This window comes from Snodgrassella gandavensis (assembly GCF_914768025.1).
In the GTDB taxonomy this organism is placed as follows: domain Bacteria; phylum Pseudomonadota; class Gammaproteobacteria; order Burkholderiales; family Neisseriaceae; genus Snodgrassella; species Snodgrassella gandavensis.
Genome location: NZ_CAJZCE010000013.1, coordinates 1 through 57,671, shown reverse-complemented (window position 1 = coordinate 57,671; position 57,671 = coordinate 1). Strand labels below are relative to the sequence as shown.

Here is a 57,671-nt window from a genome sequence, read left to right as displayed (position 1 = left end):
GAATAATGCAATAATCGTCTTCAACGGTGACAAAATTGCGTGTATCAAAATTTTTTGGGTCAACAATGGTGCTGTTGATGTTGGTAAAAATTTTAAATTCGCGTGCGCAGCGGATATCATAGCCGTAGCTGGAAGTGCCATAGGAAATGATTTTTTCACCGTTTACCTGTTTAATCTGATTCGGCTCAAACGGTTCAATCATGCCGTGCTCTTCGCTCATGCGGCGTATCCATTTGTCTGATTTAATACTCATGACAATACCCTTGATAAATTTAGCGCATTATACCGAAGCCTATGTCGCCGTTGCAGGCAAATTGCGGCAATTTACGCCAGCTTCTGCCATTATTCGGGTAACCAGCCACCCAGATGATGAACTAGCTCAGCCAGCAGATCACCTAATGCTTCAGCCATCAGAATCTGCGAGGCAAAGGTGATGCTTTGCATATCATCGCCCTGTCCGGCTGCTTCTTCCTGAATTACATCCAGAAACTGAATACGCTTCAGGGTAAAATCCTGCGTCAGCACGAAGCGCACTCTATCCTGCCAGCACAGTCCCAACTGGGTCACAACTTTGCCGTTTTTGACTAGATTTACTACTTCCTCAGCAGTTAAATCCTGATGGCTAATACGCACTACTGGTGCTGCATCGCCAAGGCCTTTGAGTTCACAATCACTATCCAGCTCAAAATGGCCGGCAGCCGCACCATTTAACAGCCATTCGGTCATCATGCTTCCCGGCGACTGCTGGGTGCGCGGTAATTTTGCTTCCAGCCCGCCAAGTGCATCACGCAATTTGGTAAGCAGCATTTCTGCCCGATTGGCATTGGCCTGATTAATCAATAATAATCCACGCTGGGTATCAATGATTGCTTCTGTTTTGCCGCTTTTGGTAAATGCACGTGGCAGCAAGTCATCGGTGATGGTTTCTTTCAGCTCCATCTTTTCTTTGCGACCAACATTGCGGCCTTCGGCTTCACGGATTTCATTGATTTTTTCTTCCAGAATATCGCGCACTACCGCTGCCGGTAATACTTTTTCTTCTTTTTTCAGCGCAATGCGCCAGGTATTTTGCGCCGGAAATACCATTTCCGGACTAAACGATACCGGGCTGGCAAAGCCAATACTGTCCCAGTCCAATCCCATACAGGGTTTGAATTCAGCTTCGGCCAGCTTGTCTACCAGTGTTTCCAGCTCTGGCAAATTTTCTTTATTTAGCGGATAAATACTTAATTGCTTAAACCACATGCGTTTATTCTTTCACATCCAACAGGGAAAGAAGAGATTATACGGCAGCCTGAGGATAAGTGTACTACCTATGCAGTTTGCAAAATCAATAATCATTCATCGGTATGATTTGATCACCGGTATTAAGTGTATTTGATACTTTTCAATGGTTATTGCTGTTAATACTATTTATTAGTTAATGCTTCTGGTCATGTAAATGGTTTGTACAGAAAACAACACCAGTTTTGCAAATATCCGGTTTTCAGCTTTGAAATCGACAATATATTTGGCTTAGGCATAAATACTGTCGTACTATTTGAGAATATGTTTGCAATCATTTTGTATTTTTTGGTTAATTTTTTTACTAAGCTGTTATGTTCAATTGAGATAGTTTTTTAACTTTTGGATTAAAGTGAAATGGCGTTTTTTACTTGTATTGTGATTGTTATTATTTTAATGGTGATATTCTCCAGTAAAAAAAATCATACGCAGCCAGCACCAAAATCTCGCAATCGTACGAGTAAAAACAAAGCGACAGCCACACTCCACAACGCTGGCAATAAACCAGAAAATCCAGCAAATAATATTCTGCCGCAACAATCTTCTGCCCAAGCTAATGTTAGTACGGTCATTGCTGAATTAATGGCACAGGATAATGAAAATAAACAGTCTGCTGACACAACAGTAGATGATGAACTGGCAACTTTTACGATTACCTCTGGCAGCCGCACCAAAATTTCTGGTTCTGAGAATACTGAGGAAGGCCGATGGCTGGCACCAGATACGTCAATTACTATCCACAACCGAAATTTAACCAGAGGATTTATTTTCTATGGTAACAGGCTGAAAGGATTAAATGGTTACAGTTTAGAAGATTGCCTGATTGCCCCTGATCTGCCTGCATTCAGGCCAATGGGTATTGAAAACTATACTGAATTTTATACCGATGCCTCATTGTGCTACTGGCCAAGTTATACTGGACTGTCACAACAATGTCGTGGGGTATACCTTGACTGGCTGGCATCTGACCGCTCTCACCCTAACATGCCAATAGGCTATGTATTCCTGTATTTTTATGGGCTGGAGCGGCGCATTATTGCCAATAAAGATGCCATTCATTTGATAGATGTAAGGGAATATCTTGAAATTTTTCATGAAATAGTACGTTTGCGGCAGATTTATGGCAGTAATAATTCTTTCAATAATTATTCAGGTAATTTACTGGCCTTGATGATTTATTTACGCCCAAGTGTCACTAAACATCTGAAAAATGAATTGTTTCAATTTTCCAATGAATTGTTTTTTAAATTGATACTGGCGGTAACGGTAAAAAATGAAAAGCCGATAAAGGCGAGTCTGGCACTGGACTGGTTGCGCTACTCACCTGAATATTATTTCAGATCAGCCGCGCGGCGCTGTAAAGAGGAATTTCAACAGCTTTTCTTTCTTAAGTTTAAAGAATATTTTGCTGACGGAATGTTGATTAAGCCGAATAAAACCAGATTAAAAATAGATTATCAGGCTGCCAATCGTTCCGCTGGCCGTTATCAATGGGATAATACCAATTTACCAGACCCAAGCATATTAAAAACACCCTTAAAAAATTTAATTGCTATTGCTGAACAATGCACGGATCAACTGGGCGACTATAGTCGATATTTAGCCAGAGAAGATTCTTCCCGCGACGATTTTGACGCTTTGATGCTGTTACCGGTTGAGTTGCTCAATGTAAACAATTCACCTGTTATTAGCCAGTTCAGGCAATGGGTTAACCATGTTTTGCTGGAGCAGAATGGATTGGCTTCGGTACGAGATTTCTGGAAAAATATCCGCACTGATTTACCCAAAGCAATCAATAAAAAAGAAAATGCGCTGATGCAGCGGGTAGTAAGCAGATTCGGACTGGTTATGGTTCCTGATAGTCGCATTCAGCAGATTAAAATCAATCCCGATGGTTTTGTTGTATTGTATCAGTCGCAGAATATAGCAAATTTTCTGCCGGATCAGGAGTTTCGCTCTATCGAGTTGTTGTTAAGACTGGGCGTACTTGTAGCCAATATTGATGGCTTTATTCATGATAAAGAAAAAGAGCTGCTAAGATATTTTATTGATTCTAATAAATACTTGCAGGACGCAGAAAAACAGTACTTGCATGCTTTCCTTATCTGGTGCCTTAATAACGCTTATGGCATGCAAGGTATGAAAGACAAAATAGAAAAACTGGATTCCGGCCAGAAAAAAATCATCAGTAATCTGCTTATTTATATTGCGCTGGCAGATGGTGTTGTTGAAACCAGAGAAATCAAACAGATTGAGAAATTATATACAGCTTTAGGATTGGATAAATCCACAGTTGCCAGTGATATTCATGCATTGTCTGTTTCTACTGCCGAATCTGTGCAAACGCAGCCGGTAACAATATCTGAACATACCCAAACGGCCGCAAACAAACCAGAAAACTCTATTCTTGATGCGGCTGTTCTCAAATTACATGAAAGTCAAACCAGTGATGTGCAGTCGCTATTAAGTACAATTTTTGCTGATAATGAAGAAGAGGAACAGCAACCGCCACAGCCCGAAGTACACGACAGCCAAAAGCTCGACAACACGCATCAACAGCTCTTTGATATTTTAATTACTCAGGAGCACTGGACGCGCAACGAATATCTAGAGCAATGCAAACAGCTTAATTTATTGCCAGACGGTGCCATTGAAACCATCAATGAATGGGCTTATGCATGCGTAGATGCACCACTGATAGAAGAAGATGATGATATTTATATAGATTTTGAAATACTGGCTGAGCTGCAAGGATAAGATGATGACAGAAAAAAGAATCAGAGCAAAAGAAAGAGACGCGATTATTCAATCCCTGAAATCAGGCGTTACCCCGAAAATTGGTATACAGCATATTCAGGTAGGCCGCGTTAATGAACTGAAAGCCATGATACAGGATATCAAACGCATTGAAGACGGTGGCGCCGCTTTCAGGCTGATTATTGGAGATTATGGTTCTGGTAAAACGTTTTTTATGAGCGTGGTACGGGCAATTGCTCTGGAACACAAATTTGTAACTCTGCATGCAGATTTATCCCCAGACAGGCGTGTGCATGCTACCAGTGGACAAGCTAAAAATCTCTATTCTGAATTAATGAAAAACATGTCTACGCGCAACAAACCGGATGGTAATGCTCTGACCAGCGTTGTAGAAAAATTCGTTACTCAGGTTCAAAAAGAAGCTGATAGCAGCGGCAGCAGTGTGGAGCGAATCATTCATCAGAGACTTGCCGCTATTTCGGAAATGGTTGGCGGTTATGATTTTGCCAAAGTCATTGAAGCCTACTGGCAAGCCAGTGAACAGGATGATGAGCAACTAAAAGCCTGTGCGATTAAATGGCTGAGAGCTGAATACAGTACCAAAACCGAGGCACGTAATGACTTGGGTGTCAGAACCATTATTGCTGATGCTTCTTTTTATGATGCTTTAAAAATCATGAGCCTGTTTGTGCGGCAGGCTGGTTATAGCGGATTATTGGTTAATCTGGACGAAATGGTCAACTTGTATAAACTTACCAATACACAGGCCAGAAAATCCAACTATGAGCAAATACTGCGCATATTAAATGACTGCTTGCAGGGAAATGCTGAATACATTGGCTTTTTATTGGGCGGAACGCCAGAATTTCTGCTTGATCCCCGCAAGGGTTTGTACAGTTATGAAGCGTTGCAAACACGGCTGGCAGATAATAATTTTGCTAAACAGGCCGGGGTAATCGACTACTCATCCCCTGCCTTGCATCTGGCTAATCTGACACCAGAAGAATTGTATATTTTACTCAAGAATCTGCGCCATGTTTATGCTTCCGGAGACAGCAGTAAGTATCTTGTACCGGATGATTCTTTAACTGCATTTCTGGTTCATTGCAGCCAGACAATCGGCGATGCCTATTTCAGAACCCCACGCAATACTATCAAGGCTTTTCTGGATATGCTTGCTGTGATTGAACAGAATCCGGAGATTTCATGGCAGCAACTGCTTGAATCTGTGGAGGTGGAAGAAGAAAAAGCTTCTGATATTGAAATTGAATGCGAAGATGATGATGACCTGACAGGTTTCAGACTGTAATGGAAGGCTATCATTTACTTAACCAGCAGGTAAAAAAATGGATTTACCAGCAAGGCTGGAGCAGCCTGCGCGAAATTCAGCAACTAGCCATTGCCCCCATACTGGCAGGAAAAACCGATGTTTTAATCAGCGCTTCAACAGCAGCAGGTAAAACAGAAGCGGCGTTTTTGCCTGCCTGTAGCCGGTGCATGGATATTCAGGATGGTGTAAGTATTTTATGCATCAGCCCTTTAAAAGCATTGATTAATGACCAGTACCGCCGTCTGCACAGTTTAGCAGAAATCGTATCCATGCAGCTTACCCCATGGCATGGTGATATTGCTGCAAGTCAGAAAAACACACTGAAAAAATCCCCTGCGGGCATTATCCTGATTACGCCAGAATCGCTAGAGGCGATGCTTATTAATGATGCAGGCTGGTTTCGAACTGCTTTTCAGTCATTACAATATATCATCATTGATGAATTTCATGCTTTTGTTGGCCGGGAAAGAGGCCAGCAATTATTATCACTGTTAACCCGTGTTGAACATCTTCTGGGGAGACTAAAAGACCCCATTCCCCGTATTGCTTTAAGTGCCACGCTAGGCAATTTAAACAGTGTTCCATTATCGCTACGCCCAAACCAGCGACTCAAATGCCAGATTATCCGCGAAACACATGCCCGTTCGCAAATCAATTTGCAGGTACGCGGCTATTTGGAACCCAAACGGCAGGTTCGGGCAAAGGATGATCTGGCCAAAATCATCAAAACCGCCGCCTTTAACCAGATTTGTCTGGATATATTTCGTTTTTGCCGTGGCAGTAATCATCTTGTATTTGCCAATAGCCGCGCAAAAAGCGAAGCAATCTCGGTATGTCTGAGTGATATGTGTGAACAGAAAAATCTGCCTAATGAATTTTTTCCACATCACGGCTCTCTAGACAAATCACTGCGGGAATCATTAGAAAAACGCTTACAGAAAGACACGCTCCCTACTACAGCAGTCTGTACCATGACACTGGAGCTGGGTATTGATATCGGTAAAGTTAATTCAATTTTACAGGTAGGTTGTCCACATTCGGTATCCAGCTTACGACAGCGGGTTGGGCGCAGCGGCCGGCGTGGTAATGCCGCTGTTTTACGCATGTTGATAGCCGAACGGGAAATAACAGAAAAATCCGATTTAATTGATTTGTTACATCTGGAGCTGATTCAGTCTCTGGCTATGGTGCGCCTGTTAATCGGCAGTAAATGGTTTGAGCCAGCCGATCCCGGTTTGCTGCATTTCTCTACCCTCTTGCATCAGATTCTGGCCATACTTGCCCAATGGGGCGGCATCAGAATAGAACAACTTTATCAATTGTTATGCAAAGAAGGCCCTTTCCAGAACATCACTACCAACCAGTTTAAAGCTCTGCTCAGCCATATGGGTTTACAACAATTAATTACCCAAACACACAATAATATTCTGGTTTTAGGTGAACATGGCGAAGCACTCGTTAATCATTATACTTTTTATAGTGTTTTTTATACGCCAGAAGAATACCGGGTAATATCAGAAAATAAAACACTGGGATCAATACCGATAACGGGATTGCTTACCATCGGGCAAAATATTATTTTGGCCGGACAACGCTGGCAAATAATTGATATCAATACCGAAGAGAAAATCATTCTGGTTCGGCATGCCAGAGGCGGAACACCACCTATATTTGAAAGTAATAGTCTAAATATTCATGATGTTATTCGTGAAGAAATGTATCGAATATTATGTGATGAAGATTTCAGAATACCAGTTGCCCATGAAAAAGCAGACTTTACTAATAACAACGCTAAAAAGCTGTTTAAAGAAAGCTGCCATGTGTTCAAGGCTCTTAAACTGGCAACAGAGAGATTAATCCAGTTTGGTAATACAGTTTATTTATTGCCATGGAAAGGCGATAAAATTGTTAATACCCTTTCTGTCTTGCTGTTACGGGAAAAATTATTGGTAAATGTCAATGCGGGAATTATTACCATAGCTGATACTTCCATTGAACAGGTGAAAGCAATATTGCAGCAACTGGCTCAAGCCCAATTGGCTGAAGCATGGATACTTGCCGAAATTGTGCCAGAAAGAAAACTGGAAAAATATGATTCTTATCTGCCTGAAAATCTGCAATTGATGAGTTATGCAAGTCAGGCTTTTGATATACCGGCAACCCAAGAATGGTTACAGCAATTTGCAGACACTAAGCCTGAACTCAGCCAAACATGAATATTAACAATCAAAATCACAGCTAAAATGGCCATCTAGCAGCTTATATTACAATCAAATCCTGAAATTATTTCTGCCGGCACGGTGCAAACAAATCCAGTTGTGTCTGATATTCACTGGTTTTCACATCCATTAATCCCAATACTGAATGAAAAATATTATCGTGTGAAAACGCCTGCTGCCGCGCATACTGGCGCAGACAATTCATATCCAGATTGCTTGTACGGGCAAAATCATGATTGACCCATAACAGCATAGGTATATGGGTTTGTTCCGCTGGCGCAATAGCATAGGGTGTAGCGTGCAGATACATACCATTTTCTCCCAGTGATTCACCGTGGTCAGAAAAATACCACATCGCACTGGCCAAACCAGTTTGGCTTTGCAATAGTCTAATAATTTCTGCCAGTATATGGTCAGTGTACAGCACTGTATTATCGTAGGTATTGCGTAACTGTTCAGTCGTACACTGCTGAATCTGGTTGGTATCACAGGTAGGCATAAAATGCCGGAATGCATCTGGATAACGCTGATAATAAGCCGGACCATGGCTGCCCATCGTATGCAACACCAGCACTGCATCATCAGGTAATCTGGCCATTACGGTACGCAAATTAATCAATAGGCTTTCATCCAGACAGCCATCGCCAGTGCATTTTAAATCAGGTGCCCAATCCCCTACATCCACATGACGGATACGCTCGCATACTCCCTTACAGCCACCATCATTATCACGCCAGAGCACACCTACACCTGCGCGTTGCAAAATATCCAGTAAACCTTCCTGATGTTTGGCCAGATTGGCTTTATAGTGCTGGCGTGGCATATTGGAAAACAGACACGGTAAAGAAACTGCTGTGGCAGTACCGCAGGAAGTTACCTGCGGGAAATTAATTATATTTTCTCCCATTGCCGCCAGTTCTGGCGTGGTCTGACGCTGATAGCCATTCAGCCCCCAGCTCTGCGCCCGCGTGGTTTCACCCACCACCAGCACCAGCAAACGCTTTTGCCCACGGCGCTGATGGCTGGCATCCAGCCCTATACGCTGTAAAGGCCGATGCGCATCATATGCGTTATAAGCAGTTTTCAGTGCAGCACCAATTATATTTGTTGGCACAATTAAATGATTAACAGCTTTATTATTACGGAAAAAAGAAATATAGCTGCCATAGGCCAGCAGAATAATAGTAACCACTATAGCCAGAGAAGCAGCTATAGCAACCACCCGACAGCCCAGCTCACGGTACCATGGGCGTGCATAGCAGATGCTCGCTCCCCAGCAATACCACTGTGCCGGTAACAACCCTGTTATGCCCAACCACATCCAGAATTGCGGTGTTAACCAAGCACCCGCCTCACCAAGATTAGTCTGAAGAATATTTTGCAGCATATTGGCATCAAAATAAACATTTTGCATCATCACTGCATAGCTCACCGCGGAACTCAGTAATAGCAGCAGTGGCACCATCAGCCGATGCAGATATGGCCAGAACAGCAGTTGCATACAGAAATTCATTGCTGCCAACATCAATATGGGCACAGTTAACCAAAAAATGACATTATTATTATTTAAACTCACATGCTGGAACAGATAATGCCAGAAACCCATATTCAGTATCACTAAAATATAAGCGCTCAGCAATAACACTACCCGATTACTGCTTATTACCCACTTAGACTGCATCACCAGCCCCTGTTAACTAAACAGAAACAAGTGTAAAAAAACAGCCTTAAGTGAAGCTTAAGGTAAAACGCGCCAACAGCCAGTGACGTTGTGATACGGTAGCATTATATTTCTGCAAAGTACCATTTTGTACTTATCAGGAGTCTGAAATGAGTCAATCATGGCATCATGAACAGCATTTTTCCAATCGTAATAACTGGTTACGTGCCTGCGTTCTGGGCGCAAACGATGGCCTGATTTCTACCGCCAGCCTGCTCATGGGGCTGGCTGCTGCCGAACCAAATCAGCATACACTACTTATATCTGGCATAGCCGCACTCGTTTCCGGCGCAGCCTCGATGGCGGCCGGGGAATATGTTTCTGTTTCCAGCCAGCGCGATACTGAAGCAGCGGATTTACGTAAAGAGCAGGATTCTCTTATCCGCTATCCGGAAATAGAACTGGAAGAACTCACCGATATTTATCGTCAGCGCGGATTAAACGAAACTCTGGCGCAACAGGTTGCAGAAGCCTTAACCAAGCACAATGCCCTCGAAGCCCATGCCCGTGAAGAAATCGGTATCACCGAAGTAAGTAAAGCCAATCCCCTACAGGCCGCACTGGCCTCTGCACTATCCTTTGCTTGCGGTGCTTTACTGCCAGTATTACTATCCCTATTAAGCTCAACTGTATGGCTGATGAGTACACTGGCCATCACTACCATCATTGGCCTTGGTATTCTTGGCTGCATCTCAGCCTATCTGGGTGGCGCGCCCAAACGCCCGGCAGTGACCCGGATAGTTATACTGGGTGCTCTTGCTCTGGCATTAACCAGTATGATAGGACGAATTATCGGTATTATTATCTGAAAAAAACATGCGCATACTGATTCTTGAAGACGACAGCGATATCGCAGATGGCCTTAATGCCGGCCTGAGCCAGCATGGCATGGCCTGTGATGTCTTTGCCTCTGGCCGTTTGGGAGAGCAGGCCTTAAGTGCTGCGCCATACGATGCTGTAATACTTGATTTAAGTCTGGCAGAAACAGATGGTATGGAGGTACTCAGTCATTGGCGTAATCAAGGTATTAGCACCCCCGTACTGATCCTCACTGCACGTGATGCCCTGCCCGACAGACTGGCCGGCCTTAATGCCGGCGCTGACGACTATCTGGGCAAACCCTTTGCCCTCGACGAAGTAATTGCCCGCTTGCACGCCCTTATGCGTCGCAGCCAGGGCATCAGTCGTGCCGAAATCAGTTTTGGCCAGCTTAGCATTAATCTGAATAGCTGTAGTGCCAGCCTGTACGGCCAGCCTCTGAATCTTACCCAGCGCGAATGGTTACTTTTACAACTACTTGTAACCCATCCACACCGCGTATTCAGCCGCGCCCAGATTGAAGACAAACTGTATAACTGGGAGCAGGAAGTCGAAAGCAATGCCGTAGAAGTCCACGTACACCATTTACGTAAAAAAATCGGTGCCACTATCATCCGTACCCGCCGCGGGCTTGGCTACCAGCTCGGAGAGGCGCCATGAAAGCAACCACAGCCATTAGTCGGCGTTTACTTATCTATCTTGGCCTCACCTTACCTATCCTGTGGATAGTCACCGCCTTTATCAGCGCGGCAGCCGTTATGCATGAAATAAACGAAGCCGGCGATACCCAGATGAGCCAGCTGGCACAGCGGCTGATGCATACCCCGATTAATCTTGACAGCAACTACAACCCAAATTTACCACCTATACCCAAATCACAGCGTGGACTTATCGACAGTAAAGAATCTGGTTATGCCATCTGGTATAAAGGGCAGCTGATTAATGCCGATAAAACCGGCCTGACCATTGCTTATAAAAGTAATTATCAGGGCTTTATCAATCAGGGATACTGGTGGCAAAGCCATGCATGGCGTATTTTTTACCTGCGTGATCCCCAGTTGCAATTGGAAGTTGCCGTAGCATTCAGCATGCATGAACGCCTGCAAACCGTCTTACGCGCCGTGTGGTCACAACTGGCCGTATCCATCCTTGCCCTGCCCTTACTGCTCTGGCTAATCGCATGGGGTGTACGCCGTGGTACCAAACCACTCCAGACTTTAGCGCAAACCTTATACCAGCGCGACCCGCATAGCGTTAGCCCGATATCCGGCACCGTACCAACCGAAATCCAGCCCATAATTACTGCACTGAACGACTTACTTCAGCGCATCGAACAAACTCGCGCACGCGAATTACGCTTCACCGCCGATGCCGCCCATGAACTACGCAGCCCGCTGGCTGCACTCAAAGTACAAACCGAAGTCCTTGCCCTAACCAATCTGGATGACGCTCAGCAACAACGCGTACGCAATATTGAGCACAGCATAAACCGCACCACTCATCTGGTCGACCAGCTCCTTACCCTCTCCCGTCTTGACCCCCTTACTGCACCGCCCTACACCGCCGCAGTAAACTGGACAGACATCACCAGCGAGGCCATAGAAAGCGTCAACCTGTATGCACGCGAACGCCAGTGCCGCGTCCAGCGTCAGTTTCAGACTGAACCAGCAGCCGTACTACCACTATCCGGTGACCCTACCCTGCTTACCATCCTTATCCGCAATCTGCTTGATAACGCCATCCGCTACAGTCCTGAACACAGCACCATCAACATAACACTGGCTGCCGACACTATCACCATCACCAACCCCGGCAACGGCGTTACTCCCGAAAACCTGCAACGCCTGCGTGAACGCTTTTTCCGCCCGGCCGGACAGGAAAGTAGCGGCAGCGGATTGGGATTGTCTATTGTTGATAGTGTTGCGCAGTTGCATGGATTAGAGGTGGTGCTGAGCAATATAGAAAATGAGCGCGAAGAGCGGATTGGGTTTAAGGTAATATTAAAAATTCAATAAAGTGAAATATAGCAGCCATATTCTGTACTCTATAACTTTGCCTGTTATTGGAAATTTGATTTCATCAATGAATATTTGATTTTTTGATTTACTATATTTCAAAGTAATTTGTTCTATCTCATGGACTGAATACTTGACCATATTTTCATTCAATACTGTTTTGATGATTAATTTATTTACAAATTTAGTTAATTCACCTAAATCTTTAAAACACTCGCAGTCATTTTGCAATATTTCTTCATTTTCTTATCCATCCCGTATCTATAATTTAATTTAGGTTTAATTATAGTTGCTATATAAGATAAATAAACTTAACTATTCACAAATTTCCCTTATTGAATAATCAATTATACTCTTATTGATTTAAATATTTTCAGCCAAACATAAAGTTACTCTTACCACTTTAATCTTCAATTATTGATTTACTTTCAAAGACATTTACGTCTACACCAATAATTAATGCTTTTATCATGGTAAAATTATTTAACTGTAGACATACTAAAATATTTACCAAAAATAATTTTCAAATACAAATTTTGAAAAATTTTATTAAATCAAAAAAATTAGCCAATTGAATTTACTCAGTAGACCATAATTTTGTACAGCTCTATTTTATGAGCCTTTAAAGCCTCTTCATAAGTCATATTAACCCTCTGGCTACACTTAAATTTAGCTCTTTCAAAATCAAGTCTTTCTTCTTCAATCATTTCCTTCGTTATCCAGTCATTAGAATTACTAAGTTGTATGCCTAGACTTCCTGCATATTTTGCTAATTTAATTAATGCCGTATCACAATACAAATATGGAAACATCACTTCTGAAAAGGGGAAATATTTTTTTATAAGAAAAAAATTTTCTTCAACTTTACTATACGGTTTTGTTATAAAATCATTTATGTCATAAAGCGTATATTTATTAATAGTATTATAGTCATCATGTTTATAAGCATTTAAAATTAATTTCTCATCGTAATTGATTTTTTCTAACAATTTGGTTGCGAACTGTTTTGCCTCTTGAGGTGTAATATTTGACGTAAACACCGTATCCAGTTGATGGCTAGGTATATTACTCTCTAGAAATGAGACTTTATCAAAATCTGATATATTTCTTTGATTTGTTTTACTTTTTGACCAAGTGAACGAGTTTAGTCCCAAAGACAATAATGTTAATAGTAATATCTCTTTAAACATAAATTTACCTAGGCGATTTAAAAAACATTAGAATATTGTTTGCTTGTATATTAACAATATATAAAAAAATATGTAACTGTCCCCTAAAATAATACAACCCTAAAATAGAAAATTCTCGCTATTAACCTACAGAGAATTGAAATATAAAATAGATCACACTATATTAATTCGTATCCATTTTAAAAGAAGCTGAAGCTGGTATTCTCATAAAAAATTTGCAGTAAATACGGCATGGAAAATTCCACTTTTTATAAATGGCGAGATAAATACGGTGTATAGAAATCTCGGATATCAAAAGCTTAAAGGAACTGGAGGCTGAAAATCGTAAGCTTAAGCAGATGTTTGCCGAGCTGAGTTTAAAATCTCAGCTTCAGGAGAAAATCATAAAAAAGCTCTAGTGCCTACCAAGGCACGTAAAGCTTGAGCTCTGAAATTACAAGAAAGTCATCCTGTCACTATTACAATGAGTTGCTCTATTGTTGGCCTAAGCCGCTATGCTTAGGATGATTGGGTGATTATTTCTCTACTAAGTGCTATCGCATTCCACCACGAAGACTAGAGAAGTTATTGGCACGCCTACAGGGATTCGAACCCCGGTTGCCGCCGTGAAAGGGCAGTGTCCTTGGCCACTAGACGATAGGCGCGTAAGTGTACAAAACGTGTGGATTATCGCTAATGGTGTTAGGGGTGTCAATTATTCTGAATTTCTGAAAGGAAACTTACAATTAGTGATACTTTATATTAAAGGTAAATCATTCAAAAATCGCTTTGATATTACAGTTATTATTGATTTATCGGTAATTAATTGATTAAATTTTCTGGTGTATTCAGGCATGCCCTTATAGAGTAAAGTTAATAGTGAAATAATTGATTGCTGTTCAACTAAGGAATTAAATAATAATATAGCTTATTTATTTCAATCACTAATGTAACTTTTTCTTGATACAATGCGTATGCCTATAAGCTTTCTTAGTTTGATTAGATACATTTAAAGCAGAATTGCCAGAATAAACCGAAGTTGCTGTGCAATTACGACAAACCAAGACATATAGCTGTAAGAGAATCAGCCAACTATTGGGATAAAAAACAAGTAGCCGCGTAATTAAGCCAATAGCATTTTAAAGTTCACCTTAATTCAAAAAGAAAAAAACAGCACAAAATATGCTGTTTTTTCTTACAAAATTGTTAAAATTATTTCCTAATGATCCGATCTATCAGGAATATTATGGCTGAAACAAAGAAAGCCAGTCCTAATACCTGAACCATTGCATCCCAATTGTGCAGACTCAGTACCAGAGGCGCTTCACCCTCTCCCAGGGCAATGAAAGCAACAATTATCATCGCCAGTAGTATAGAAACCTCGGACATCGAACGCTTAAAGGAACTGGAAGTGAAAACCGCAAGCTTAAGCAGATGTTTGCTGAGCTGAGTTTAAAATCTCAGCTTCAGGAGAAAATCATAAAAAAATTATAGTGCCGACAAAGGCACGTAAAGCCTGGACTCTGAAGTTACAAGAAAGTCATCCTGTTACTATTGCAATGAGTGGCTCTATTGTTGGCCTAAGCCGCTGTGCTTACTATTATCAACCAAAGTTACAGGATGATTCAGTGATTATGTCGGTACTAAGTGCTATTTATTTAGTGCTTCTTGGAGTTTTTAGTTATTATAAATGGTTAGCCATTCCAGTATAACTATTCCGGTATATAAATTTTGGAGCATTTACAATACGTTCGTTAAGTGCTATACAGTTAACAGCGCAGGATATATAGATATATTTAGTAATAAAAAGGATTTTCTATATGGACTATTACGTTAAGTCATTCTCAGAATTATCGACTAAAGAATTTTATGAAATTGCCAAATTACGTATTGCAGTATTTGTAGTAGAACAAACTTGCCCCTATCAAGAAATTGATGCTTATGACGAGCAGGCTGTGCATATATGGATGCAAGAAAGGCAAACAATCATTGGGTATACTCGGATAATTGATCAAGATACAACAGTCACATTTGGCCGGGTAATTATTCACCCAGACCATCGTGGTAAGCAATTAGGCAACCAATTACTCGAAAAAACGTTGGCTGTGATCAAGACACAAATGCCAGACAAACCGATCGTGATCAGTGCACAAGCTCACTTGGTAGATTTTTATGGTACCTATGGATTTGTCCCAGTTTCTGATGTTTACTTAGAAGATGATATTCCACACATTAGAATGCGAAAAGAAAGACAGTAACATTCTAAAAACTAAGACATATAGCTGTAAGAGAATCAGCCAACTATTGGGATAAAAAAACAAGTAGCCACGTAATTAAGCCAATATCATTTTAAAGTTAATTTTAATTCAAAAAGAAAAAACAGCACAAAATGTGCTGTTTTTTCTTACAAAAATTGTTAAAGTTATTTCCTAATAATCCGATCTATCAGGAATATTATGGCTGAAACAAAGAAAGCCAGTCCTAATACCTGACCCACTGCATCCCAATTGTGCAGACTCAGTGCCAGAGGCGCTTCACCCTCTCCCAGGGCAATGGAAGCAACAATTATCATCGCCATTACTACGCCAACGATACTTTCACCAACGATCAGGCCGGCTGCTAATAAAGTACCGCGACGGTCTGTGGCTTTTAGTTCACGCGCCTGAATTTTTGGATCTGTATGACGTTTTCTGATATGGCGCATACAAAAGTATGAAAGTACGGTGCCGATAAAGATAGGCATATTTACGGAAGCAGGCAGATAAATACCCATACCTACTGCCAGTGGCGGTATGCTCCAGCCCGGACGAAGACGTTTTACTACTATATCCAGAACAATCAGGAATATACCTAAATATACACCAGCCTTGATGTAGACCCATTCCAGATTATGCGAAAAAATGCCTTTGGCGATTGTGGTCATCAGGGTTGCCTGCGGGGCAGAGAGTGCCTGAGTGACATCCATGCCAGAGCGTGGCAAGGCTCCGGTAAAACCGTAAGCGTTGTAAAGTAATTCTAATACTGGTGAAATAACAATAGCACCAACAATACTGCCAATAATCAGTGCTACCTGCTGCCGCCACGGTGTGGCTTGTATCAGATGGCCAGTTTTTAAATCCTGTAGATTATCATTGGAAATGGTGGAAATAGCCATGACTACTGAAGCGGTAAACAGCGCCAGTGCGGTCATAAACTGATTGCCACCAGCCATGGAAAAAATACCACTGGATTGGCCGATTACCATAAATACCAGAGATATGATAACGATGGAGACAATACCGATACTGGATATCGGGCTGGAAGACGAACCAATCAGGCCGGCCATATAGCCACTGGCTGCGGCCACGAGAAAACCAATGATAAAGGCCATAATAGTGGCACATGCGACCAAAGCACAGGCCATACCGAAAGAAATCGGTGCGCTGGCAATAAAACTGTAGAAAGTAGCAATCAGAATAATCAGGGTTATCAGAATTATCAGCAACATGGTTTTGGGCGATAAATCCTGATTTACCCGTTGTTGTGACTGGGTAGTATCTGAACCGGAGCTAAAGGCCTGAAAAGATAATTTCATGCCTTCAAGCATGGGTTTGAACAGGGTTATTAATGTCCATATTGCGGCCACAGCGATGGCACCGGCACCAATATAGCGGACTTTGTTAACCCATAGATTAATGGCGAAATCTACCATCGTAGCATTTTCTGGCATAGGGGTGGTACTGGTGAAATACGGTACCGCTATTCCCCATGAGAAAAACATACCCAGCAATACGGCAATACCGCCGGTAATGCCAACCAGCCAGCCGGCACCCAATAAGGCCAGAGAGAATCCCATTGGTACCTGAAACACTGCACCGCCTACTTTAAACCAGGCACTGGCACTTTCGCTGACTACACGCAAACCACTAACCAGAAAACTGAAAATACCTGACAATATGCCGCCGGTAACAATCTGTTTAACCCCGCTTTGCGGTGTGTCGTCTTCGCTTTCCTGTGGTTGATTGTGGTCACCAGCCTTGAGAATTTCGGCTGCCGCCAGACCTTCCGGATAGGGCAAATCACTGTTGACTACGAGCACATGGCGTAATGGAACAGTGAAGATAACACCAAGAATACCACCGGCAATACAAATAAGGGTTGTCTGCCAGAATGGAAATCCCTGCCAGTAGCCAATCATTAACAGGCCGGGTAAAACAAAGATTATTGACGACAGGGTGCCGGCAGCGGATGCCTGTGTTTGCACCATGTTATTTTCAAGAATATTTGAACCCTGAAAACATTTCAGTACAGCCATGGATATCACGGCAGCAGGTATGGATGATGCGAATGTCAGGCCAACTTTCAGCCCCAGATACACGTTAGATGCAGTAAATATTACTGTGATTAACGCACCTAAGATCATGCCGCGAATGGTAAGTTCCCGGTATTGATCGACCGCCGATGAGGTGGTTGAGGGGTGTTGCATGTAATAACTCCATAAAGATGCGACCCAGAATAATAGCAATAATATTAAATTTTCTGGATATTAATTTATCCTTGCACGACCGCCATTTTGGACAAAAAGCTGCATTGTACAAACTGGTTTGTGTTTTTTCTTTAGACTTTAAGAATATAGTGTAAATAATAGTTTTTTATTTTTTTATTATGTTAATTGAATTTAAATTTATCTGTACTATTTTCTTCTTTTTCGATGGTAGTTTCTTTTCTGGCTGTTTATTGTCAACTATGATGCTGGTGTCTATACTAACTATTTTTGTCAAGCTGTGTATTTGCCATGTCTTTAGTTCTGGTTTTACAAAATACTGCTTTGCGCCAGTGTAATTTATCTGTTCTAGATGCGATTATTCCGCCAACACCAAAGTATACATTTAATGATTCTGTACTGCGGTTGCCGGTTAGTACAGATTTTCAGTTAGCTGAATCAGTGCAGGCTCAATTACTTGAGCAGCAAATTGATTTTGCCATTGTGCCAGACCAGAGTTTTGCTGATTTGGGCTTGATTATCAGCGATATGGATTCCACGCTGATTACGATTGAATGTGTGGATGAAATTGCTGCCGGTGTGGGCTTGCAATCACAGGTTGCGGCTATAACCGAACGTTCCATGCGTGGTGAAATTGATTTTGAGCAGTCATTACGTGCGCGCGTAGCGCTGTTAAAAGGTTTACCGGTTACTGAACTACAGCGTGTATATGAAAATGTGCTGAAATTGTCACCGGGTGCTCAATGGTTGTTACGGCAGTGTCATGAATATGGCGTGAAGTTTATGCTGGTTTCCGGTGGTTTCACCTATTTTACTGAACGACTACAGCAGCAATATGGACTCGACTATACTTTTGCCAATCAGTTAGTGGTAAAAAATGATGCGTTAACCGGTGAACTGGCCGGCAAGATTATCGATGCACAGGCTAAAGCTGATTTACTGGCTGAATATAGGGATAAACTTGGACTGGGCAAATTGCAGGTCGTGGCCATGGGTGATGGAGCTAATGATATTCCGATGCTACAGGCAGCCGGCTTTGGTGTGGCTTATCATGCAAAACCAAAAACACAGGCCGCTACTTCAATCAGCGTGCGCTTTGGTGGCCTTGATACTGTGCGCAAGTGGTTCCGCTGATTACAGCTGATCTTCAGCACATTCACTATTAGAAATATCTTTACATCTTTAGCGATATTGCTGAATAAGATTAAATAACTTCAGGCTATGCTGTTTTGTTTTTGCTACCCTTTCTTCTTTGGCTATCCCTGCTACAGGAGAAACACCATACAAAGCAATATAGCCTAAATAATCCATTTGCGCATATTCTGCTGATTTTTTCACAGCTTGCAGAAAATCATTGATAAGAAAATGATTTTCTAATTTAAAATTCTCTTCTGGCTGCCCAACAGTCATACTTACTAATATTTTTTTATTTTTCAGTTTATCCCCTTTGAAACCATAAGCAAATTGATAACTGAATACCTGATCAAACCAGATTTTTAAAATGGCTGGCATATTAAACCAATACATCGGGTACTGGAGAATAATAAGTTTGTGCCTGAGTAAAGCCGTCTGTTCGGTGCCGATATCAATCTGATAGTCAGGGTATAAATGATGAATATTCCTGATTTCAAGGCCAGACATTTTTAACACTAACTTTGCACTGATTGCCTTATTCGCTACTGAATGATCAAAATCCCTATCTCTTATCTGGGTAAAAACTATCATTGCAGCGTTAGTCTGGCCATGAATTTGATTGGCGGTAAGTGGAAAGGCATGATTCTTTATTATTTGCGTGACCAGTCACAAAGATTTGGTGAGCTCAGAAAAAACATACCCGATATTACGGAGATGACGTTAAGCTTACAGCTCAAACAACTAGAAAGAGATGGTTTGATTTCTCGAACAGTAAAAGGGGATAAACCGCCGATTCAGGTCAACTATGCGCTTACCGATAAAGGCCTGTCGCTTAGCCCGATTTTGATGGCTTTATCAGAATGGGCAAAAAAGATTAACCACTCCGCCTGAAGGGCTCTATCAGGCTATAACAGCTAAACCATCAGGCCAGTGTTATCGCCTGAAGCATTTTGGCCAGCAAAAATTGTCTGGTATCCTGTATATTTTATTCATTTTGTATAATGTTAATTCTAGCATAATTCCTTGATTTAACCATGAATAAAGTTGACTAAAATTGTCGGGTATTAGATAATTCACCTATTGTCATCTATTTCAGGTTTTGTCATGCGTTTAACCACCAAGGGGCGCTTTGCTGTCATTGCCATGCTGGATTTAGCCATGCATGCGCAATCTGGTGCGGTAAACCTGACTGCGATTAGCGAACGCCAGCGCATTTCCCTGTCTTATCTTGAGCAGCTATTTGGCAAATTGCGCCGTGCCGGGCTGGTAGAAAGTATCCGTGGTCCGGGTGGTGGCTATGTTTTAAGTCATGATGCTGCTCAAATTAATATTGCCGATATTATTGCTGCGGCAGAAGACACTCTGGATGCGACATTATGTGGCGGCAGCGCTGATTGTCAGGATGGCACGCCTTGTCTAACGCATGATTTATGGGCTAACTTGAACAAAACCATAGACAGCTATCTGCGTGGGATTACTTTGCAATGTATTTTGAACCAAGAAACCTACCGTAAGAATAGTAACGAACAAAAAAGCAGCCTTGAGCAGCCGATTACTCTGATAAATCTGCATTAACTCCTGCGCTGCCATGAATATTAAATTAAAGAGAACACGACAATGACCGTAAAACTTCCTATTTATCTGGATTATTCAGCCACTACACCGGTTGACCCGCGCGTGGCAGAAAAAATGATTCCGTACCTGACTGAGTTATTTGGCAATCCAGCTTCTAACAGCCACAGTTTTGGCTGGCAGGCAGAAGAAGCAGTAGAAAATGCACGTAATGAAATTGCAGCCTTAATTGGTGCTGATTCAAAAGAAATCATTTTCACTTCCGGTGCAACCGAATCCGATAATCTGGCCATAAAAGGTGCGGCACAATTTTATGCTAGTAAAGGTAAACATCTGATTACGGTCAAAACCGAACATAAGGCCGTGCTGGACACCATGCGCGAGCTTGAGCGCGAAGGCTTTGAAGTTACCTATCTGGGTGTACAGGAAAATGGCCTGATTAATCTGGCTGAACTAGAGGCAGCTATTCGCCCGGATACAACTCTGGTTAGCGTAATGTGGGTGAATAATGAAATCGGTGTAATTCAGGATATTGCGACTATTGGTGCTATCTGCGCCGAAAAAGGCATTATTTTTCATGTTGACGCAGCACAGGCTACAGGCAAGGTGCATATTGACGTAAAAGCCAATCAGATTGGTTTATTGAGCATGTCAGCACACAAAACTTACGGGCCTAAAGGTATCGGTGCTTTATATGTACGGCGCAAGCCACGTGTGCGCCTGAATGCGCAGATGCATGGTGGCGGGCATGAGCGCGGTTTCCGCTCCGGTACGCTGGCCACACATCAGATTGTCGGTATGGGCGAAGCATTCCGTTTGGCACGGCTAGAAATGGATAAGGACAATGCTCATGCCAAAGCACTGCACGAGCGCTTTCTAAATGCCATTAAAGATGTGGAAGAAGTGTATATCAATGGCGACCTGCAACATCGTGTTTATCAGAATCTGAATATCAGCTTCAACTTTGTTGAAGGTGAAAGCCTGATTATGGCGGTTAAGGATATTGCTGTTTCCAGTGGCTCTGCCTGTACATCGGCCAGTCTGGAACCGAGCTATGTGCTGCGTGCACTGGGGCGCAATGATGAACTGGCTCACAGTTCACTGCGAATTACCTTCGGGCGCTTTACCACTGAGGCCGAAGTGGATTACGCCGCGGAACTGATTAAATCCAAAATCGGTAAATTACGTGAGCTGTCACCGCTATGGGAAATGCATCAGGAAGGCATTGACCTGAGCAGTGTAGAATGGGCAGCCCATTAACCTGTCTCTATACGGAAACAATATTTTTGCCCTGCTGATAAAGCTGGGCGTTACACTACAATATAGATTATTTGCTGCGAAGACAGAATAGATTTTATTTTCTCGTGCATCAAAATAATTGTAAAAGGAACATATCATGGCCTACAGCGATAAAGTCATTGATCATTATGAAAATCCACGCAACGTTGGTTCTTTTGAAAAAGGTGACCAGAATGTGGGCACAGGAATGGTAGGCGCACCAGCCTGTGGAGACGTTATGAAATTGCAAATCAAGGTAAGTGATAACGGTATCATTGAAGATGCTAAATTCAAAACCTATGGCTGTGGTTCAGCCATCGCCTCCTCTAGCCTGATTACTGAATGGGTAAAGGGTAAAAGTCTGGATGAAGCACTGGCCATTAAAAACAGTGCCATTGCTGAAGAACTGGCCTTGCCTCCTGTAAAAATTCATTGCTCCATTCTAGCCGAAGATGCTATCAAGGCTGCTGTAGCTGATTATCGGAAAAAACATAACGAGTAGCATGATGATTTTTGGCAGTACCGTAAATGATAATGAATCCTCTACTGAAAAAAATGATGATCAGCAGGTCAATACAGTAAACCCAGACAATGCCAAAATGCGTACCAGACAATTTTGTCTGGAATGTAGTGAGCCAATATCACCCGAGCACCAGCTTCAGTATTTTGGCACACATTTTTGCGTTAATTGTGAAGAGAAAATAGAAATCAAACGCTTTTTTCTGTCTTCATATAAACGTCGTTTTAATCGTAACCGTGACAATTCCTGAATATGCTTTACGCTACATTCAGGAGAAGTTTCAACAGGAGAGAACATGATTTCTCTGACTGAAAAAGCTGCCCAGCACATCAGTAACTATCTGACCAAACGTGGTAAAGGCGAAGGTATTCGTCTTGGTGTCAAAAACAGTGGCTGTTCGGGCATGGCTTATACGCTGGAGTTTGTTGACCATATCCAGCCAGAAGATTTACTTTTTGAGCAATATGGTGTCAAAGTGTTTGTTGATCCCAAAAGCCATGTCTATCTGGATGGCACCGAACTTGATTTTGTCAAAGAAGGTTTGCAGGAAGGTTTTAAATTTGCCAATCCCAATGCCAAAGACGAATGTGGCTGTGGTGAAAGCTTTCATGTTTAAGCAATAACTGTTTTTGCCCAAAGGCAATAAATCTATTGGCAAATACCGCAGCCAAGGTTAAAACAGCCAAATTTTATTTTTCAGCAAAAGCACAATACCGGTAAAACTAGGTTTACACCGTGTAGTTATTTCTGTTTCCACCCTGTTGTCAGCCTAAGGTGAGCTGCATGAACCAATACTTTGCACTTTTTCAATTACCCGAACAGTTTAATATTGACGACAAACAGCTTGAGCAGAATTATCGTCTGCTGGCCGCACAGTGCCACCCGGATAAATTCGCGGCCAGAAGTGCTTTCGAACAAAAACAGGCAATGATGTTGGCAACCACGGTAAACGAAGCTTATCGTATCCTGAGCAATCCATTAGATCGTGCTGCATATTTGTTACAACAACAGAATATTGATGCAGATGCACCGGAACACACCCATTTTCCAGCCGATTTTTTGATGCAACAAATGCAATGGCGTGAAACACTGGAAGATGCCCGTGCCGAAGCTGATGCAGCAACCCTACAGGAACTGGCCGCAACCATTCAGCTGGAACAAGACAGATTGTATCGGGAGCTGAATACTGCTTTCACGCAGAATCAACCGGAAAAAGCGGCCGAGCTGGTACGTCAGGGGCGTTTTTTACAGAAATTACAGACAGAAATTCAGGCAGCACTGCCCTGATACCATCAACGTTATAGCAGCAAACATGGTTTGAGAAAAAATCAAATCGTTAAGTCATTTTTAAAATCAGGACAAAATTCAGATTATGGCCTTATTGCAAATTGCCGAACCCGGCCTATCCGCCGCCCCGCATGAACACCGCCGTGCCGTTGGTATTGATCTGGGTACAACCAATAGTCTGGTAGCCACCGTACGCAGTGGTCATGCAGAATGTCTGGCAGATGAACAAGGGCAGATTGCACTGCCCTCAGTTGTACGTTATCAACAGGATTGTCCCCCGGAAGTAGGCACAGATGCATTAAAAGCCCAGCGTATTGATCCAACCAACACCATCAGTTCCGCTAAACGTCTGATTGGCCGTACCCTTGACGATATCAAAAATCAATCTGAAACCCGCTATTTACCTTATCATTTTACTAATGATGAGCGCATCATCAGTATTCACACCCGTGCCGGTAATAAAACCCCGATTGAAGTTTCTGCTGACATCCTGCGTGTACTGAAAGCGCGAGCAGAAAACAGCTTAGGCGGTGAACTTGCCGGCGTTGTTATTACCGTACCAGCCTATTTTGACGATGCACAGCGTCAGGCAACTAAAGATGCTGCCCGGCTGGCCGGTTTGCATGTTCTGCGATTGCTTAATGAGCCCACCGCTGCCGCCATTGCCTATGGTCTGGATAATGCCGCAGAAGGTACATTTATCGTTTACGACCTCGGTGGCGGAACATTTGATGTATCGGTTTTAACCTTAAGCCGTGGCCTATTTGAAGTTAAGGCAACTAACGGCAATAGCGCCTTGGGTGGTGACGATTTCGATCAACGCCTGTTCTGCTGGTTACTGGAACAGAATAAACTATCACAGTTAAACGCACAGGATAGCGCACTATTACAATCACTCTCGCGTGCAGCCAAAGAAACCCTGACCAATGAAGCTTCAACCACCATTGCAGCTACCCTTTCCAACGGCCAGCAGATTCTCACTGATATCAGTCGCGATACTTTCCACCAACTAACCCAGCCGCTGGTGGCCAAAACACTGGAACCAGTTAAACAGGCCATGCGTGATGCCAATATCAGCAAAACTGATATCAAAGGAGTAATCATGGTGGGTGGTGCTACCCGCATGCTGCATGTGCAGCAGGCAGTAGCCACCTTCTTTGGCCAAACGCCACTGAATAACCTCAATCCCGATGAAGTAGTGGCACTAGGAGCTGCCATGCAGGCTAATGTACTGGCAGGCAACAAAAATGATGATGAATGGTTGCTGCTGGACGTCACCCCATTGTCACTGGGTCTGGAAACTTATGGTGGACTGGTAGAAAAAGTGATTCCGCGTAACAGCACCCTGCCAACCGCACGCGCGCAGGATTTCACTACATTCAAAGACGGGCAAACAGCCATGATGATTCATGTGCTACAGGGAGAACGTGAGCTGGTCGCCGATTGTCGCAGTTTGGCACAATTTACCCTGCGCGGTATTCCGCCGATGGCGGCTGGCGCAGCTCGCATACGGGTTACATTTCAGGTAGATGCTGATGGTTTACTGTCGGTATCTGCCCGCGAACAAACCACAGGTGTACAAGCTCATATTGAAGTGAAACCTTCCTATGGGCTGGACGATACCGTTATTACCCAAATGCTGAAAGACAGTTTTACCCATGCACAGATAGATGCCCTGCAGCGCGCCCGTGCCGAAGCCACAGTAGAAGCAGAAAGCATTATTGCAGCGGTTAACGGTGCCCTGACACTGGATGCTGATTTACTCAGTACCGATGAACAGCAAGCCATTCAGACAGCACTAGAACAAACCCAACACCAGATTGAGCATGGCAATGCACAGGATATCCGCGATGCCATACATAGCCTGAATCACGCAACTGATGAATTTGCTGCCAGACGTATGAACCGCAATATCCAGCGTGCCTTACAGGGTAAAAACGTCAGTGAAATCTAAAATTTTAACCGCAGACACATTAAAATGTTTGCCTATACACAGGAGATAACAAAATGTTAAAACTATATTACATAGCCGGTACCTGTTCATTCGTACCACATGTAGCCCTGCAATGGAGCGGGCTGCAATACACTGCGGAAGAAGTAGGTCGCGACAAAGTTAAATCCGCCGAATATCTGGCCTTGAATCCACAAGGGCAAGTACCTTTACTCACAGATGGTAACTGGGCACTTAGCCAGAACATTGCCATTATCGATTACATTAACGACCTTGCACCCAACAGAGGCATTTATGGTGCCACGGCTGACAATGATCCTAAAGCCCGTGCCAAAGCACGCCAGTGGTTAGCTTTTGCCAATAGTGACTTGCATTCAGGGTTTAAGCCTATTTTTGGCGCAGCCAGAATGATTGAAGGCGAAGAAGCACAAAACAAGCTTAAAACCAATGCCTGTGCTGCAGTAGCCAAAATGTTTGCCTCAGTCGATACAGTTCTGGCACAACAGGATTACTTAACCGGTAACAGCATCAGTATTGCCGACGTTTACGTTTATATAGAAATGCGCTGGGCACAAGGATGTAAAATTGACCTGAGCCAATACCATAACCTGAATGCATTTTATCAGCGCGTAGAAGCAGATGCCGGCGTCACTGCGGTACTGAAAGCTCAAAGATTGATTTAATACCAACTTCGGCGTGGCTGATTTCACTTCTTAAAACCAGCCACGCCTGCATTATTTAGAAATACGGAACCACCATGCCCACAATTACTGTACTGCCTCATCCTCAACTATGTCCTGAAGGAAAAGTATTAGACAATATTCCCTCAGGCACCAGCATTTGTGATGCATTACTTGAGCATGATATTGAAATTGAACACGCCTGCGAACAATCCTGTGCCTGTACAACCTGTCATGTTCTTATTCGAGAAGGATACGACAGCCTGCCTGAACCAACCGAGCAGGAAGAAGACTTACTGGATCAGGCTTGGGGGCTAGAAGCAGATTCACGCCTGAGCTGCCAAGCACGACTGGCTGACAGTGATGTTACTATCGAAATTCCCAAATACACCATTAACCACGCGCGTGAAGAGCACTAATATCAGACTGTACTGATCAACCATACTGAAACTCTTTTATATTCTTTTGCCACTCACCCGCATTAAATACAGATTTACACCATGAAATGGACTGATATACACCGCATTGCCGAAGAACTGGCAGACCGCCACGAAGACATTGACCCTGTCAACATTCGCTTTACCCAACTGCGCGAACTGATACTGGCCTTACCAGAATTTGATGACAAACCTGAACACTGTGGCGAACGCATACTCGAAGCAGTTCAGCAGGCATGGATTGACGAAACTGTCTGAACCTATATACATCAAATCACCAAAATGCCAGAAACAATTTAAACTCGGCAACAGTACTCAACTATTTGCTGCCAAACCGGTTGGCCATTCTACGGAGTAAACATCAGCTTTAGTGAATCGAAAAAAGGAAATAATCATGAGCCTTAAAAACAGATTAATTGAACACACTCATAGTTTGAATGATGTGCAAACTGATCATCCGTTTAAGAAATTTCCTGATTATAAAGTACTTCGACATAAAAGTAATGGCAAATGGTTTGGTTTAATTATGGTAGTTGAGAAAAATAAATTGGGCATCAACTCTAATAAAATGGTGGAAATAATTAATGTAAAATCCGATCCAGAATTGATTTCTACTATAAAAAATAGTTCTGGATTATTTCCAGCTTATCATATGAATAAAAAAAACTGGCTTACAATAATGTTGGACGGTTCGGTACCATTCGAACAAATAACAAGTCTATTAGACTATAGCTATAATTTAACGATTTAAACTTTACGAATAATACACCGCACCAATTAATCAATTTTAGTTTAAATTAAAAATAAAAAAACATTGCTCCATTTCTTATGATCAATCAGCTTATCTAACTGAAAAATCTAAACTTTTTCCGTTTTGCAGCGTTGCAGACGCCAGCTACAAAACTGCCAGCAACGGTTAAATACATGGCGATAGACCAAAACCGCACATAACAAACAGCCGCCAGCCGAACCAGCACAAATCAGAAACATAGTTAGCAACTGAAAACGAATCGCCTGATCTGGCGAAGCACCAGCCAGAATCTGGCCGGTAATCATACCCGGCAGACTCACCAGCCCTACCACACTTAACTGATTAATCGTTGGCAGCATACCGGCTACCACGGCTGCACGTGCAGTATCTCTATAGGCTTCCCAGCCTGTGGCACCCATAGATAACATCACCTCCACCCGCGCCTGTTGCTGACGTAAATCCTGCGTTAACCGATCCAGACACAATGCCACAGCCGTCAAACAATTACCCAGCACCATGCCTAAAATAGGAATTACATACTGCGGTGAAAACCACGGCCGGATATGCAGCACCGCATACAGCCCTACTGCCGCGCTCAGCCATGAAGCCAGCCAAACCGAAGATAAAGCATCCCGAGTCAGACCACGATAAACATAGCTCCCACGCGAACGTGCCGAAAAACCAGCTATCACAGTCATTACAACAATAATCAGCAATACCCAATACCATTGATTGGCCGCAAATATCCATTTCAGTAGCAAACCAACAATAGATAATTGCACCACAGCCCGTACTGCCGACACCAGAATCCGTTTAGTCAGCCCCAGCTTCAGCCACAACGAAACACCGGCACTCACCAGAATCAGCAGCGAAGCCAGAGCCAATTCTGCAATACTAATATAATTAGTCCCTTGCATCATTGTCTCCCAGCTTGCGATGATTTTCTGGTATGGGTGATCCTACCAGCATCCAGATACCAAATTTCATCACCCACTTCCATCACCTGCTGCTCACTATGCGAAATCCACATATAAGCAGCCTCAGGATTAGCCTGTTGCCACTGATTGACCAGCTTCTGTACCGCACGGGCAGAATCTTCATCCAGCGAAGCAGTTGGTTCATCCAGCAACAAAACCGGTGGCTTTAATTGCAATATACGCAACAAACACACCAGTTGTGCTTCCCCACCAGACAAATCCGTTGCATCACGTTCCAGAAAATTCTCATCCTTGCCCAAGTCCTGCAATATCTGTTGCACATAATCTGGTTGGAACGTTTTATGCTGATAATGATGCAAACTAAAAGGCAACAGCAGATTATCACGCACCGTGCCCGATATCAGCACAGCCTGCTGCCGCACATAGGCAATCTGGCTGCGATGGCGCGCAATACACTGTGCATTCAAGCGCACAGGCTGATCATGACAGAACAACGTACCCGCAGCAGGTAAATCCAGCAAAGAAATTGTACGTAAAAAAACCGATTTTCCTGCCCCTGAAGCACCACTGATAGCCACACGCGCGCCAGCCATAAGCTGAAAATCAATATCCTGCAATAACATCCTGCCATCATCATGAGCACGCTGACACACACCCTTACCGGATAAAACAGGCGTATTCATGATGCACTACGCAATTCTTTCGGCAGAACAAACATAATATTTTCCTCCACACCAGCACCTTCGGTAACTGTTGGATATCCCCAGGAAACAATAGTCTGAACAACATCATTCACCAGCACCTCCGGTGCTGAAGCACCGGCAGTAATGCCTACCCGTTGCTTCCCGCTGAACCACTGCGTTTGCAGACAACCAGCATTGTCAACCATATAAGCATCAACACCAAGTAAAGCTGCAACTTCACGCAAACGGTTACTGTTCGAACTATTGGGAGACCCCACCACAATCACCACATCACAGGTAGCAGCAAGCTTCTTCACCGCCTCCTGACGATTAGTAGTTGCATAACAAATATCCTCTTTGTGCGGACTTTTAATATTAGGAAAACGCTGTTTCAGCGCAGCAATAATCCCACTGGTTTCATCAACCGAAAGCGTTGTCTGGCTCACATGCGCCAGCTTGTCTTCATTGCGAACCTGTAAACCGGCCACATCAGCAACTGTTTCCACCAGCAACATCGCACCCGGCGGCAATTGCCCCATCGTACCTTCAACCTCAGGATGGCCTTTATGGCCAATCATCACAATCTGATAGCCCTGCTCATCAAGCCGTGATACCTGCTTGTGTACCTTGGTCACCAAAGGACAGGTAGCATCAAAAATGCGGAAACCACGTGCCACCGCCTCTTGCTGTACAGCCTGCGATACCCCATGAGCCGAATAAATCAGCGTAGCATCCGGTGGCACATCATCCAGATTTTCAATAAATACCGCACCCTTATTGCGCAGATTATCAACCACAAACTTATTATGTACCACTTCATGCCGTACATAAATTGGTGCACCATATTCTTCCAGTGCCCGTTCCACAATACTGATAGCACGGTCAACACCAGCACAAAATCCACGCGGATTGGCCAGCAAAATCTTTTTGTTACTCATTAAATTTCCCGTTACTTGGCTGATTTCACCAGAGGACGAATCAATCAGACTGCCTTTTTCTTTTGATGAAAAATACTTTCCAGCACCAGCAACACTGCCCCGACAGAAATCAGGCTATCAGCAACATTAAATGCCGGATAAAACCAATTATGGTAGTAAAGCAACAGAAAATCAACCACATGCCCATGAACTATCCGATCAACCACATTACCAGTAGCACCACCGATAACCAGCGCAGCAGCAATCTTACCCATCGTCCCGAATTCATCCCGGATGATGGCACGCAACAAGTAAATACAGATTACCAGCGCCAGCCCCATAAAAAAGAACTTTTGCCAGCCACCCGCATCAGCAAGAAAACTGAACGCTGCGCCCGGGTTGTAAGCCAGAGTCAAATCAAAAAAGCCCGGTATTACCGCAATTCTTTCCAGATATTGCACATGGCGCAAAACCACGTACTTCGACAACTGATCAGCTATCAAGCCCAGAACAATAATTGCACCATACAAAAACATTTTTTTACGTTGCATAACTTTCCCTAAAACCACAACAGGCGTGGCCGACCAAATCTGCCACGCCTGAGTCTTTCAAATCATGCCAGCATAACCGGCAACAAAAGAATCATCATCCTGCGTCAAGCATACAGCCGTTGTTCACCAGCACCATCAATATTAAGCGCACAACGGCCACAGATAGTCGGGTGCTGCGGGTCTGTACCGACATCATCCGTATAATGCCAGCAACGCTCACATTTAGTGCCCTGATCCACAGTCACAGTAGCGGATAGCTCAGCGCCCTCCTCCACCGTTACCTTAGCTACCATCAGCACAAAACGTAACTCATCACCCAAAGCACTAATAAAAGGCAGAATTTCCGCCGGCACCCGGATGGCTACATCTGCCTGCAATGAAGACCCGACACTCTTGTCAGCACGCAACGACTCAATTGCCGCATTCACCGTATCCCGTACCGCACGAACTGCCTGCCATTTCTGCGTCAGATCGGCTACCTCAGTTTCAGCCATAGACGGGAACACATGCGTAGTATGGTACAGCACACTATCCTCATCATTACCCGTCAATACCGCCCAAGCTTCCTCAGCAGTAAAGCAAAGAATCGGGCTTAATAACAGCACCAGATTACGCGTAATATGATACAGCGCAGTCTGCGCACTACGACGGCCATGACTATCAGCCTGCATCGTGTACAAACGGTCTTTCAGAATATCCAGATAGAAAGCACCCATGTCCTCGGAGCAGAAATGCACAATATCTTGTACCGCAAAATGGAAGGCATAGCGAGCAAAATAATCACCAGCCACACGTTCCTGTAGCTGCTGTGCCAGTACCAGAGCATAACGATCCAGTTCCAGCATATCCGCAACAGCCACAGCATCCGTATCCGGATTAAAATCACTCAGATTAGCCAGCAAAAAGCGCAACGTATTACGCAAACGACGGTAGCTTTCAGAAACCCGTTTCAGAATTTCATCAGAAATCGCCAGCTCGCCAGAATAATCCGTAGAAGCCACCCACAAACGCAGAATATCTGCGCCCAGACTGTCATTCACTTTTTGCGGTGCGACTACATTACCCACAGATTTAGACATTTTCTGCCCATTACCGTCCACCACAAAACCATGGGTCAACAACTGTTTATACGGAGCACTACCAACCGTAGCACAGGCAGTCAGCAACGAAGACTGGAACCAGCCACGATGCTGATCCGAGCCCTCCAGATACAAATCAGCCGGCCAAGCCAATTCTGGACGTTGGCGCAATACCGCATAATGTGTACTGCCAGAATCAAACCATACATCCAGCGTATCCGGCAACTTGTCATACTCATCCGCATCTGCGCCCAACAATTCATGCTTGTCCAGCGCAAACCATGCCTCAATCCCGTGCTGCTCAATCCGTTTAGCTACCTCTTCCAGCAACTCAGCCGAACGCGGATGTAGCTGGCCAGTTTCCTTATGCGCAAAAAACGCCATCGGTGTGCCCCAGTAACGCTGGCGAGATACCACCCAGTCCGGACGTCCTTCAATCATCGCTTCCAGACGCGCACGCCCCCAAGCCGGAAAAAACTCAGTTGCTTCAACCGCATCCATGGCCTTATTACGCAGCGTTTTACCATCTGCGCCATCCTTATCCATACCGATAAACCACTGACCGGTTGCCCGATAAATCAAAGGCGTTTTATGGCGCCAGCAATGCGCATAGCTATGCGTAATTTTACCGTTAGAGAGCAACTTACCCTCTTCGGCCACCCAGTCAATCACCACCGGATTACCTTCCCAGACCGTCATACCAGCCACGCGTGGCATATCACTGATATAGCGTCCTTCAGCATTCACCGGGTTATACAACTGAATTCCATAACGCAGACAGGCAAAATAGTCATCCAGACCATGCGCCGGTGCCGTGTGTACCATGCCGGTACCAGCTTCAGTAGTCACATGCTCACCCAGCAACACCGGAATATCCCGATCCAGAAATGGGTGATTCAAATGCAGATTTTCCAGTTGCTGCCCAGCCACCTCAGCCAGTACCGCCGTATCATCAGCACCAAAGCCATAGCGCCCCAAAGCAGCTTCTGCCAGCTCTTTAGCCAGTACCAGCTTACCTTTAGGCGTATCAATCAACTGATAAACCACCTCCGGCCCAACACAAATCGCCTGACTGGCAGGCAAAGTCCACGGCGTTGTCGTCCAGATAACACCATAAGCCTCACCCAATACCTCATTTAATCCAAAAGCCTGCGCCAAAGCAGCGTTATCCTTAAACTGATACGCCACATCAATCGCAAAAGACACCTTATCCTTATACTCTACTTCAGCCTCCGCCAGAGAAGAACCACAATCCAGACAGAACTGCACCGGCTTTTCACCACGGTACAAATAGCCACCCTGCTGAATCCGCCCCAGAGTACGCACAATATCTGCCTCAGTTTGATAGTCCATAGTCAGATAAGGATGTTCCCAGTCCCCCAGCACTCCCAGACGCATAAAATCCTGTTTCTGCCGGGTAATCTGTTCGTGCGCATATTCACGGCATAACTCACGGAACTTTGCCGCCGGAATATTCTTGCCATGCTTCTTCTCAACCATCAGCTCAATCGGCAAACCATGACAATCCCAGCCCGGCACATATGGTGCATCAAATCCGGCCAGCGTCTTACTGCGAATAATAATATCCTTTAACACCTTATTCACAGCATGGCCAATATGAATATCACCATTAGCATATGGAGGGCCATCATGCAGAATAAACTTCGGCCGTCCGGCAGCCAGCTTGCGCAGCTTCTCATAACGCTTCTGCTCATACCATGATTTCAACCAGCCACCTTCACGCTTGGCCAGATTACCGCGCATCGGAAACGTCGTATCCAACAAATTTACAGTTTTACTATAGTCAGTCATGACCTTCTCTTCAAAATATATCTAATTACCTAATAATATAATAACAATTCAATTCAACAATTTTTTACGGCCACCCGAACACCTCCCGGCAATTCAGGTAGCCTGCCATATTCGTGCCGCATCCATATCAGCAAAAATCTGAGTCTGCAACGCCGTCAGCGAATCAAACTTCAACTCATCACGCAACTTGTGCAAAAAATGCACCTGCAAACGTTGCCCGTATAAATCATCAGCACAATCAAAAATATGTACCTCAAGCTTCTGCTGACTACCCGCACATACCGTCGGGTTTTTACCAAAACTGGCCACACCCCGCTTACGTCCGAAAGCACCAACCACATCCACCACAAATACCCCGTTCAGAGCATAATGCAAAGCAGGCAGATGTATATTGGCTGTCGGACAGCCCAGCTCACGCCCCAGCTTGGCACCGTGTTTCACCCGGCCGCTGAGCGTATACTCATGTCCCAGCAACAACTGCGCATAAGCCAGATTACCAGCCGCCAGCGCCATCCGCACCGCCGTACTGGATGCGCGCACATCCTCAACCAGCACAGACGGCGTATGCTCCGTCACAAAACTGGTCTGAGCCTGCAACAAAGCAAAATCGCCACTGCGGTGTGCGCCAAAGCGAAAATCATCACCTACCAGCAAATAGCGCGCAGATAACTGTTCCACCAGCATCTGCCTGATAAAATCCATCGGCTGCATGGATGCAAATTGCTGATTAAAACGCAAAACATACACCGCATCCACACAGCCACTTTCAGCAAGCAAATTCAGCTTGTCACGCAGAGGCGTCACCCGGAAAGGCAAAGCCTTTCCTGCCTGCTGCGCAAAAAATTCCTGAGGCTGCGGCTCAAATATCATCACCACCGAACCAAGCCCGCGCTGACGGGCTTCCTGACGTAAACGCAGTAAAATATGCCGGTGCCCACAGTGCACCCCATCAAAATTACCGATTGTTACCGCCGTACCGCCAGACCAATCCGGCTGCTGCCCGCTCCCCAACCAAACTTGCATACAATTCTTGAATAAATCAAATAATAAAACACATCATTGTAAACATTTCAGCCCACCTTAGCCAGCGCAATTAATCAGCATTTTCCCGCCCCATCAACCAGCAAATCCGCTTTATTCTCAACAGCAAACAAAATTTAATACAGTAACAACAGCATTTCTTGCTAAAATAGCGCCCACTTAACGCTAAGGCTTACCATAGCCAGCTGCAACACCTCAAAAACCACATTAGGTAACACAATGGCCTTTCGTTTCGACATCATCTACGAATATCGCGAAATGTTTTATTACGGTGCGCTCACCACCCTTGGCGTCACCCTAATCTCCACAATCATGGGCACCTTGCTCGGCCTGATATTCGCCCTCGCCCGCGTCATCCGCATCGAAAAAGGCGGCTTACCCATGCGTGCACTGGTATGGGCATTTCGCCAGATTTCACTACTGTATGTCACCATCTTTCGCGGCACCCCCTTATTTGTACAGATTTTCATCTGGTACTTCGTCTGGTTTCCGCTCCTCATCAACCCCACAGATGGCCTCATTATCAGCGGCGATCTAGCCATCGAACTGCGCCGCAGTTACGGCGCACTCATTGCCGGCATACTGGCACTTTCCGTTAACTCTGGTGCCTACATCACCGAAATCTTCCGTGCAGGTATCCAATCAATAGATCGCGGTCAGTTTGAAGCGTCCCGCTCCCTTGGCCTCAGCTACACACAAGCCATGCGCTACGTTATCCTGCCTCAAGCGATTCGCCGCATGTTGCCACCGATTGGTAACGAATTCATCACCCTCCTTAAAGACAGCTCCCTGCTTTCCGCCATCGCCGTAGCCGAACTGGCCTTTGCAGCCCGTGCCGCTGCCGGACGTTACCTTAACTACGATACCCCACTCTATACCATCGCCATCATTTATCTGATTATGACCATAGCCCTAAGCTGGTTCTTCTCATGGCTGGAGAAAAAATACAATAAAGGCTATCAGCATTAACGCATAGCAGTTGCAACAAACAGATAAAACCAATCAGACAGGGCTGCCGGATAGTTCCGGCAGCCCTGTTTTTATTCAACGCCCACCCAAACATTCACCAGACAAAATCAAAAGCATCACACTTACAAGCACAAACTCAACAAAATTCAATCAGAATAAAACCAAAGTAAAATCCTTCACTTAAACACCAAAACACAACCAAAAACCCACTTATCAGCAATAAAAATAATTATCCGCCCTCTGTCAATAGTAAACACATCAAATATAACCAGTAAAATTATTCAATACTTGACTTTAATTAAAGAAATTGCTTAACTAATTGCCTACATACTTATCTCAATAAGATGAAAGAGAGAAACCATGAAAGCCGTCAGATTACACGCCAAAAATGATATACGTATAGACGAAATCGAAAAACCAAAACCCAAAGCTGGTGAAATACTAATCAAAATCGGCGCAGCAGGTGTTTGTCATTCCGATTTACACCTGATTCATATGGGCATACCTGACGGAGCACCACCATTTACCCTCGGGCACGAAAACGCCGGCTGGATTGCAGAGCTGGGCGAAGGAGTTACAGACTTTCAAATAGGTGAAGCCGTCATGGTCTATGGACCGTGGGGCTGCGGCCACTGCGCACCCTGTCAGCAATCCATGGAAAACTACTGTGAACACCAGTCCGAATCTCCCATTCTCGGCGGTGGTCTGGGTACCAATGGCGGCATGGCCGAATACATGATTGTACCGTCCAGTCGTTTACTGATTCCCCTGCATGAATTGCAACCAGAACAAGTTGCCCCCCTTTCCGATGCAGCATTAACCCCATACCATGCAATCAAACGTTCCGGCAGCAAAATAACACCCTCATCCTTCGTCTTTGTCATTGGCATTGGCGGTTTAGGACATATGGCCGTACAAATCCTGAAGAAAGTATATTCTGCCACCATTATTGCTGGTGATATTGCCGACGACAAACTGGAATTAGCCAAAAAATACGGTGCAGATTACGTAGTCCGTACCGATAGAGACACCAATAGCGTTGTCGAAGAAATTACCCAGATTACCGGCGTCAAAAAATGTGCCGTTGTCCTCGACTTTGTGGGTAATAATCCAACTCTGGCCTTAGGTGCACAAACAGTCGGCTTAAACGGAGACTGGACAGTAGTCGGACTGGGAGGCGGCAAACTCGATTGGCACTGCATGAACCAGCCATGGGGCGCATCACTCTGTACACCTTACTGGGGTTCACGCGTCGAACTGATGGAAGTACTGGATTTGAAAAGAAAAGGCCTTATCGACATCGAATACACCACCTATCCCCTGTCTCAAGCCTTGGAAATATACGACAAACTCTCTAAAGGGCAAATCAAAGGCAGAGCAGTACTAATTCCTTAACCTCCTTAACAACAAAACGGGCTGAGAGATTTTATCAACCTCAGCCCGTTTTACATACAAAACATCCACCCGCTTATAACCATTTAAACTGAATCATTTACCATTCACCATCCAAAAAATCATCCAGTGCATCTTGTATAGAAAGAAGCCATGGCAGAAAAGGCGAGTCTATTTCCGCAATAACCTGTTCAGAATAATATTTTTTTCTGATCTAATACATTTTTAATCACATTATCTTCACAAATATAATCCATCGTCACCACAGCAAACTAGTGATCACCTAATCGTTCAATAATATTTGCTCAACATAAACAATCATTATATTTCAACAAAACCTTATGTTCTATAAACATAGCTTACCTGCATATGGCTGCCACTTGTCAAAGCATGTACTATATCCGCAATAAAATGCATCAATTCCAGCCCACAAAGTAGCCAGATAAACTAGTAATTCTTCCGGAGCAAAAACCATATTGAGTAAATCATTTACAGATTTTCAATCACCACATTTCACAATCTAATTCTTTAAGTATTACCAAGCTCTACCGAATTAACATCAAATATAAACTATGCAAAATTAACCTGCCTGATTATTTTTTCAGCAGAAAACATATAACAAAGAAATATCAGCTCATCCCAAAAAAATAACATTCGGGTAATAATGAAAAGATAAAAATATGTATGCCCTCCACAAATCCCTTTCCGGCAAATATCAAAATACAGTTTCATCACACTCAAATATCGCCTTAAAAGCCGCATCAAATACTTTATCTTTTTTTACTTATCCCATACGCCCCTTAGTATAGAAAAAATCATTAGTTTAATAATATGCAGCAAATACAGAATTCTCACCCTACACAAAATCATGCTTCACCAACTAGAACTAGCCATAATTAAGCATATTTTTTCATATCAATTACCAGCTCAAAAACATAGCAAAAAAAAACACAACTTGAATACAGATACTTGCAATATACAAACAACAAACCATATCATACTATTGTATTATTTAATCAAGCTTTATAAATGCAGCACAAATTATCAACATTCACAACAAACAGATAACTTACCTCTTATCAACAAAATTAAAACTAGCAACTAACACCGCCAACTATCCAAATTAAAATAAATCAACAAATAGAAAACCAAAATGACGAACAAAACCAGCCAGACCAGCAAATTTCTAAGCTACATACTAAGACACCAGCCCGAAGCCATAGGTCTTACCCTAAATCCAGATGGGTGGGTAAACATCGATACCTTAATCAAACAGGCAAATCTACACGGAGAAACATTAAACAGAGAAATAATTGATCAAATAGTACAGACCAGCGATAAAAAACGTTTTACCATTTCCGAAAATGGCCAGAACATCCGCGCAGCGCAAGGACACTCCACCAAACAAGTTGATATAGCATATAGCGAGCAGAAACCCCCTGAATTTCTATATCACGGTACAGCTACAAGATTCTTAAACTCAATAAACCAGCAAGGGCTGCTACCGGGAAGCCGTCACTATGTGCATCTGTCTACCGACGCCGAAACCGCAACCACAGTCGGCGCGCGTCATGGAAAACCCGTTATTTTGCAAATAAACGCTTTAACCATGTTTCAAGCAGGCTATAAATTCTATCTGGCCGATAATGGCGTATGGCTAACCCAAACCATACCGGCAAAATATTTCCATTTATATCAGCACAGAAATCAGCCTGATGCAACAGTATCAGACTTATAAATAGCCCTAAGAGTACAACCACAGAATAAGAGCAGAAAATATTAACCTATTCAATATCAAAATTTTTAAAACAAAGCGACTCAAATACTATCCCTTTATCGCCCCAATAAACATAAATCTCAGAATTCATGCCAAATAAAATACTCATATCAAACATATTTCAAAAACTTATCATTTTGATTTTAAATTTTCCAAAATTTCAATCGAAGTATTCAACTCATCGAAAGGTTCAAACTGATCCCTTATTTTATAAAGCACAGGCAATAAAGCAATATCACCCAAATCCCCTGCCGCCTCAACCAAGTCATCATATACCGGTTCCTTACCTAATTCATTCATCAATACCTGAGTTACCCGTTTATCACGCAACTTAGCCAAACCAACCATTGCCTCAAAGCGAACATCGAAATCACCATCCCGCAACAATAAAACCAAGCATTTTCTAACCTCAGGAGAATCATATCCGTTCATATGAACAGCAAATGCAGCCCAATCTCTTACTGAGCCATGACTATCGTTCAATAGCTTGATTAACAACGGTATTGATGCCTCATTATTAAAACATGATAAAGCAAAAGCCGTACTTTCTCTCACATTTACAGATTTATCCAATACCGTGTTTTTAGCCAATTCCAAAAACAAACCGGCATTTTTATTATTCCGGCGACAACGATGCCCGAAAGACGACACCGCATAAGAGCGGACTAAAGCAGATTTATCAGTTAAAGCTAAATGACCAAGTATTTCAAGAGATACTTTTTCCTCAAGCATAGATAACTTGATTTGGCCTAAAATAAAAGCAGCTAATGCTCTGCGCTTATAATTACCATCTGAACAATCCATCTGAGCCAGTTTAATAACCCTGCGCCCACCCTCTAGCTGTAACATTTTTGCAGCTTCCATCGCCAGCATAAAATCATTATGACCCAGCAAAGCAATCAACTTATCTTCCGGCAGATTTCGACATCGCTCCCAATACTGAAACTCAATATCCTCTTTCTTCTTACTATAAGCAGATCTTGCCATTAAAATACTCCAAAACTTTTACAACATATTCTCATCCCATATTTCATCATAAGCACAAAATTTAATTTCTAACTTTGCCCAATCTTCACCAATAAGCACAACATATCAAATTCAATTTTTATCTAACAACATAAACTTCAAAAAGCATATCCATCACAACCCAAAACATAACTACAACTTAAAAACTCATAACTAAAAAATTGAAAAATCATTGCCAGCAAATCTTAAAAATAACCATTCATTCATAACTCATCCTTATTTTCATTATTAAATAAATACAAATATTTCAATTTCTTATTTCTGGCTAAATTGATATTTTCATCATTTAAATAAATAAACTTAACAACCTCCCCGCTCATCAATCTCTTCACCTCATCAAAGGACTTCACCTTATACCGAGAACTTATAATCAAATCTCCGTCCTCAAAAGGTACCTTCTCCTTATCGTTCCTTTGCGATGATTGCCATGATAAAGGCAATATTTTTCTTATTCCCAATACCTTGCAGACCCCGGGACCATCACCATACCAACATCTTTCATATGCACCCGGAGAATCATTACCAATTTCTCTTCGAGTTTCCGAATTAAAAAATGCACATCCAGCTCCGTTAGCCAAGCTCACATTCTTTTTTATCTGTCGATAAAGCTGTCTTCTGCTATTTGCATAAATTAAACAGAATTCCTCATCAATAGAAAAATCCTTCTGCTGTTTATTATCTTCCGCAGCTAACATAGTACTAACCATATCAATCACAAACCACCCCATTACATCATCTCCATTGCTTTGGCCAGATAATCATTACCATAATCATAATAATCCAACTCTACCTCATCGCCCTGCGCAAATCTTGCCGCATTTTTCAGACTATCTGTATAAAATAATGAATAAGCCAGTTCACAACCACTATCTGAAACACCATCTACTTTAGTTGTTATCGAACAAAATTTTCTAGTACCAAGTAATACTTTCCTGACTTTCTTATGCAGCCGAATAATAATTTGTTGATTTTGCTGCTTAAGAAAATCTATTTTTGCCATTACCTTTTCCCTGAGTTCATCATTATCCCTAAATTTAAAATAGTAGTATTCCTCTTCCAGAATAAATTCACCTTGTTCTTCCAATCTTGTTCCATCTTCTACAATCAAATAAATAAAACTTACTGAGCCAGCTTCCATTAATACCTCTCAACACCATAGTAAACAAAACATGTTTAACTTAAAAATCATGCCAATCAATTTACCAATCACGCCATCCATTTACACCTGAGCATCTTATTATTACAACATCAGCAACTACCATAGCCTATTTTCTTAACTGGCACATACTTTCACAAACAGCACATACAAACAGATACCAGAACAGCATCTTCTTAATAATTTCAGATATATACCAAATATATCCATTGCCACTCTAAATAGCTATCTCAATAAAACTAATCAATATCACTTAGTTCCGGATATTGCTCATATATCAGGTCTAAAATATTTATCTGAAGTTCCCCGATTGTCATCCCCAAAGCTCTTTTCAGCATTTTATATTCAGCTTCAGATAATTGCCCCTCAGTTTCCAGAAGCAATTTAGACAATAACCTGACTATCTCCATTGATACATCATTTATCCTAATCGCCGTAGCCTTTTGTATAATAGATGCCCCACTATTCAAACCACGATACTAACCAGAAAAATCAATTAAAATATAACTGCCCACCAGAAAATCGTAAGACCCAACATAGCCATTCACTTGGCAAAATCAACTACGTATTTAACCTTTACCATAAAGCTCATCAATCAACTGATTGTATTCTAAATAATAATCTCTAAACCTTTCCTTATCATACAAACGTTTATATAGATATGTTCTTCTGTAAATTGCATATAAAGTATCTTTTCCACTATAGTTATCCATTTCCCAATCTTTAATGTCTATTTCCCATTGTTTGAGTGTAAATAATTGAATTTTTTCATAGTCAGACAAAAAATTTAATTTTTTTATTAATACAGTTTCTCTCAACCGTGCAATTGTCATATAACGATAAATATATTCATTACTCAGTTTATTCTTATCCAGATCAGTCTTAAATTTTTCATTTCTTAAAATCCTAAATCCATGCCGAGCCAGACAATAACGATGAGGACTTTTCCAGTCAACAGGTCTACCTAACTGCTTCAAATGTTTATCAGCTCTAATAACACATTCCTTCTTATCCGGTTTTTCAATATAAAAGTCAAAAAAAGAATAAGTCTCAAGAGTATCTAATCTATAAACAACAATAGTGACCTTAATGCCATTATCAACATCGTCTACATCCATAGTATATGCTTCAAAATATTCATTTATTCCTACACGAATGAGTACTAAGTCAAAATATTTGTGATTTAAATATCTATTACACATGCATCACTCCATTTATTTACAAAGAAAATCAATTAAAAATAACACAACCCATTACAATAAATAGTTATATAAGTAATTCTACCCTATAACATAAAACCATCCTGCTTAACTGGATTAATATCTGTTGCATATAAACTTAGCTTAAAATCCACCATTTAATAAACCAACTATCAAATCTATAAATAATTATTAAACATAGCTAATATAGAACAATATCATAAAAATTATTTAATAGCAGATTATTGACTAGCCTTTGAATCTAAACTACATAAAAATCTTAATTAATCTAGTTCTTTTGGTTTAAGATGTGGGTGTCTGATATATATATTTTAAAACATCCCAATATATAATACTCATCAATTCAGCAACAACCTTACGATAAGCAATAAATTCGTTTTCAGAACAACACCCTTGTACCTGCAATAATGACTCATCTAACTCACGTGTTGTCTTTAAGAGCAAATCACTAATATTTTGAGCAACTACTTGATTTTCTATCATATAAGTACCCCTTAGCAGTCATTGTCTTTTCAATGCTTTTTCAATGCTTTCTTCCACAAATCCAAAACTTAAATCCATTATTTCCACTGAGTAAAGCTTCTTCCAAACACCTTTCTCAGCCCATCTCCCTAACTATACAGCCTCATTGCTCTTCAAACTCTTCGCAATTCTCCTCGTCCCCATCAATAAAACCATAATATAAAACAAGCTCCCTCCCAGTCCAACGGCAATACCCTTTATCCCCCAATCACTATCGGTTTTATAGCACTGCCTACAGCCTCTCCTATTACCGCGTCTGTTACGCCACAGCTAACTGTTCCCACACCAGACAATACCAAGGTATATCCAGCTTTGTTTAATCTTTCTCCCACAGCGATACCTAACAGCACTACTAGTCGCAGCATCCATTACAGATATCACTTTAGCACCTCATTCAGCTCCCTGTGTATAACCTCTTTTAGATTTATTTAGTACACAACCCCCAATACGATAAACCATATAGCCCGTACAACAGCAAACTCCCATCTGCATAACCATAAGTACTTATTCTATCTGCCAACCCTATCGTATCACTCTGGCTTTATCGCCCAGTCAGCACATCCTAATCACGAAATGAATCGTATGCCCTCCGGTCGCTGCATCAGCGTAGAGTCCCAACAACTATCAGCTCATCATTATCAGATTATTTGCATCGCTATTGATTTTTCAGCTCCGTTCTCCATTACCGTTTATCGCCAGTTACAGCGTGCCCAGCAGGCCAGTTATCAGGTAATGAAGCTGGTTTCAGTGTCTTACTTTCGCCCAGATTAGCCTGCCACAAGAGGCAGGCGACCCAGCCACTGTCTGGCTTCCAATCAAACATTACCCACATTTTGCCATTCTGATCCAGTCCAGCTATTAGGTCATCGCTGTCATAGATATAGTAGATGCTCTCGCCGTTTACGGTTATACTGATTCTCCGGCCATACGAGTCGCACCGGTAGCTGGCTATTTCTCCGCTGGTATTGCTGACTTTACTCAGTCGCTCTGCGGCGTTATAGCTAAAGTTTCAACTTTAAATTAAACATTTAAAAATATCTCGCAATATAATAAATAGCGGGATAATTATATTTAATTTTTAACTAAAAAATACATCCCTTTAATCTATTAAAACCTTTTTCTTTCTAATAATTTAAACTCAGGGTTTGGTTCAGAATAATGAATTAAACCGGCAACATCAGTATCTACCATTATTCCAGTTTTACATATATCTATCCATGATTCATAATTAAATTCAGGAAGATAATCTTTTGAATCAAAAGAACATAATACTATACCATTCATCCCTCCTTCTAAACTAAGTTTATCTCCCGCCTTTATTTCATCACCATTTGGATAATTCACTTTAACTCCTTACTTAAATAAATTTCAATTAATAGTAAGCACCTAGCAATCCAGCCAATAATAAAACCAAGCCATATATCACTTTTATTCTATCATTCTTATCCAATCCTATGGCTTAGAATCAGCTCTGCTTAATAAAATCAAGTCGTAATCAGGATATGAATAATGGACTAACCCACCACCATATGTTTTAATCATAACCCCCGATTTACATACATCAGTAAATGATTCGTACTCAAAATCAGGAAAATATTCTTTTGTGTCAAAACAACATATAATAATTCCTTCAAGTCCTCCAGCAAAAGTGACTACATCACCTAATTCAACTTTTTCACCAGCAGCATAATCCATATATTTTCCTTAATTAGCCCATATTTTCATCAGATATTGACCTAAATGATGAGAGTAGGTAACCACCTCGTCATTCAACCCTATCCAAAACCTTGGATATATCATCCTTTCTACACATCATAATCACAGAAGCAGTTGTATAACAGTCCCGCATCTGCATCTTTGAAAAGTACAATCTCCGAAAATAACGACACTACCAAGTTCTGCTGTTTATAATTAGAAAAGATTAATTAAATCACACCACTAACCAAATTAAGCCCATATAACTAAATTTCATAAATAAAATCTTAATTAACTCTTAATTCAATCTTAAAACACTTCCAGATGTAATTTAATCCATAGGTTGTCAGAAAAGCCAGTAGCATCGCCAGCAGTATATAATCAAAAGCATATAATCTGGACTTTATAGGTATTATGTGATTATTCACAACTTGATAAGTAGACCAGACAGTTCTCTCAGGATCTTTAAATTCAGTTTCAATTTGATGACCATTTTCGATTTTCTTTATACTATATGAAAAACTTGACGGCGTATCATCACCAGCATCCCATTCCTTACGATCAACTTTCTTTTCAGAAATAAAAGAATAATCTTCTTTTTGAAAATCCTTAAGCTTACTTAACTTTAATGGATAAAAAGTCTCTTCATCAAACACAACTATAGTAAAATCATCATGTAGAGTTTCCTTATCAGCATATCCCATATCGTAATATGAAATTAAACATAAAAAAATCTTTATCAGTAAAAAAAATATTACAAAATTTATTGTATAAATTTTTAGTTTCTCAAAAAAAATATACATTATCTTCTTCATATTTCATCTCCAAAAAAACATAGATTGCAAAAACAACCTAAATTTAAAAATTAATGATAGCTTTATATTAAAATTCCACTGACAAACTTCGATTACCAATTCAAATAATCCACGCAAACCAAACCTTGAACTAATTAGAAATAAACGGCTTTTAATACATTTTGCCGTCTTCCTGAATACTAATTTTGCTTTGGCTTTAAACCATTACAAATAGCCCAGCCTCTTTTACCAACCCCGTATATAAAAATAAACATTCCTGAAAAACTATCATAACCATAGAAAGATAATCTCAACATCCAATCGCTATCCACATCCCCTCCTACACATGGAACCAACGTATTTAGTACCAACATTTCCACCTCATACTAAATACCTGATACTTCCTCGTAAAAATCACACAACGTGGACTAAAGCACTGATCAGCACGTTCTATTAATAATTTAAATTTTCCCCCTCTCTGTCTCAAATACCCTTCGCCTTATCATTTTTTTAACCCAAATAAATTGGTAAATTCTATGGGATTCGCAACCACACAGTTATCTGCCATTTAACCCTATCGCATCACACTGGCTATATCACCCAGCCCACATCATAATCACGAAAGTAATTGTATGCCCGTCCGGTCTCTGCATCCTAGCAGAACCCCAATTCCTACCAGTTCATGATTATCAGGCTATATGCATCACTATTAATTGTCCAGCTTGATTTTCCCTCACAGTTTAGTCCCAGTTGCAGCATACCCAGATTGGCCAGTTATCAGGTCTTAATAGCTGGCCTTTTTCAGATTCAGGTTTTCGCCCAGATTAGCCTGCCACAAAAAGCTGATACTTGCCCAGTTGCCGTCTGGCTTCCCACCATACGTTACATGCATTTTGCCGTTCTGCCCTAGTCCGTCTGGCAGGTCTTCGTTGCCATAAAGATAGTAAGTAGTCTCGCCATTTACAGTTTTGCTCATACACCGGTATTGGTAGCTATCCAGTTTACTGGTGTCGTTGCTGCCTTTACTCAGGCGTTCGGCTGCGTTGTAGTTGTAGCTGAGTTTTTTATTGACACTTTCTTCTGTAGACAGTTGGCCGTTAGCGGTATGGTTCAGGCTGATTTGCTGTTTGCCTTCTGCCCATTTGATTAGCTGATTGAGGTTGTTGTACTGGCACTCGCCTACCTGCTGGACACTGCCGATATCGTTATCGATAGCATCATTGCTGTAATTCTGTATGGCGTGCAGATAAATAAGCTAACCAGTCAGTTCCACTATTAGTCCCGCAAATTGATTTTTCTCCATTCAGCAATGTCACTTGCTGCTACTCATTATCAACATAACCTTAACTATTTTTTTGTAATTGCTTCAATAAGCTTTTTGCCTCATAAATAAGATCGACAGTTGATGTTTTACTTTTAAGAACTTGCTTAAGCAATTTTTTTACCCGCCGATTTTCTTTAGCAGAAATATTATATAATTTTGCCAATAACAAAGTAGCCCTATCACTACCATGCTTTTTTGCTTGCTTTAAATAAGCACAATATAAATCTATTTTTTGAGTATCCCTATATAAAAAAGCCAAATTTATTAAGCTATCCACACCACCTGCACGAATTGCTTTTTTGTACCAAAAAATACTAATTTTATAACTAGCCTCAACACCTAAGCCATATTGGTATATTTTTCCTAAATAATCCATCGCTGTATAACTTTTATTTTCATTAGCTAATTTTCTAAATTGCTTACAGGCTTTTTTATAATTTTCTAAATTAAAATTTATTTCTGCACCAATCAGTTTCTCAAAAATTTTATTATTTAATTTTATAGGCTTGCCTAATCGTACATAAGTTTTAGCAATATTACCCTTTAGATCAATATTTTTTAAAATATAGCGCGACTCTTCCAAAGCATACTCAGAAACATTCTCACTATTTAAAACCAGATTAAGTAATTCTCTTACCCTTTTATGTTCCTTTTTACTTATATTATACAATTTGGCCAAATCCAATGCGGCCTCATCATCTCCCTCTTTTAAGGCTTGGGATAAAATATATTTCGAGGCTTGTAAATCTCCCATCTGCCGATAAGTTACTGCAATATTTGACAAAAGTATATTATCTTTTAAATTTGCATTTACTTCCCAGATTAATGTTTTATTCAAATCCTGACGCAGAAACTCAGAATTACCACACATACGACCTATTTCCCACATACCAGAAGCCACCTTATTTCTGGCTAGCATATAGTTGATAGAAAATGATTTTTTATAATTTTTTTCAGTCTCAGCCTTAGAGGCAATACTTTCAAGCTTACTTAATTTTTTATCACCATAAATTTTCACAATAAACTCCTTTTATCTATTAAGCTGCCATACGCTGATTATAGCCTGACATTCCTGACGTAAATATTTACTCAATATACCAACAGACACTCCAGTTGTGACAATACCTCCGGCTACACACCATATGGTTCTATTATCATTTATATCACCCACCTGCAGCTGCGACAATCCACAATATAATTACTGTTTAAAAAAAGATGGCGACAGTTTTCCATTACCGATGTCCAACTTGTAATATCCTTAATCAAACAGAATCCAAATTATCATCTCACTACCCATTAAAAAAGCCTATGAGCTTATATAACCATCCCCCCTGACAAAATCATTGCCATATTTAATTTTCACCATAAAGCTGATCTATTCCTTTATTGTATTCTATATAGTATTGTTTAAATTTTTCTTTATCCAATAATCTTTTATACAAATACGTGCGCCTATGAATATTAAATAAAATATCTTTTCTACTGTAATTACTTAATTCCTTATCTTTTAGTTTTATTTCCCAATCTTTCAAAGTAAATAATTGGATTTTTTCTTCATCAGACAACCTATTTAATTTCTTTATTAATGCAGCCTCTTTAAATTGGGAGATTAGCGTATAACGATAAATATCATTGCTATTTAGCTTATTTTTCTCTAAATCTATTTTAAATTTTTCATTTCTTAAAATTATAAATGCATGTCGAGCAATGCAGTAGCGATGCGGCTTTTGCCAGTCAACTGGTCTACCTAACTGTTTAAGATATTCTTGTGTTTTAATATACCATTCTTCTTTGTCCTTTTTATTCTTATTAACAGCTTCAATATAAAAATATGAATAAGCCTCAAAAGTATCCAACCTAAAAACTACAATAGTGATATACAGATTGTTTTTTTGATTGCCATCCTCTACATCAATAATAAAAGATTTAAAGAATTCATTCTCTCCTGGGCACAATCCTAATATGTCCCAGTGACGATGACCTATTAAATTTTCACGCATCAATTATTCCTATCTATAAAAAACCAATTATTAAACTTGATAAGTGCCAATATATTAGAATTTTTATTCGCCTATTACCTATATAATACTATTACTATCTTAAGTTTCTCTGGCCTTATTTCGATACAAGTATATTAACCGTAAATTCTTTATTACTAGCACAGAACTGACATAAAGAATTATGTTGCTTGTTTTATCTTCAATCAGCATCATCGTATTCAATACCGCATAGAGAGTCTTGCAATATTATAAATTATCAGCCAATCCTCGGTTACCTTCCCTGCTTGTACCAGATTATTAAGAAGATGCTGCTAAAAACATCCATTGCTATATAATAAAAAACCATCACTAAAAGATGATAGAAATCTTTCTGACTAAATTGTAATATTTCTCTTATTTATAATTGACTTACACAAAAGGTTTATCACAAACGAATGTCATTATAGATAGACTATCAATGCTGTATATAGATAAATAGCAGTTATATGGCATCTTAGATTATATCTATTCTTACATGCTGTAAAGTGAATTTCTTCTACTCTGTATAAATTTATTATTTAATTTTTTATCTGTGCTTTAACTGCAAAGGCTTTAATATAATCATCAAGCGTTGAAATGCTCTCCAAATCGATTGATTTGTTTAATGCCTTTTCTCGTTCTCTAGCAATATCAGTTAAATTTTCCAGTTTGGGATGATCTACAATAATTTGTAATATCCCCATCTCAGCCAAACAATCTTCTGGCCTCAGATAGCCGGGAGGGATATCAAAATTGGTTGCAACTTCATTCCATAACTCTAAGACACTTATTTCAGATAGCTTATAATCTATATAAAAGGCCAGAATCTCCTGATCACTTAAATATTCTCTTGTATCCTGTAATCCTTTTAAATATCTTTTTAGATAAATTGAATCTATAAATTTAAACACTATTAGACCAAAAATCAGAAATATAATTGAAAAAATTATCATCATGTGAGTACTATTTTGTATATAAACATTTATCCAAGCTACAAGAGGTACTACAACCTATTTCCACACCAAATAAATACCAACCTATGCCAACTAAAGGCCTGATAAAATCTACTAGTGTCCCACAAATTACTTCCTATTCATGTTTTACATCATCCCGAATTATAAACAAAAATATTTGGCAAAAGTGATGACACATTTTGATATCATTGTTTATTCAAAAATACATCTAAAATACCCTTTCAATATTTTCCATTTAATTTTTTGCTATTTATATATAAAACTCAATTTTCAAGGCTTTTAGGTTAACTCACTATATTTTGGTCAATATCTCCTGTCAGATAAAACTCATTAAAAGCTTTTCTGACTAGACTAAAATTTTCGCTTATAGTTCTATTATCCCATAAATCACCTTGTAAACTTATCAATCCCGAGGCGCGTGTACCGTCCCAAAAAGTTCTTACTTCTACGCCATCATCAACTTCCGGATTTGATTTTCCAAACATAACCAGATATTTCTGATTTTCAGCATAAAGCGTTAACCTAAAAGGAATATTACCCTCCTCTTCATTTTGTTCTAAATAAAGAACACCACTATTTAATACAAATAAATCCAGAGAATTATTTATATCTTCTATTGTAGGGCTACGATTAACTATACTTTTATCATAATCATATATCCTACCATAAAACGTTCCATTGAATTTAAATCTATTTATCATTTTGCAGTCTCCGTTATCTTAAATCTTGCCATAGCAGCTTGCCATTCATATACTATTTTATAGGCGATTTTAGACTTTGCATATTTCGTCAATAAGTTAAGCTTTGGTGTTTGAGCCATTGCAGGCATATCCTTTTGATAATAAGCACAAAGATCCTTTCCTTTTACTTTCATAGTTATGGAATAGCAACACATATTCAAACAACAAAATTAAGGGGGAGCTGTTTGCTAAATTCCACGGGAGGTAAATAGTCTAACGATGAATGCTACCATTGGTTGTACTAATAAGCATCAGCCACAAAGGCTTGTTGTGATTATTAGATTGTCAAAAATTTTCCCCTTTAACAAACCCTGTATTATACTTTTAAAGGTAGCTTCCGCCACCGTCTTGTCATACAGGCATCCTTTTTACTCAGCAAGCGTTGAATATCAAATATATTGAAACATTATCTGGTAACTAATTATCAACCTCTTCAAAGCTTTATCATTCTAAGGGATAGTTACAAATTAAATCCGTTAGATAAGTTTTCTATGGAAAAATAAACCCAGCTTTAAGCTGGGATTAACATCTCAAAAAGTTTATGAAAACTCATCTTTTAAACTTTTTAATTTATTATTTATAGATAAACGATATGATTACTTATAGCATAATCAAAGTGTTTCTATTGACATTCCTTTATTCTCTTATACAAAAACTCTAAGAAATTCTGTGCATAAAATAAAGACTCATCGTTTGACCAATAAATATATATCGGACATTCATTGTTTTCATATTTTGTATAATCAAAGAAAAATACACCATCAATATCCGAATGGCATATTATCAATTGTTTATCTGTTGTAAGTTTATTTCTTAAATTTATAATATGATTACAAACTATATCTTCACCATATAATATATCGGTATTAAAATTATAGGAGTTATAGTAATCAAAATTTTCATTAAGGCTAAATATTTCTTCTCCACAGATTTCTCCGCCCACATAGTTATTTAAAAACCATTTGTATGAATCAGTGAAAGGTAGACCAAGAAAATCTTCTGCTTTTTTTATGTGCAGTGCACTAACTGCATCTTCGGCTGTTCCAAAGTCAACTAAATTCTGATTTTGTTCAATTAAACTTATTACATCATTTTTTGATATATGCTTCATCATTTTACCTTTGATAATTTTCTACTCTTCTTTCCAATAACTTTTTCTCCAGTTGTCAAATTTACTTCAATCAATTGGAGTTGGCGATTAAGTATTGTAATTCATATGCAAGGCCTTGTGATTGTTTTGATGACTTTAATTCACAATACACACGTTTATGATTCCATTTATAGCCGAGCTTTCTGATGCGATTAAAACACTTTGGAAAGCCCCAGCGTAAATGCCTGTCAGTGATAGCACTGAGTACTGACACAATCACCGAGTCATCCGGTAATTTAGGTTGATAATAGTAAGCACAGCGGCTTAAGCCAACAATTGCGCAGCTCATAGCAATAGTCACAGAATGACTTTCTTGTAATTGCACAGCCCAAGCTTTATGTGCCTTGGTAGGCACTAGAGCTTTTTTATGATTTCCTCCTGAAGCTGAGATTTTAAACTGAGCTCGGCAAACATTTGCTTAAGCTTGCGGTTTTCAGCCTCTAGCTCCTTTAAATGTTCGATATCGGAGGTTTCCATACCACCATATTTTCTCGCCATTTATAAAAATTCTAATTGCCGATGCCATATTTACGGCAAAATTCTTTGACAGGAATACCGGCTTGAGCTTCTTTTAAAATAGATACGATTTGATGTTCAGCCATCTTTTTCATGTTTAAATCCTCTGTGGGTTAATGAAGAGAATTTTCTACTTCAGAGCTGTACTATTTTAGGGGATAGTTACAATTACTAAATAATTGATGAAATCTGTCTAATGAGTTTTTGTGTAAAAAATAATCCCGACTTTAAACCGGGATTAACATCTTAGAAAATTTATGAAAGTTTATCTTTTAAATTTTTTAATTTACTATTTATAGATAAATGATGTGCTTATTTTAAAGCATAATCAAAGTACATCTATTGACATTCCTTTATCCTCTTATACAAAAATTCTAAGAAATTCTGTGCATAAAATAAAGACTCATCCTTTGACCAATAAATATATATTGGACATTCATTGTTTTCATATTTTGTATAATCAAAGAAAAATTCACCATCAATATCCGAATGACATACTGCTAATTGTTTATCTGTTGTCAGTTTATTTTTTAAATCTATAATATGATTGTAAACTATATCTTCACCATATAATATATCGGTATTAGAATCATAGGAATCATAGTAATCAAAACTATCATTAAGACTAAATATTTCATCTCCACAAATTGATCCGCGAGCATAATGATTTAAAAACCATTTGTATGAATCAGTAAAAGGTAGCCCAATAAAATCTTCTGCTTTTTTTATATGCAGTGCACTAACTGCGTCTTTGGCTGTTCCAAAGTCAACTAAATTCTGATTTTGTTCAATTAAACTTATTACATCATTTTTTGATATATGCTTCATCATTTTACCTTTGATAATTTTTTACTCTTCTTTCCAATAACTTTTTCTCCAGTTGTCAAATTTACCTCTATCAATTGGAGTTGGTGATTAACTATTGTAATTCATATGCAAGGCCTTGTGATTGTTTTAATGCATGGTGCCAGATACTATACCATTCAGGCTTTAAGACAACAGACATACGTTCACGGATTGGCCATCTTTACCTTTAGGAACTCTTCCATAAGCCATTCTGTTCAGATTAAAACCAATATCAATTCTTCCTTTATCAAGCCAACTTGATTGAAAATCACGGTTTAATAAGTCATTACGGAGATAAACCTTATTTCCTTTAAAATCTATCGGGTCTTGTATCCAGTATTTTCTTTGTTGTTAAGTAGGTGCTATTTCTCCTCAACACACAAATCAATGATTCCTTTTTTTCTTGCCAAACCTTGCCTACTGTCTAAATAACTACCAATCCAATCCCCAAGTTACTATCCAATTCAGTAAGTTATATAACACTCATCAATCTGGTCTATATCATATTTATCTTTTATCGAGTTAGTAAGCAAAACTGATATTATCTTCGGTTAATAGTGCATCGCCCATTCCTCCCAGAAAATCACTAGCGACTTAATAGTCCCCCTATAAAAAAATCCCAGCTTTTAAACTGAGACTTGATATTAGTTCTATTGATCACTTAAAACCTTAATAATTATGGACCATTCCATTTGAGCTCTTTTCTCAACTCAGGTGGTACTAAGGCGAATAATTTCTTAATTCTTTCAATTTATTCCACGTAACTATATGATAAATCATAATTATAATTATCATAATAATACTTAGCGTTATAATTTAAAAAAATAAATCTTTCGAATCTATACAAGAGTTTGCTCCTACAATATTCCACGGTAAAGTATGTGCTAGCTCGGCTTCAAAGTAACTTGATTTATCCCTAGCTTTTACAAATGGATTACGGGATTGAACATTTCTGATAGTATATAGTGCTATATTTAGCATCTTAGCATAAATCATAACTTTATCTGTCATCTTTTTTTCCATTCGGAGAATAGTTAAACATTACTTAGTGAGTTATTATATTTTCCTATTACCTATTTTCAAATATCTTTATCTATATATTTATTTTAATAAATTACCAATAATATTAATATATTGAATAACACTTATTAAAGGAGTAAACTTTATTTTTTTAGATATTTAATAATCTTAAATCCCAATCCAACTAATAACCACGGAATACAACCAAAATCAATTAAAAATCCTGAATAAGCGTATTGGTTATATGGATCAGGCAATTTTGATATGCCTACATATAATAATATTCCTCCAATAAACAGCCCATATGATGAACTTTTATTTTTTAAAATATCATTATTAATAAATATCAACCAATTCATACATGAAATATACAGTCCAATTACAATGATAAAAGTATTTATCAAAACCATAATATTAACACCCACGATTATCTAACTTAGATCTGATTTTCTGGTAAGCAGCTCCAGCGGAAGCACTCTTGCCTGCATCTAAAATCTACCTGAAACACTTGGATTATAAATTTTTGATTAAAGACGAATCCTTTCCAAAACCCATTAAAAAACTAGATTTTGGAGGATATCTTAATGCATTAGATGGCACAATAAAAGATTATAATAATTTTGCTATTTTATTAGTTGGTGAAATTAAATCCCATTTAAAAGATAAAATATAGTTTTTCAATGTAGCATTTCCCTTCATTACCCAATTGCTTACCCTCAGAAAATCAATTATTTTCTCCATTGAAATATAGCAGGATAAATATGGTGGTATGGAAACATTAGATATCAAACGCTTAAAGGAGCTGGAATCTGAAAACTGTAAGTTTAAGCAGATGTTGCTGAGCTGAGTTTAAAATCCCAGCTTCAGGAGGAAATCTTAAAAAAGCTATAGTGCCAACCAAGGAACGCAAAGTCTGAGCTCTGGAGTTACAAGAAAGCCATCTTGCTACTATTACAATGAGTTGCTCTATTGTAGGCCTAAGCCGCTATGCTTACTATTATCAACCCAAGTTACCGGATGATTCAGTGATTATGTCTGTACTAAGTGCTATTACCGATAAGCATTTACGCTGGGGCTTTCCCAAATGTTTTAATCGCATCAGAAAGCTTGGCAGTCATCAGTGAAATCATGTACGGGTGTATCGGGTGTATTGTGAATTAAAGCTTAATCTTAGGGTAAAGCGTAAACAACGCATTCCTCCACGAAGCCCAGAAAAGCTATCAATACCGAGTAATTCAGGTGAATGCTGGTCAATGGATTTTATAAGTGACAGCAGTCGCAATCAACGCAGGTTTAGAACCTTCAATGTGATAGATGACTTTAATCGTGAGGCGCTAGGCATTGATATTGCAGTCAGTTTGCTTGCTGGCAGGATTACCCGTTATCTGGCTAAACTGGCCGAATATCATGGTTATCCACTAAAAATACGAGTAGATAATGAACTGGAATTCACCGGAAACACCTTTACTAACTGGGCAAAATCACATGGTATAACTATAGATTACATCAAACCCGGCAGCCCATATCAAAATGGTTTTATTGAACGATTTAACCGTACCTATCGTACAGAGGTACTGGATTTATATCTTTTTAATAATCTGCAACAGGCAAGGAAGGTAACCGAAGAATGGCTAACCATTTATAACACTGAAAGACCTCATGAGGCACTAAATAATATGATGCCGATTGAGTATAAAACACTAAAACAAGCAGCATGATTTTCTATGTCTGTTTTGTACTAACTATGGGATATTTACACCACCTACATAACCATAGGTATATATTTCTCCAGCCAATCCTATGGGATCACTCTGAATATACCGTCCAGTCTTGACATTGTAACACGTAAAGAGTTATATGACAGTCCAGTCTCTGTATCATAGTATTGTTGTGAAAACCACAGATTCATGGTTATCTGGTTGTTTGCATCTAGTTCACTGTTGCCAGAGGTATCGCTATGGAATGCTGTCAATTGTTGCAACTGTATTCAATATCGCTGCCCAGTATCCTAATTTTTTTAATCAGGTTATTGTTCTAAGCGTAGAAGAAGGAAATAAATCAAAAATATTTATAAAAATTTAATGACTATTATATGTTTACTAAAATTTCTATCATATGTGAATATTAATTTATTATTTATACTTTAATTTTATCGATTAGTTTTTATACTATTCTATTTTTTGCATAAATTAGGAGCTATAGTATGCGCAAACACAAGTATATATCTGTTTTTTGCAGATAATTCACCTATAACATACCAATTCTGGCGTGGCTCTTTCCAAATATTATATTCTGAATACATACACCACCCTCTATCTATTGTTTTATCGATTTTCTTTAATTGTTCCATTTGAATACCATTTAAATATAATTGTTCTTTGTTTTCTATTTTATTATTCAAGGTAAAATAAACTTCAAGTACATTTGTTTCAACATCAGTTTTAACATAAATATTTCTAGATTCTTTTGGAAAGTTTTCTGGTAACCAGCTATTCAAGCCATCATCAGGTAAAATATCTGTATATTTTTCATAATATGAAACTTTTGTTGAATCCAAAAGATTACATCCATAAAGAAAAATCCATATAAACATAATAATTGTATATAAAATTTTATCATTATAAATATCCCTCATTTTCTAATACTACAATTATTTTCTGAAGATTAGGATTAATAAATTTCTCATACCTATCTAGACAATTGATGTTAACAGGACAATTTAATCCATAATCGTTTACTTTTAGATACCCATTTTAATCTTTAACCATTTGCTTGTGAGAAAACCTTTTATCCAACCCATAAATTCCAACACGTCCTTTTAATATAATCAAAATTTTCTTTTATTCTAGCATACCATTTACTCAATTTATTACTTGCATCCTTATCCTTTGAGATTCAATAGAATGCCATGCAATGAAAAAATAGATCTAATGAATCTAATTAAAGTCTTTTCATACCATTCAAAATAAGACGACGTACCTTGAAATATCCCTTCCAGTTCCTAAGTTAGTTAATACATCATTTTCATCTACTATATAATAATTTCTTTATCCCAGTGAATCAATAATTTTTAATGTATCACTATTTACATCACCACAAATATTTATTCCACCCGTCAACCTATCGGATCACTCTGCATATACCCCCCCCAGTCTTCGCATTGTAATCACGGGAATAGTTATATGACAGTCAGGTCTCTGTATCATAGTATTGTTGTGAAAACCACAGATTCATGGTTATCTGGTTGTTTGTATCCAGTTCGTTGTTGCCAAACGCATCGCTATTGATTTTCCATCTCTGTTTTCCATGGCTTTTTAGTGCCAGTTATGAAGTGCACAGATGGTCGGTTATCAGATAGTGATAGCTGACATTTTTCAGGCTCTGGCCTTCGCTCAGGTTAGCCTGCCATAAGAGGCTGGTGCCCAAGTCGCTGTCTGGCTTCCAACCATACGTTACACGCATTTTTTCATAAATCAAAAAGCATAATGATTTATGAAAAAAAGCTTTAACAATAAAATCATTGTTAAAGCTTCTAATTGAATTTTGATGGATATATTTGCAAGCAAAGTCAAGTTTTATTCCTCAATAAGTATATTTTTATATTTATCTACAATATCTATAACGGCTTCTAAACAAATAATTTTACCATTAATTGAACCACTTTCTAGACTAATTTCATAACCACTTACTTTCTCTGGATTATAATATATATTATTTTTAAAAGGCCCTTCCATTAAAATGTTATCTAGATTTTTAATTAGTATAAATGAATGTAGCAACCCTCAAATCCTTCACCGTTCTCAATATCACCACTGTAGATGGAAAAAATCTTAACATCTTTACATATTATTTTTCCCATAAATTCGCCTTAATTATATACCCTGAATAATTCTAAAGAAAAATCACAACCATATTCTATAAACTCAGCCGCACCTAGACCAGTATTGTAAATACCCCATAGTTAATACAAAACAGACGTAGAAAATCATGCTGTCTGTTTTAGTGTTTTATACTCAATCGGCGTCATATTATTTAGTGCCTCATGAGGTCTTTCGGTGTTATAAACTGTTAGCCATTCTTCGGTTACCTTTCTTGCCTGTTGCAG

The 57,671-nt window shown here is 40.1% G+C and carries 60 protein-coding genes and 1 tRNA gene (1 of these 61 running past the window's edge); 27 read left to right on the top strand and 34 right to left on the bottom strand.

What is annotated here, in order from left to right; all coding sequences use genetic code 11:
* On the bottom strand, positions 1 to 253 hold the 5' portion of the coding sequence (gene dcd, locus MJ764_RS09520; RefSeq protein WP_100090444.1) for a dCTP deaminase. 314 nt of this gene lie to the left of the window's left edge; only the first 253 of its 567 coding nucleotides appear in the window; its start codon is at positions 251 to 253; its stop codon lies beyond the left edge, outside the window.
* Positions 254 to 342: 89 nt separating this feature from the next.
* Entirely contained in the window at positions 343 to 1,245 is a 903-nt protein-coding gene (locus MJ764_RS09515; protein ID WP_239326457.1) for a recombination-associated protein RdgC, read from the bottom strand.
* A gap of 396 nt (positions 1,246 to 1,641) precedes the next feature.
* Here MJ764_RS09515 and MJ764_RS09510 point away from each other — a divergent pair, with 396 nt between their 5' ends.
* The 3 genes from MJ764_RS09510 to MJ764_RS09500 are packed head-to-tail and all read left to right on the top strand — an operon-like array spanning position 1,642 to position 7,587.
* Positions 1,642 to 4,041: a tellurite resistance TerB family protein gene (locus tag MJ764_RS09510; RefSeq protein WP_239326455.1), complete on the top strand. Its 2,400-nt coding sequence runs from the start codon at positions 1,642 to 1,644 to the stop codon at positions 4,039 to 4,041.
* A gap of 1 nt (position 4,042) precedes the next feature.
* Positions 4,043 to 5,350 (top strand): ATP-binding protein, encoded by a 1,308-nt coding sequence (locus tag MJ764_RS09505; protein ID WP_239326453.1) that lies wholly within the window; start codon positions 4,043 to 4,045, stop codon positions 5,348 to 5,350.
* Positions 5,350 to 7,587 (top strand): DEAD/DEAH box helicase, encoded by a 2,238-nt coding sequence (locus MJ764_RS09500; protein ID WP_239326451.1) that lies wholly within the window; start codon positions 5,350 to 5,352, stop codon positions 7,585 to 7,587. Before MJ764_RS09505 ends, MJ764_RS09500 begins: the two co-directional genes overlap by 1 nt.
* 67 nt (positions 7,588 to 7,654) lie before the next feature.
* Here MJ764_RS09500 and MJ764_RS09495 read toward each other — a convergent pair whose 3' ends face one another.
* Entirely contained in the window at positions 7,655 to 9,271 is a 1,617-nt protein-coding gene (locus MJ764_RS09495) for a phosphoethanolamine transferase (protein WP_239326449.1), read from the bottom strand.
* A 149-nt stretch (positions 9,272 to 9,420) separates the two neighbouring features.
* On the opposite strand from MJ764_RS09495, the gene MJ764_RS09490 reads away from it, so the two are divergent.
* From MJ764_RS09490 to MJ764_RS09480, 3 genes are read left to right on the top strand one after another with little or no spacing between them, the layout of a single operon-like run.
* A complete protein-coding gene (locus MJ764_RS09490) occupies positions 9,421 to 10,119 on the top strand; it encodes a VIT1/CCC1 transporter family protein (protein ID WP_239326447.1) in 699 nt (232 codons plus the stop codon).
* Positions 10,120 to 10,126: 7 nt separating this feature from the next.
* Positions 10,127 to 10,789 carry a response regulator gene (locus MJ764_RS09485; RefSeq protein WP_239326445.1) on the top strand — a complete coding sequence of 221 codons (663 nt, stop codon included), beginning with the start codon at positions 10,127 to 10,129 and terminating at the stop codon, positions 10,787 to 10,789.
* On the top strand, positions 10,786 to 12,144 hold the full coding sequence (locus MJ764_RS09480) for an ATP-binding protein (RefSeq protein ID WP_239326443.1): 1,359 nt from the start codon (positions 10,786 to 10,788) through the stop codon (positions 12,142 to 12,144). The genes MJ764_RS09485 and MJ764_RS09480 overlap by 4 nt, the downstream gene beginning before the upstream one ends.
* Before the next feature lie 581 nt (positions 12,145 to 12,725).
* Here the strand turns inward: MJ764_RS09480 and MJ764_RS09475 are convergent.
* On the bottom strand, positions 12,726 to 13,334 hold the full coding sequence (locus tag MJ764_RS09475; protein WP_239326441.1) for a hypothetical protein: 609 nt from the start codon (positions 13,332 to 13,334) through the stop codon (positions 12,726 to 12,728).
* Positions 13,335 to 13,902: 568 nt separating this feature from the next.
* Positions 13,903 to 13,978 (bottom strand) — tRNA-Glu (locus MJ764_RS09470).
* A gap of 1,155 nt (positions 13,979 to 15,133) precedes the next feature.
* Between MJ764_RS09470 and MJ764_RS09465 the strand changes: the two genes are divergently transcribed.
* Positions 15,134 to 15,571: a GNAT family N-acetyltransferase gene (locus MJ764_RS09465; RefSeq protein ID WP_239326439.1), complete on the top strand. Its 438-nt coding sequence runs from the start codon at positions 15,134 to 15,136 to the stop codon at positions 15,569 to 15,571.
* 164 nt (positions 15,572 to 15,735) lie between these two features.
* Here MJ764_RS09465 and MJ764_RS09460 read toward each other — a convergent pair whose 3' ends face one another.
* Positions 15,736 to 17,778: an OPT family oligopeptide transporter gene (locus tag MJ764_RS09460; protein ID WP_239326437.1), complete on the bottom strand. Its 2,043-nt coding sequence runs from the start codon at positions 17,776 to 17,778 to the stop codon at positions 15,736 to 15,738.
* Between the two features lie 309 nt (positions 17,779 to 18,087).
* Between MJ764_RS09460 and serB the strand changes: the two genes are divergently transcribed.
* Entirely contained in the window at positions 18,088 to 18,930 is an 843-nt protein-coding gene (serB, locus tag MJ764_RS09455) for a phosphoserine phosphatase SerB (protein ID WP_239326435.1), read from the top strand.
* A 48-nt stretch (positions 18,931 to 18,978) separates the two neighbouring features.
* Here the strand turns inward: serB and MJ764_RS09450 are convergent, their stop codons facing one another.
* Positions 18,979 to 19,521 (bottom strand): NAD(P)H-dependent oxidoreductase, encoded by a 543-nt coding sequence (locus tag MJ764_RS09450; RefSeq protein WP_239326433.1) that lies wholly within the window; start codon positions 19,519 to 19,521, stop codon positions 18,979 to 18,981.
* An 18-nt stretch (positions 19,522 to 19,539) separates the two neighbouring features.
* Here MJ764_RS09450 and MJ764_RS09445 point away from each other — a divergent pair, with 18 nt between their 5' ends.
* From MJ764_RS09445 to MJ764_RS09390, 12 genes are all read left to right on the top strand, one after another.
* Positions 19,540 to 19,821 carry a winged helix-turn-helix transcriptional regulator gene (locus MJ764_RS09445; protein ID WP_338053847.1) on the top strand — a complete coding sequence of 94 codons (282 nt, stop codon included), beginning with the start codon at positions 19,540 to 19,542 and terminating at the stop codon, positions 19,819 to 19,821.
* Between the two features lie 213 nt (positions 19,822 to 20,034).
* Positions 20,035 to 20,505: an Rrf2 family transcriptional regulator gene (locus MJ764_RS09440; RefSeq protein WP_100102585.1), complete on the top strand. Its 471-nt coding sequence runs from the start codon at positions 20,035 to 20,037 to the stop codon at positions 20,503 to 20,505.
* Positions 20,506 to 20,547: 42 nt separating this feature from the next.
* Positions 20,548 to 21,762 carry an IscS subfamily cysteine desulfurase gene (locus tag MJ764_RS09435; RefSeq protein ID WP_239326429.1) on the top strand — a complete coding sequence of 405 codons (1,215 nt, stop codon included), beginning with the start codon at positions 20,548 to 20,550 and terminating at the stop codon, positions 21,760 to 21,762.
* Positions 21,763 to 21,898: 136 nt separating this feature from the next.
* Positions 21,899 to 22,282, top strand: coding sequence for a Fe-S cluster assembly scaffold IscU (gene iscU / locus MJ764_RS09430; RefSeq protein WP_100091400.1), 384 nt, complete (start codon positions 21,899 to 21,901; stop codon positions 22,280 to 22,282).
* 1 nt (position 22,283) lies between these two features.
* Positions 22,284 to 22,550, top strand: coding sequence for a TraR/DksA C4-type zinc finger protein (locus MJ764_RS09425; RefSeq protein ID WP_239326427.1), 267 nt, complete (start codon positions 22,284 to 22,286; stop codon positions 22,548 to 22,550).
* Between the two features lie 45 nt (positions 22,551 to 22,595).
* Positions 22,596 to 22,916, top strand: coding sequence for an iron-sulfur cluster assembly protein IscA (gene iscA, locus MJ764_RS09420; protein ID WP_100155926.1), 321 nt, complete (start codon positions 22,596 to 22,598; stop codon positions 22,914 to 22,916).
* A 167-nt stretch (positions 22,917 to 23,083) separates the two neighbouring features.
* A complete protein-coding gene (hscB, locus tag MJ764_RS09415; protein WP_239326425.1) occupies positions 23,084 to 23,587 on the top strand; it encodes a Fe-S protein assembly co-chaperone HscB in 504 nt (167 codons plus the stop codon).
* A gap of 85 nt (positions 23,588 to 23,672) precedes the next feature.
* The gene (gene hscA / locus MJ764_RS09410; RefSeq protein WP_239326423.1) at positions 23,673 to 25,541 is read left to right on the top strand and encodes a Fe-S protein assembly chaperone HscA; all 1,869 of its coding nucleotides are present in this window, start codon (positions 23,673 to 23,675) and stop codon (positions 25,539 to 25,541) included.
* A 53-nt stretch (positions 25,542 to 25,594) separates the two neighbouring features.
* Entirely contained in the window at positions 25,595 to 26,221 is a 627-nt protein-coding gene (locus MJ764_RS09405; protein WP_239326421.1) for a glutathione S-transferase family protein, read from the top strand.
* 74 nt (positions 26,222 to 26,295) lie between these two features.
* Positions 26,296 to 26,637 (top strand): ISC system 2Fe-2S type ferredoxin, encoded by a 342-nt coding sequence (gene fdx / locus MJ764_RS09400; protein WP_239326419.1) that lies wholly within the window; start codon positions 26,296 to 26,298, stop codon positions 26,635 to 26,637.
* An 81-nt stretch (positions 26,638 to 26,718) separates the two neighbouring features.
* Positions 26,719 to 26,913, top strand: coding sequence for a Fe-S cluster assembly protein IscX (iscX, locus tag MJ764_RS09395; RefSeq protein WP_239326417.1), 195 nt, complete (start codon positions 26,719 to 26,721; stop codon positions 26,911 to 26,913).
* Positions 26,914 to 27,049: 136 nt separating this feature from the next.
* Positions 27,050 to 27,406 (top strand): MmcQ/YjbR family DNA-binding protein, encoded by a 357-nt coding sequence (locus MJ764_RS09390; RefSeq protein ID WP_239326415.1) that lies wholly within the window; start codon positions 27,050 to 27,052, stop codon positions 27,404 to 27,406.
* Between the two features lie 107 nt (positions 27,407 to 27,513).
* On the opposite strand, the gene MJ764_RS09385 is transcribed toward MJ764_RS09390, so the two are convergent.
* The 6 genes from MJ764_RS09385 to ribF form a co-directional block, all read right to left on the bottom strand.
* Positions 27,514 to 28,326 (bottom strand): ABC transporter permease, encoded by an 813-nt coding sequence (locus MJ764_RS09385; protein ID WP_239326413.1) that lies wholly within the window; start codon positions 28,324 to 28,326, stop codon positions 27,514 to 27,516.
* Complete coding sequence (locus MJ764_RS09380; protein WP_239326411.1) at positions 28,323 to 29,027, bottom strand: ABC transporter ATP-binding protein; 705 nt, start codon at positions 29,025 to 29,027, stop codon at positions 28,323 to 28,325. The genes MJ764_RS09385 and MJ764_RS09380 overlap by 4 nt, the downstream gene beginning before the upstream one ends.
* On the bottom strand, positions 29,024 to 29,965 hold the full coding sequence (ispH, locus tag MJ764_RS09375) for a 4-hydroxy-3-methylbut-2-enyl diphosphate reductase (RefSeq protein ID WP_239326409.1): 942 nt from the start codon (positions 29,963 to 29,965) through the stop codon (positions 29,024 to 29,026). The genes MJ764_RS09380 and ispH overlap by 4 nt, the downstream gene beginning before the upstream one ends.
* 44 nt (positions 29,966 to 30,009) lie before the next feature.
* Complete coding sequence (lspA, locus tag MJ764_RS09370) at positions 30,010 to 30,495, bottom strand: signal peptidase II (protein ID WP_239326407.1); 486 nt, start codon at positions 30,493 to 30,495, stop codon at positions 30,010 to 30,012.
* A gap of 104 nt (positions 30,496 to 30,599) precedes the next feature.
* A complete protein-coding gene (gene ileS / locus MJ764_RS09365) occupies positions 30,600 to 33,386 on the bottom strand; it encodes an isoleucine--tRNA ligase (protein WP_239326405.1) in 2,787 nt (928 codons plus the stop codon).
* A 93-nt stretch (positions 33,387 to 33,479) separates the two neighbouring features.
* Positions 33,480 to 34,409, bottom strand: a complete 930-nt coding sequence (gene ribF / locus MJ764_RS09360) for a bifunctional riboflavin kinase/FAD synthetase (RefSeq protein ID WP_239326403.1) — start codon at positions 34,407 to 34,409, stop codon at positions 33,480 to 33,482.
* A 237-nt stretch (positions 34,410 to 34,646) separates the two neighbouring features.
* On the opposite strand from ribF, the gene MJ764_RS09355 reads away from it, so the two are divergent.
* From MJ764_RS09355 to MJ764_RS09345, 3 genes are all read left to right on the top strand, one after another.
* Positions 34,647 to 35,396, top strand: a complete 750-nt coding sequence (locus MJ764_RS09355; protein ID WP_174829126.1) for an amino acid ABC transporter permease — start codon at positions 34,647 to 34,649, stop codon at positions 35,394 to 35,396.
* A 360-nt stretch (positions 35,397 to 35,756) separates the two neighbouring features.
* Positions 35,757 to 36,791 carry an NAD(P)-dependent alcohol dehydrogenase gene (locus MJ764_RS09350; RefSeq protein WP_239326401.1) on the top strand — a complete coding sequence of 345 codons (1,035 nt, stop codon included), beginning with the start codon at positions 35,757 to 35,759 and terminating at the stop codon, positions 36,789 to 36,791.
* Between the two features lie 1,150 nt (positions 36,792 to 37,941).
* A complete protein-coding gene (locus MJ764_RS09345) occupies positions 37,942 to 38,526 on the top strand; it encodes an RNA 2'-phosphotransferase (RefSeq protein WP_239326399.1) in 585 nt (194 codons plus the stop codon).
* Positions 38,527 to 38,697: 171 nt separating this feature from the next.
* On the opposite strand, the gene MJ764_RS09340 is transcribed toward MJ764_RS09345, so the two are convergent.
* From MJ764_RS09340 to MJ764_RS09320, 5 genes are all read right to left on the bottom strand, one after another.
* Entirely contained in the window at positions 38,698 to 39,552 is an 855-nt protein-coding gene (locus tag MJ764_RS09340) for a HEAT repeat domain-containing protein (protein ID WP_239326397.1), read from the bottom strand.
* Positions 39,553 to 39,794: 242 nt separating this feature from the next.
* On the bottom strand, positions 39,795 to 40,319 hold the full coding sequence (locus MJ764_RS09335; protein WP_239326395.1) for a hypothetical protein: 525 nt from the start codon (positions 40,317 to 40,319) through the stop codon (positions 39,795 to 39,797).
* The gene (locus MJ764_RS09330; protein ID WP_239326393.1) at positions 40,319 to 40,729 is read right to left on the bottom strand and encodes a hypothetical protein; all 411 of its coding nucleotides are present in this window, start codon (positions 40,727 to 40,729) and stop codon (positions 40,319 to 40,321) included. The genes MJ764_RS09335 and MJ764_RS09330 overlap by 1 nt, the downstream gene beginning before the upstream one ends.
* Before the next feature lie 587 nt (positions 40,730 to 41,316).
* Complete coding sequence (locus MJ764_RS09325; RefSeq protein WP_239326391.1) at positions 41,317 to 41,949, bottom strand: hypothetical protein; 633 nt, start codon at positions 41,947 to 41,949, stop codon at positions 41,317 to 41,319.
* A 300-nt stretch (positions 41,950 to 42,249) separates the two neighbouring features.
* On the bottom strand, positions 42,250 to 42,450 hold the full coding sequence (locus tag MJ764_RS09320; RefSeq protein ID WP_239326389.1) for a hypothetical protein: 201 nt from the start codon (positions 42,448 to 42,450) through the stop codon (positions 42,250 to 42,252).
* A gap of 612 nt (positions 42,451 to 43,062) precedes the next feature.
* Between MJ764_RS09320 and MJ764_RS09315 the strand changes: the two genes are divergently transcribed.
* Positions 43,063 to 43,260 carry a hypothetical protein gene (locus tag MJ764_RS09315; protein WP_239326387.1) on the top strand — a complete coding sequence of 66 codons (198 nt, stop codon included), beginning with the start codon at positions 43,063 to 43,065 and terminating at the stop codon, positions 43,258 to 43,260.
* A 336-nt stretch (positions 43,261 to 43,596) separates the two neighbouring features.
* Here MJ764_RS09315 and MJ764_RS09310 read toward each other — a convergent pair whose 3' ends face one another.
* From MJ764_RS09310 to MJ764_RS09250, 12 genes are all read right to left on the bottom strand, one after another.
* Positions 43,597 to 43,833, bottom strand: a complete 237-nt coding sequence (locus tag MJ764_RS09310; RefSeq protein WP_239326385.1) for a hypothetical protein — start codon at positions 43,831 to 43,833, stop codon at positions 43,597 to 43,599.
* Between the two features lie 108 nt (positions 43,834 to 43,941).
* Entirely contained in the window at positions 43,942 to 44,184 is a 243-nt protein-coding gene (locus MJ764_RS09305; RefSeq protein WP_239326383.1) for a hypothetical protein, read from the bottom strand.
* Positions 44,185 to 44,471: 287 nt separating this feature from the next.
* Positions 44,472 to 44,999, bottom strand: a complete 528-nt coding sequence (locus tag MJ764_RS09300) for a hypothetical protein (protein ID WP_239326381.1) — start codon at positions 44,997 to 44,999, stop codon at positions 44,472 to 44,474.
* A 763-nt stretch (positions 45,000 to 45,762) separates the two neighbouring features.
* Positions 45,763 to 45,954 carry a hypothetical protein gene (locus MJ764_RS09295; RefSeq protein ID WP_239326379.1) on the bottom strand — a complete coding sequence of 64 codons (192 nt, stop codon included), beginning with the start codon at positions 45,952 to 45,954 and terminating at the stop codon, positions 45,763 to 45,765.
* Between the two features lie 367 nt (positions 45,955 to 46,321).
* A complete protein-coding gene (locus tag MJ764_RS09290) occupies positions 46,322 to 47,320 on the bottom strand; it encodes a tetratricopeptide repeat protein (RefSeq protein ID WP_239326377.1) in 999 nt (332 codons plus the stop codon).
* A 334-nt stretch (positions 47,321 to 47,654) separates the two neighbouring features.
* Complete coding sequence (locus MJ764_RS09285; RefSeq protein WP_239326375.1) at positions 47,655 to 48,302, bottom strand: hypothetical protein; 648 nt, start codon at positions 48,300 to 48,302, stop codon at positions 47,655 to 47,657.
* A gap of 557 nt (positions 48,303 to 48,859) precedes the next feature.
* The gene (locus tag MJ764_RS09280) at positions 48,860 to 49,276 is read right to left on the bottom strand and encodes a hypothetical protein (protein WP_239326373.1); all 417 of its coding nucleotides are present in this window, start codon (positions 49,274 to 49,276) and stop codon (positions 48,860 to 48,862) included.
* Between the two features lie 302 nt (positions 49,277 to 49,578).
* Positions 49,579 to 49,995, bottom strand: a complete 417-nt coding sequence (locus MJ764_RS09275; RefSeq protein WP_239326371.1) for a DUF6911 family protein — start codon at positions 49,993 to 49,995, stop codon at positions 49,579 to 49,581.
* Positions 49,992 to 50,168 (bottom strand): cytidine deaminase-like fold-containing protein, encoded by a 177-nt coding sequence (locus MJ764_RS09270; protein WP_239326369.1) that lies wholly within the window; start codon positions 50,166 to 50,168, stop codon positions 49,992 to 49,994. The genes MJ764_RS09275 and MJ764_RS09270 overlap by 4 nt, the downstream gene beginning before the upstream one ends.
* Before the next feature lie 488 nt (positions 50,169 to 50,656).
* On the bottom strand, positions 50,657 to 51,148 hold the full coding sequence (locus tag MJ764_RS09265; protein WP_239326367.1) for an SMI1/KNR4 family protein: 492 nt from the start codon (positions 51,146 to 51,148) through the stop codon (positions 50,657 to 50,659).
* A gap of 891 nt (positions 51,149 to 52,039) precedes the next feature.
* Positions 52,040 to 52,531 carry an SMI1/KNR4 family protein gene (locus tag MJ764_RS09255; RefSeq protein WP_239326363.1) on the bottom strand — a complete coding sequence of 164 codons (492 nt, stop codon included), beginning with the start codon at positions 52,529 to 52,531 and terminating at the stop codon, positions 52,040 to 52,042.
* A gap of 831 nt (positions 52,532 to 53,362) precedes the next feature.
* The gene (locus tag MJ764_RS09250; RefSeq protein WP_239326361.1) at positions 53,363 to 53,557 is read right to left on the bottom strand and encodes a hypothetical protein; all 195 of its coding nucleotides are present in this window, start codon (positions 53,555 to 53,557) and stop codon (positions 53,363 to 53,365) included.
* Positions 53,558 to 54,044: 487 nt separating this feature from the next.
* Between MJ764_RS09250 and MJ764_RS09245 the strand changes: the two genes are divergently transcribed.
* From MJ764_RS09245 to MJ764_RS09235, 3 genes are all read left to right on the top strand, one after another.
* Entirely contained in the window at positions 54,045 to 54,239 is a 195-nt protein-coding gene (locus MJ764_RS09245; protein ID WP_239326359.1) for a hypothetical protein, read from the top strand.
* 283 nt (positions 54,240 to 54,522) lie between these two features.
* Positions 54,523 to 54,690, top strand: a complete 168-nt coding sequence (locus MJ764_RS09240) for a hypothetical protein (RefSeq protein ID WP_239326357.1) — start codon at positions 54,523 to 54,525, stop codon at positions 54,688 to 54,690.
* Positions 54,691 to 54,702: 12 nt separating this feature from the next.
* Positions 54,703 to 55,284 (top strand): integrase core domain-containing protein, encoded by a 582-nt coding sequence (locus MJ764_RS09235; protein WP_338053845.1) that lies wholly within the window; start codon positions 54,703 to 54,705, stop codon positions 55,282 to 55,284.
* A gap of 455 nt (positions 55,285 to 55,739) precedes the next feature.
* On the opposite strand, the gene MJ764_RS09230 is transcribed toward MJ764_RS09235, so the two are convergent.
* The 4 genes from MJ764_RS09230 to MJ764_RS11660 all read right to left on the bottom strand — a co-directional run.
* Positions 55,740 to 56,123: a YbbD-related protein gene (locus MJ764_RS09230; protein WP_239326353.1), complete on the bottom strand. Its 384-nt coding sequence runs from the start codon at positions 56,121 to 56,123 to the stop codon at positions 55,740 to 55,742.
* A gap of 767 nt (positions 56,124 to 56,890) precedes the next feature.
* A complete protein-coding gene (locus MJ764_RS09225; protein WP_239326351.1) occupies positions 56,891 to 57,028 on the bottom strand; it encodes a hypothetical protein in 138 nt (45 codons plus the stop codon).
* A 113-nt stretch (positions 57,029 to 57,141) separates the two neighbouring features.
* The gene (locus tag MJ764_RS09220; RefSeq protein ID WP_239326349.1) at positions 57,142 to 57,300 is read right to left on the bottom strand and encodes a hypothetical protein; all 159 of its coding nucleotides are present in this window, start codon (positions 57,298 to 57,300) and stop codon (positions 57,142 to 57,144) included.
* A gap of 251 nt (positions 57,301 to 57,551) precedes the next feature.
* On the bottom strand, positions 57,552 to 57,671 hold a 120-nt coding region (locus MJ764_RS11660), incomplete at its 5' end, for an integrase core domain-containing protein (RefSeq protein ID WP_420853947.1).

Excerpts from the sequence above, each read along its gene's own strand:
- MJ764_RS09515 (WP_239326457.1), bottom strand. The coding sequence starts at position 1,245 with ATGTGGTTTAAGCAATTAAGTATTTATCCGCTAAATAAAGAAAATTTG.
- MJ764_RS09510 (WP_239326455.1), top strand. The coding sequence starts at position 1,642 with ATGGCGTTTTTTACTTGTATTGTGATTGTTATTATTTTAATGGTGATA.
- MJ764_RS09505 (WP_239326453.1), top strand. The coding sequence starts at position 4,043 with ATGATGACAGAAAAAAGAATCAGAGCAAAAGAAAGAGACGCGATTATT.
- MJ764_RS09500 (WP_239326451.1), top strand. The coding sequence starts at position 5,350 with ATGGAAGGCTATCATTTACTTAACCAGCAGGTAAAAAAATGGATTTAC.
- MJ764_RS09495 (WP_239326449.1), bottom strand. The coding sequence starts at position 9,271 with ATGCAGTCTAAGTGGGTAATAAGCAGTAATCGGGTAGTGTTATTGCTG.
- MJ764_RS09490 (WP_239326447.1), top strand. The coding sequence starts at position 9,421 with ATGAGTCAATCATGGCATCATGAACAGCATTTTTCCAATCGTAATAAC.
- MJ764_RS09485 (WP_239326445.1), top strand. The coding sequence starts at position 10,127 with ATGCGCATACTGATTCTTGAAGACGACAGCGATATCGCAGATGGCCTT.
- MJ764_RS09480 (WP_239326443.1), top strand. The coding sequence starts at position 10,786 with ATGAAAGCAACCACAGCCATTAGTCGGCGTTTACTTATCTATCTTGGC.
- MJ764_RS09475 (WP_239326441.1), bottom strand. The coding sequence starts at position 13,334 with ATGTTTAAAGAGATATTACTATTAACATTATTGTCTTTGGGACTAAAC.
- MJ764_RS09465 (WP_239326439.1), top strand. The coding sequence starts at position 15,134 with ATGGACTATTACGTTAAGTCATTCTCAGAATTATCGACTAAAGAATTT.
- MJ764_RS09460 (WP_239326437.1), bottom strand. The coding sequence starts at position 17,778 with ATGCAACACCCCTCAACCACCTCATCGGCGGTCGATCAATACCGGGAA.
- serB (WP_239326435.1), top strand. The coding sequence starts at position 18,088 with ATGTCTTTAGTTCTGGTTTTACAAAATACTGCTTTGCGCCAGTGTAAT.
- MJ764_RS09450 (WP_239326433.1), bottom strand. The coding sequence starts at position 19,521 with ATGATAGTTTTTACCCAGATAAGAGATAGGGATTTTGATCATTCAGTA.
- MJ764_RS09445 (WP_338053847.1), top strand. The coding sequence starts at position 19,540 with ATGAATTTGATTGGCGGTAAGTGGAAAGGCATGATTCTTTATTATTTG.
- MJ764_RS09440 (WP_100102585.1), top strand. The coding sequence starts at position 20,035 with ATGCGTTTAACCACCAAGGGGCGCTTTGCTGTCATTGCCATGCTGGAT.
- MJ764_RS09435 (WP_239326429.1), top strand. The coding sequence starts at position 20,548 with ATGACCGTAAAACTTCCTATTTATCTGGATTATTCAGCCACTACACCG.
- iscU (WP_100091400.1), top strand. The coding sequence starts at position 21,899 with ATGGCCTACAGCGATAAAGTCATTGATCATTATGAAAATCCACGCAAC.
- MJ764_RS09425 (WP_239326427.1), top strand. The coding sequence starts at position 22,284 with ATGATGATTTTTGGCAGTACCGTAAATGATAATGAATCCTCTACTGAA.
- iscA (WP_100155926.1), top strand. The coding sequence starts at position 22,596 with ATGATTTCTCTGACTGAAAAAGCTGCCCAGCACATCAGTAACTATCTG.
- hscB (WP_239326425.1), top strand. The coding sequence starts at position 23,084 with ATGAACCAATACTTTGCACTTTTTCAATTACCCGAACAGTTTAATATT.
- hscA (WP_239326423.1), top strand. The coding sequence starts at position 23,673 with ATGGCCTTATTGCAAATTGCCGAACCCGGCCTATCCGCCGCCCCGCAT.
- MJ764_RS09405 (WP_239326421.1), top strand. The coding sequence starts at position 25,595 with ATGTTAAAACTATATTACATAGCCGGTACCTGTTCATTCGTACCACAT.
- fdx (WP_239326419.1), top strand. The coding sequence starts at position 26,296 with ATGCCCACAATTACTGTACTGCCTCATCCTCAACTATGTCCTGAAGGA.
- iscX (WP_239326417.1), top strand. The coding sequence starts at position 26,719 with ATGAAATGGACTGATATACACCGCATTGCCGAAGAACTGGCAGACCGC.
- MJ764_RS09390 (WP_239326415.1), top strand. The coding sequence starts at position 27,050 with ATGAGCCTTAAAAACAGATTAATTGAACACACTCATAGTTTGAATGAT.
- MJ764_RS09385 (WP_239326413.1), bottom strand. The coding sequence starts at position 28,326 with ATGATGCAAGGGACTAATTATATTAGTATTGCAGAATTGGCTCTGGCT.
- MJ764_RS09380 (WP_239326411.1), bottom strand. The coding sequence starts at position 29,027 with ATGAATACGCCTGTTTTATCCGGTAAGGGTGTGTGTCAGCGTGCTCAT.
- ispH (WP_239326409.1), bottom strand. The coding sequence starts at position 29,965 with ATGAGTAACAAAAAGATTTTGCTGGCCAATCCGCGTGGATTTTGTGCT.
- lspA (WP_239326407.1), bottom strand. The coding sequence starts at position 30,495 with ATGCAACGTAAAAAAATGTTTTTGTATGGTGCAATTATTGTTCTGGGC.
- ileS (WP_239326405.1), bottom strand. The coding sequence starts at position 33,386 with ATGACTGACTATAGTAAAACTGTAAATTTGTTGGATACGACGTTTCCG.
- ribF (WP_239326403.1), bottom strand. The coding sequence starts at position 34,409 with ATGCAAGTTTGGTTGGGGAGCGGGCAGCAGCCGGATTGGTCTGGCGGT.
- MJ764_RS09355 (WP_174829126.1), top strand. The coding sequence starts at position 34,647 with ATGGCCTTTCGTTTCGACATCATCTACGAATATCGCGAAATGTTTTAT.
- MJ764_RS09350 (WP_239326401.1), top strand. The coding sequence starts at position 35,757 with ATGAAAGCCGTCAGATTACACGCCAAAAATGATATACGTATAGACGAA.
- MJ764_RS09345 (WP_239326399.1), top strand. The coding sequence starts at position 37,942 with ATGACGAACAAAACCAGCCAGACCAGCAAATTTCTAAGCTACATACTA.
- MJ764_RS09340 (WP_239326397.1), bottom strand. The coding sequence starts at position 39,552 with ATGGCAAGATCTGCTTATAGTAAGAAGAAAGAGGATATTGAGTTTCAG.
- MJ764_RS09335 (WP_239326395.1), bottom strand. The coding sequence starts at position 40,319 with ATGGGGTGGTTTGTGATTGATATGGTTAGTACTATGTTAGCTGCGGAA.
- MJ764_RS09330 (WP_239326393.1), bottom strand. The coding sequence starts at position 40,729 with ATGGAAGCTGGCTCAGTAAGTTTTATTTATTTGATTGTAGAAGATGGA.
- MJ764_RS09325 (WP_239326391.1), bottom strand. The coding sequence starts at position 41,949 with ATGTGTAATAGATATTTAAATCACAAATATTTTGACTTAGTACTCATT.
- MJ764_RS09320 (WP_239326389.1), bottom strand. The coding sequence starts at position 42,450 with ATGATAGAAAATCAAGTAGTTGCTCAAAATATTAGTGATTTGCTCTTA.
- MJ764_RS09315 (WP_239326387.1), top strand. The coding sequence starts at position 43,063 with ATGAATCGTATGCCCTCCGGTCGCTGCATCAGCGTAGAGTCCCAACAA.
- MJ764_RS09305 (WP_239326383.1), bottom strand. The coding sequence starts at position 44,184 with ATGGATTATGCTGCTGGTGAAAAAGTTGAATTAGGTGATGTAGTCACT.
- MJ764_RS09300 (WP_239326381.1), bottom strand. The coding sequence starts at position 44,999 with ATGAAGAAGATAATGTATATTTTTTTTGAGAAACTAAAAATTTATACA.
- MJ764_RS09295 (WP_239326379.1), bottom strand. The coding sequence starts at position 45,954 with ATGAGCAAAACTGTAAATGGCGAGACTACTTACTATCTTTATGGCAAC.
- MJ764_RS09285 (WP_239326375.1), bottom strand. The coding sequence starts at position 48,302 with ATGCGTGAAAATTTAATAGGTCATCGTCACTGGGACATATTAGGATTG.
- MJ764_RS09280 (WP_239326373.1), bottom strand. The coding sequence starts at position 49,276 with ATGATGATAATTTTTTCAATTATATTTCTGATTTTTGGTCTAATAGTG.
- MJ764_RS09275 (WP_239326371.1), bottom strand. The coding sequence starts at position 49,995 with ATGATAAATAGATTTAAATTCAATGGAACGTTTTATGGTAGGATATAT.
- MJ764_RS09270 (WP_239326369.1), bottom strand. The coding sequence starts at position 50,168 with ATGAAAGTAAAAGGAAAGGATCTTTGTGCTTATTATCAAAAGGATATG.
- MJ764_RS09265 (WP_239326367.1), bottom strand. The coding sequence starts at position 51,148 with ATGATGAAGCATATATCAAAAAATGATGTAATAAGTTTAATTGAACAA.
- MJ764_RS09255 (WP_239326363.1), bottom strand. The coding sequence starts at position 52,531 with ATGATGAAGCATATATCAAAAAATGATGTAATAAGTTTAATTGAACAA.
- MJ764_RS09250 (WP_239326361.1), bottom strand. The coding sequence starts at position 53,557 with ATGACAGATAAAGTTATGATTTATGCTAAGATGCTAAATATAGCACTA.
- MJ764_RS09240 (WP_239326357.1), top strand. The coding sequence starts at position 54,523 with ATGAGTTGCTCTATTGTAGGCCTAAGCCGCTATGCTTACTATTATCAA.
- MJ764_RS09225 (WP_239326351.1), bottom strand. The coding sequence starts at position 57,028 with ATGCGTGTAACGTATGGTTGGAAGCCAGACAGCGACTTGGGCACCAGC.
- MJ764_RS09220 (WP_239326349.1), bottom strand. The coding sequence starts at position 57,300 with ATGGAAGGGCCTTTTAAAAATAATATATATTATAATCCAGAGAAAGTA.